This window comes from Pontibacter deserti (assembly GCF_023630255.1).
In the GTDB taxonomy this organism is placed as follows: domain Bacteria; phylum Bacteroidota; class Bacteroidia; order Cytophagales; family Hymenobacteraceae; genus Pontibacter; species Pontibacter deserti.
On the sequence record NZ_JALPRS010000001.1, the window covers coordinates 692057 to 749727 of the forward strand.

General features: G+C 41.3%; 50 protein-coding genes and 1 pseudogene (1 of these 51 cut by a window edge). 37 read left to right on the plus strand and 14 right to left on the minus strand.

All coding sequences use genetic code 11. From position 1 onward, the window contains the following. Nucleotides 1-42 carry the 5' portion of an EboA domain-containing protein gene (locus MJ612_RS02905; protein ID WP_187029273.1) on the minus strand. 849 nt of this gene lie to the left of the window's left edge, so only the first 42 of its 891 coding nucleotides appear in the window; the start codon lies at nucleotides 40-42; its stop codon lies beyond the left edge, outside the window. Between the two features lie 268 nt (nucleotides 43-310). Between MJ612_RS02905 and mug the strand changes: the two genes are divergently transcribed. From mug to MJ612_RS02990, 17 genes and pseudogenes are all read left to right on the plus strand, one after another. Further along, on the plus strand, nucleotides 311-880 hold the full coding sequence (gene mug / locus MJ612_RS02910) for a G/U mismatch-specific DNA glycosylase (RefSeq protein ID WP_222619596.1): 570 nt from the start codon (nucleotides 311-313) through the stop codon (nucleotides 878-880). A 321-nt stretch (nucleotides 881-1201) separates the two neighbouring features. Further along, the gene (locus tag MJ612_RS02915; RefSeq protein ID WP_187029275.1) at nucleotides 1202-1996 is read left to right on the plus strand and encodes an outer membrane beta-barrel protein; all 795 of its coding nucleotides are present in this window, start codon (nucleotides 1202-1204) and stop codon (nucleotides 1994-1996) included. Between the two features lie 313 nt (nucleotides 1997-2309). After that, complete coding sequence (locus MJ612_RS02920) at nucleotides 2310-3056, plus strand: polysaccharide biosynthesis/export family protein (RefSeq protein WP_187029282.1); 747 nt, start codon at nucleotides 2310-2312, stop codon at nucleotides 3054-3056. Between the two features lie 15 nt (nucleotides 3057-3071). Continuing rightward, the gene (locus tag MJ612_RS02925) at nucleotides 3072-5411 is read left to right on the plus strand and encodes a GumC family protein (protein ID WP_187029284.1); all 2340 of its coding nucleotides are present in this window, start codon (nucleotides 3072-3074) and stop codon (nucleotides 5409-5411) included. 32 nt (nucleotides 5412-5443) lie between these two features. Continuing rightward, the gene (locus MJ612_RS02930; RefSeq protein WP_187029286.1) at nucleotides 5444-6763 is read left to right on the plus strand and encodes a nucleotide sugar dehydrogenase; all 1320 of its coding nucleotides are present in this window, start codon (nucleotides 5444-5446) and stop codon (nucleotides 6761-6763) included. Nucleotides 6764-6919: 156 nt separating this feature from the next. Continuing rightward, nucleotides 6920-8197, plus strand: coding sequence for a lipid II flippase MurJ (locus MJ612_RS02935; protein WP_187029288.1), 1278 nt, complete (start codon nucleotides 6920-6922; stop codon nucleotides 8195-8197). Continuing rightward, entirely contained in the window at nucleotides 8182-9435 is a 1254-nt protein-coding gene (locus MJ612_RS02940) for a hypothetical protein (protein WP_187029290.1), read from the plus strand. Before MJ612_RS02935 ends, MJ612_RS02940 begins: the two co-directional genes overlap by 16 nt. Beyond that, nucleotides 9432-10517 carry a glycosyltransferase gene (locus tag MJ612_RS02945; RefSeq protein ID WP_187029292.1) on the plus strand — a complete coding sequence of 362 codons (1086 nt, stop codon included), beginning with the start codon at nucleotides 9432-9434 and terminating at the stop codon, nucleotides 10515-10517. The genes MJ612_RS02940 and MJ612_RS02945 overlap by 4 nt, the downstream gene beginning before the upstream one ends. Before the next feature lie 312 nt (nucleotides 10518-10829). After that, a pseudogene (locus MJ612_RS18435) lies at nucleotides 10830-10985 on the plus strand (DapH/DapD/GlmU-related protein); the annotation flags it as partial. A 5-nt stretch (nucleotides 10986-10990) separates the two neighbouring features. Further along, entirely contained in the window at nucleotides 10991-12091 is a 1101-nt protein-coding gene (locus MJ612_RS02955) for a glycosyltransferase (protein WP_187029296.1), read from the plus strand. Between the two features lie 29 nt (nucleotides 12092-12120). Next, nucleotides 12121-13215, plus strand: a complete 1095-nt coding sequence (gene wecB, locus MJ612_RS02960; protein ID WP_187029299.1) for a non-hydrolyzing UDP-N-acetylglucosamine 2-epimerase — start codon at nucleotides 12121-12123, stop codon at nucleotides 13213-13215. A gap of 1 nt (nucleotide 13216) precedes the next feature. Beyond that, nucleotides 13217-14416 (plus strand): glycosyltransferase family 4 protein, encoded by a 1200-nt coding sequence (locus tag MJ612_RS02965; protein WP_187029301.1) that lies wholly within the window; start codon nucleotides 13217-13219, stop codon nucleotides 14414-14416. After that, entirely contained in the window at nucleotides 14403-15317 is a 915-nt protein-coding gene (locus tag MJ612_RS02970; protein ID WP_187029303.1) for an NAD-dependent epimerase/dehydratase family protein, read from the plus strand. Before MJ612_RS02965 ends, MJ612_RS02970 begins: the two co-directional genes overlap by 14 nt. Continuing rightward, complete coding sequence (locus tag MJ612_RS02975) at nucleotides 15314-16264, plus strand: MraY family glycosyltransferase (protein WP_187029305.1); 951 nt, start codon at nucleotides 15314-15316, stop codon at nucleotides 16262-16264. The genes MJ612_RS02970 and MJ612_RS02975 overlap by 4 nt, the downstream gene beginning before the upstream one ends. A gap of 130 nt (nucleotides 16265-16394) precedes the next feature. Continuing rightward, nucleotides 16395-17030: a sugar transferase gene (locus MJ612_RS02980; protein ID WP_187029307.1), complete on the plus strand. Its 636-nt coding sequence runs from the start codon at nucleotides 16395-16397 to the stop codon at nucleotides 17028-17030. A gap of 42 nt (nucleotides 17031-17072) precedes the next feature. Beyond that, nucleotides 17073-17678, plus strand: coding sequence for an acetyltransferase (locus MJ612_RS02985; protein ID WP_187029309.1), 606 nt, complete (start codon nucleotides 17073-17075; stop codon nucleotides 17676-17678). Nucleotides 17679-18073: 395 nt separating this feature from the next. Beyond that, complete coding sequence (locus MJ612_RS02990) at nucleotides 18074-19807, plus strand: polysaccharide biosynthesis protein (RefSeq protein ID WP_250419038.1); 1734 nt, start codon at nucleotides 18074-18076, stop codon at nucleotides 19805-19807. A 148-nt stretch (nucleotides 19808-19955) separates the two neighbouring features. Here MJ612_RS02990 and MJ612_RS02995 read toward each other — a convergent pair whose 3' ends face one another. Beyond that, nucleotides 19956-20297, minus strand: a complete 342-nt coding sequence (locus tag MJ612_RS02995) for a hypothetical protein (RefSeq protein WP_187029313.1) — start codon at nucleotides 20295-20297, stop codon at nucleotides 19956-19958. A gap of 233 nt (nucleotides 20298-20530) precedes the next feature. On the opposite strand from MJ612_RS02995, the gene MJ612_RS03000 reads away from it, so the two are divergent. Further along, nucleotides 20531-22171 (plus strand): ABC-F family ATP-binding cassette domain-containing protein, encoded by a 1641-nt coding sequence (locus tag MJ612_RS03000; RefSeq protein WP_187029315.1) that lies wholly within the window; start codon nucleotides 20531-20533, stop codon nucleotides 22169-22171. Nucleotides 22172-22284: 113 nt separating this feature from the next. Here MJ612_RS03000 and MJ612_RS03005 read toward each other — a convergent pair whose 3' ends face one another. Further along, complete coding sequence (locus tag MJ612_RS03005; RefSeq protein ID WP_187029317.1) at nucleotides 22285-22539, minus strand: hypothetical protein; 255 nt, start codon at nucleotides 22537-22539, stop codon at nucleotides 22285-22287. Between the two features lie 192 nt (nucleotides 22540-22731). Further along, nucleotides 22732-23898: a serine hydrolase domain-containing protein gene (locus tag MJ612_RS03010; RefSeq protein ID WP_250419039.1), complete on the minus strand. Its 1167-nt coding sequence runs from the start codon at nucleotides 23896-23898 to the stop codon at nucleotides 22732-22734. A gap of 204 nt (nucleotides 23899-24102) precedes the next feature. Here MJ612_RS03010 and MJ612_RS03015 point away from each other — a divergent pair, with 204 nt between their 5' ends. Then, on the plus strand, nucleotides 24103-24924 hold the full coding sequence (locus MJ612_RS03015) for a HipA family kinase (protein ID WP_250419040.1): 822 nt from the start codon (nucleotides 24103-24105) through the stop codon (nucleotides 24922-24924). Further along, nucleotides 24902-25285, plus strand: coding sequence for a DUF3037 domain-containing protein (locus MJ612_RS03020; protein WP_187029320.1), 384 nt, complete (start codon nucleotides 24902-24904; stop codon nucleotides 25283-25285). Before MJ612_RS03015 ends, MJ612_RS03020 begins: the two co-directional genes overlap by 23 nt. A 167-nt stretch (nucleotides 25286-25452) precedes the next feature. On the opposite strand, the gene MJ612_RS03025 is transcribed toward MJ612_RS03020, so the two are convergent. Together MJ612_RS03025 and MJ612_RS03030 are read right to left on the minus strand one after the other, a co-directional pair. Continuing rightward, complete coding sequence (locus tag MJ612_RS03025; protein ID WP_187029322.1) at nucleotides 25453-27900, minus strand: TonB-dependent receptor domain-containing protein; 2448 nt, start codon at nucleotides 27898-27900, stop codon at nucleotides 25453-25455. A gap of 400 nt (nucleotides 27901-28300) precedes the next feature. Continuing rightward, a complete protein-coding gene (locus MJ612_RS03030; RefSeq protein ID WP_187029324.1) occupies nucleotides 28301-29857 on the minus strand; it encodes a protein adenylyltransferase SelO in 1557 nt (518 codons plus the stop codon). Nucleotides 29858-30185: 328 nt separating this feature from the next. On the opposite strand from MJ612_RS03030, the gene MJ612_RS03035 reads away from it, so the two are divergent. Beyond that, nucleotides 30186-30386: a hypothetical protein gene (locus tag MJ612_RS03035; protein WP_187029326.1), complete on the plus strand. Its 201-nt coding sequence runs from the start codon at nucleotides 30186-30188 to the stop codon at nucleotides 30384-30386. Nucleotides 30387-30428: 42 nt separating this feature from the next. On the opposite strand, the gene MJ612_RS03040 is transcribed toward MJ612_RS03035, so the two are convergent. Together MJ612_RS03040 and MJ612_RS03045 are read right to left on the minus strand one after the other, a co-directional pair. Continuing rightward, nucleotides 30429-30848 (minus strand): hypothetical protein, encoded by a 420-nt coding sequence (locus MJ612_RS03040; RefSeq protein ID WP_187029328.1) that lies wholly within the window; start codon nucleotides 30846-30848, stop codon nucleotides 30429-30431. A 205-nt stretch (nucleotides 30849-31053) separates the two neighbouring features. Then, nucleotides 31054-31389, minus strand: coding sequence for a hypothetical protein (locus MJ612_RS03045; protein WP_187029330.1), 336 nt, complete (start codon nucleotides 31387-31389; stop codon nucleotides 31054-31056). A gap of 320 nt (nucleotides 31390-31709) precedes the next feature. Here MJ612_RS03045 and MJ612_RS03050 point away from each other — a divergent pair, with 320 nt between their 5' ends. From MJ612_RS03050 to MJ612_RS03080, 7 genes are all read left to right on the plus strand, one after another. Next, nucleotides 31710-32405, plus strand: a complete 696-nt coding sequence (locus tag MJ612_RS03050; protein ID WP_187029332.1) for an Ig-like domain-containing protein — start codon at nucleotides 31710-31712, stop codon at nucleotides 32403-32405. 136 nt (nucleotides 32406-32541) lie between these two features. Beyond that, a complete protein-coding gene (locus MJ612_RS03055; RefSeq protein ID WP_187029334.1) occupies nucleotides 32542-33087 on the plus strand; it encodes an RNA polymerase sigma factor in 546 nt (181 codons plus the stop codon). Continuing rightward, nucleotides 33077-34522 carry a hypothetical protein gene (locus tag MJ612_RS03060; RefSeq protein WP_187029336.1) on the plus strand — a complete coding sequence of 482 codons (1446 nt, stop codon included), beginning with the start codon at nucleotides 33077-33079 and terminating at the stop codon, nucleotides 34520-34522. The genes MJ612_RS03055 and MJ612_RS03060 overlap by 11 nt, the downstream gene beginning before the upstream one ends. A 157-nt stretch (nucleotides 34523-34679) precedes the next feature. Next, nucleotides 34680-35567 carry a hypothetical protein gene (locus MJ612_RS03065; RefSeq protein WP_250419041.1) on the plus strand — a complete coding sequence of 296 codons (888 nt, stop codon included), beginning with the start codon at nucleotides 34680-34682 and terminating at the stop codon, nucleotides 35565-35567. A gap of 218 nt (nucleotides 35568-35785) precedes the next feature. Next, nucleotides 35786-36205: a DoxX family protein gene (locus MJ612_RS03070; protein WP_187029338.1), complete on the plus strand. Its 420-nt coding sequence runs from the start codon at nucleotides 35786-35788 to the stop codon at nucleotides 36203-36205. A gap of 98 nt (nucleotides 36206-36303) precedes the next feature. Next, nucleotides 36304-37170: an aldo/keto reductase gene (locus MJ612_RS03075; RefSeq protein ID WP_187029340.1), complete on the plus strand. Its 867-nt coding sequence runs from the start codon at nucleotides 36304-36306 to the stop codon at nucleotides 37168-37170. A gap of 134 nt (nucleotides 37171-37304) precedes the next feature. Then, nucleotides 37305-37919 carry a protein-tyrosine phosphatase family protein gene (locus MJ612_RS03080; RefSeq protein ID WP_187029342.1) on the plus strand — a complete coding sequence of 205 codons (615 nt, stop codon included), beginning with the start codon at nucleotides 37305-37307 and terminating at the stop codon, nucleotides 37917-37919. Between the two features lie 110 nt (nucleotides 37920-38029). Here MJ612_RS03080 and MJ612_RS03085 read toward each other — a convergent pair whose 3' ends face one another. Continuing rightward, nucleotides 38030-38899: an SDR family oxidoreductase gene (locus tag MJ612_RS03085; RefSeq protein ID WP_187029344.1), complete on the minus strand. Its 870-nt coding sequence runs from the start codon at nucleotides 38897-38899 to the stop codon at nucleotides 38030-38032. Between the two features lie 534 nt (nucleotides 38900-39433). On the opposite strand from MJ612_RS03085, the gene MJ612_RS03090 reads away from it, so the two are divergent. The 3 genes from MJ612_RS03090 (at nucleotide 39434) to MJ612_RS03100 (ending at nucleotide 41987) form a co-directional block, all read left to right on the plus strand. Further along, nucleotides 39434-40588 (plus strand): zinc-dependent alcohol dehydrogenase, encoded by a 1155-nt coding sequence (locus tag MJ612_RS03090; protein ID WP_187029346.1) that lies wholly within the window; start codon nucleotides 39434-39436, stop codon nucleotides 40586-40588. Between the two features lie 11 nt (nucleotides 40589-40599). Next, nucleotides 40600-41118, plus strand: coding sequence for a hypothetical protein (locus MJ612_RS03095; RefSeq protein ID WP_187029348.1), 519 nt, complete (start codon nucleotides 40600-40602; stop codon nucleotides 41116-41118). Between the two features lie 467 nt (nucleotides 41119-41585). Then, nucleotides 41586-41987, plus strand: a complete 402-nt coding sequence (locus MJ612_RS03100; RefSeq protein ID WP_187029351.1) for a DUF6717 family protein — start codon at nucleotides 41586-41588, stop codon at nucleotides 41985-41987. Between the two features lie 11 nt (nucleotides 41988-41998). Here the strand turns inward: MJ612_RS03100 and MJ612_RS03105 are convergent, their stop codons facing one another. The 4 genes from MJ612_RS03105 to MJ612_RS03120 form a co-directional block, all read right to left on the minus strand. Next, nucleotides 41999-43069: an AI-2E family transporter gene (locus MJ612_RS03105; RefSeq protein ID WP_187029353.1), complete on the minus strand. Its 1071-nt coding sequence runs from the start codon at nucleotides 43067-43069 to the stop codon at nucleotides 41999-42001. 179 nt (nucleotides 43070-43248) lie between these two features. Beyond that, complete coding sequence (uvrA, locus tag MJ612_RS03110; RefSeq protein ID WP_187029355.1) at nucleotides 43249-45795, minus strand: excinuclease ABC subunit UvrA; 2547 nt, start codon at nucleotides 45793-45795, stop codon at nucleotides 43249-43251. A 193-nt stretch (nucleotides 45796-45988) separates the two neighbouring features. Beyond that, a complete protein-coding gene (locus MJ612_RS03115; RefSeq protein WP_187029357.1) occupies nucleotides 45989-46747 on the minus strand; it encodes a hypothetical protein in 759 nt (252 codons plus the stop codon). A gap of 191 nt (nucleotides 46748-46938) precedes the next feature. Next, nucleotides 46939-47418, minus strand: a complete 480-nt coding sequence (locus MJ612_RS03120; protein WP_187029359.1) for a hypothetical protein — start codon at nucleotides 47416-47418, stop codon at nucleotides 46939-46941. Nucleotides 47419-47963: 545 nt separating this feature from the next. Between MJ612_RS03120 and MJ612_RS03125 the strand changes: the two genes are divergently transcribed. Then, a complete protein-coding gene (locus MJ612_RS03125) occupies nucleotides 47964-48764 on the plus strand; it encodes a hypothetical protein (RefSeq protein ID WP_187029361.1) in 801 nt (266 codons plus the stop codon). Between the two features lie 146 nt (nucleotides 48765-48910). On the opposite strand, the gene MJ612_RS03130 is transcribed toward MJ612_RS03125, so the two are convergent. Continuing rightward, nucleotides 48911-49978 carry a proline iminopeptidase-family hydrolase gene (locus tag MJ612_RS03130; protein ID WP_187029363.1) on the minus strand — a complete coding sequence of 356 codons (1068 nt, stop codon included), beginning with the start codon at nucleotides 49976-49978 and terminating at the stop codon, nucleotides 48911-48913. A gap of 275 nt (nucleotides 49979-50253) precedes the next feature. Between MJ612_RS03130 and MJ612_RS03135 the strand changes: the two genes are divergently transcribed. The 5 genes from MJ612_RS03135 (at nucleotide 50254) to MJ612_RS03155 (ending at nucleotide 57622) form a co-directional block, all read left to right on the plus strand. Beyond that, on the plus strand, nucleotides 50254-52002 hold the full coding sequence (locus MJ612_RS03135) for an ABC transporter ATP-binding protein (RefSeq protein WP_187029364.1): 1749 nt from the start codon (nucleotides 50254-50256) through the stop codon (nucleotides 52000-52002). A gap of 643 nt (nucleotides 52003-52645) precedes the next feature. Further along, nucleotides 52646-54466 carry a cache domain-containing protein gene (locus MJ612_RS03140; RefSeq protein ID WP_187029365.1) on the plus strand — a complete coding sequence of 607 codons (1821 nt, stop codon included), beginning with the start codon at nucleotides 52646-52648 and terminating at the stop codon, nucleotides 54464-54466. Between the two features lie 61 nt (nucleotides 54467-54527). Then, complete coding sequence (locus MJ612_RS03145) at nucleotides 54528-56594, plus strand: cache domain-containing protein (protein WP_187029366.1); 2067 nt, start codon at nucleotides 54528-54530, stop codon at nucleotides 56592-56594. Nucleotides 56595-56780: 186 nt separating this feature from the next. Beyond that, nucleotides 56781-57134, plus strand: a complete 354-nt coding sequence (locus MJ612_RS03150) for a DUF6152 family protein (RefSeq protein ID WP_187029367.1) — start codon at nucleotides 56781-56783, stop codon at nucleotides 57132-57134. Between the two features lie 2 nt (nucleotides 57135-57136). Continuing rightward, nucleotides 57137-57622 carry a DUF6644 family protein gene (locus MJ612_RS03155; protein WP_250419042.1) on the plus strand — a complete coding sequence of 162 codons (486 nt, stop codon included), beginning with the start codon at nucleotides 57137-57139 and terminating at the stop codon, nucleotides 57620-57622. Nucleotides 57623-57671 lie beyond the last annotated feature (49 nt).

Consider the following 57671-nt stretch of genomic DNA (forward strand, 5'->3'; position numbering starts at 1 on the left):
TTCCAGAAAAGCAGTAATGGTTGGTAGAAGTTTACTATCCACGGTTTGTTATGGTTAGGTAACTGATCGGTTTACCGGATATCAATGCTTAATCTTGTCCTGGCAAAACAGGTACAAAAAGCAGCAATCAAGACGCTGGATATATCAGGTTCTGCTAATTACGGCTGCTTTAGCAGAAGGTTGACTAGTATTTTAGATAGTACAACTTATGTTAAGATTAAAAAATTGTACTTATATTTTATTTAAGCTATGTTTGAGCGGCATAAGTTGCGTATGAGTAACAAAAGTAACTTTTGAATTGTATAAAATAATGATTAAGCCAACGAAGTCTGAAGTTGCCGCTGCACAAAATTCAACTATAAGAGATGTTATTGCGCCTGATCTGGAGGTGCTTTTCTGTGGTATCAATACAGGTTTATATTCAGCTGCTACCGGCCATCATTTCGCACGCCCGGGTAACCGTTTCTGGCCAACCTTATACCGTTCTGGTTTCACGCCAACACTATTTACCCCTGACCAGGAACTGGAGTTAATAGCTCTAGGCTATGGTATAACCAATATAGTAGATCGTGCTACCGCATCTGCAGCAGATTTAAATATAGAAGAATTAAAACAAGGAGGTATTAACCTTACGCGAAAATTACAGGTGTTCAGGCCAAAAATTCTGGCTATATTAGGTATAAGTGCTTTCCGTACTGCATTCAACAAACCTAAAGCAGTGCTTGGACGTCAGCCGGAGTTAATATCTGGATCTATAGTTTGGGTACTACCCAATCCAAGTGGTCTTAATGCGCATTTCCCCCCATTGAAGCTAGTTAAAGTTTTTAATGAGTTTAGACAGGCTTTGCCAAATCTGAACTTGTTTGATCAAAACGGTTAATTTTTAAAGAATATTAAAGGTAAAAGTAGTAATAGATCTTAAGCTCAGTAACTAATTATGAATATTAAGTTACCCAACTTAGCAATAGAATTTAATAGTTTATACTGGAAGGAATTGGTATCAAATAGGATATATTAACCCGATTTGGCAGAACAGCAAATCATAAAGTAATTTACCTTATAAATGCTCGTTGGGAAACAAGCGTCAATGTTTAACAGTGGTTAAACGATTTTTGCTAGAAAATTTATATATTAACTTAATTATATGTATAATTGCAAAGTTATAGTAAGTCTATTTATCATAAAGAAGAACTATCTTCCCATGAATTACAAAATATTATTAGCAGCCTTTGTATTTGTGTTCTCTCTGAATCTGACAGATGCTGTTGCGCAACGAGGTAGTAGTGGTGCCAAGTTCAGAAGTGGTTATAAAAGAAAGTTTAGGCCTTCCTGGACTGTTTTTGCTTCGCCAGGTGTGGCTGTTATGAATAGTGATAATTTTAACAGTTCATCTGATGTAGATCAAGTTGGAGTTGTTAAGAATAATGGTATAGGGCCAACTTTAAGTGTCGGAGCTTTGTATCAGTTTTCTAACAGTTTTGGTATTCAGGGTACCTTAGGATATATGCATTTTGAAGGAAAAGAAGATGCAGTAAACACAAGATATCCTGATGTGTCATTCAAAACAAATGCTTTAGAGACTACTGCATCATTAGTTTACAATCTTACCAATACTTATGTGGGACCTCGTTATAGTAGATCAAGAAATCTACGTTTAGTAGTGCCCTATATTAAAGCTGGTGTAGGATTTCTAGCATATAAAGCATCATCTGAGGTAAAACTCTTAGGAGAGGAACGACCTGACGCAAAAGATTACCCTTCAATTGCGTTAATCGCTCCACTTGGTGGTGGATTGAAATTTCAGTATTCCAAACAATTAACGATTGCGCCTGAACTGAATATTTATTTAACTTCATCTGATTATTTAGATAATAGCACTTATGGTCTTGAAAGCCCCTATATCAGTTCTAATGATATTTTTCTTAGTGCGACTGTGAAGGTAATGTATAATATTACCGCACATCGCCGAAGCCCTTTCAGGATAAGAAGAAGATAAGAATCTTGTACACTTCAGCTAAACAAGGTCCTGCTTTACTTAGCAGGACCTTTTATTTTTATTGGGCTCAGGGTATTACTGTAGTTTTCTTATGTAAGTAATTCTGTGTTTTTATCAAACAAGTTCACTTGCGAAATTTATAACTTTTGTATATATACAATTTATGTATTGTGAGATTTTAAAGATAAAGGTATGCTTTCAAGACCTAAACGCTTACATTTGCACTTGCATTAATTTTGCACCTATTAATTGAATTAAACTAGCTTATTTAATTATTTTAACTTAGCTAGCATACAATACCCTTATACCTGAAATGAGAATTGAACTGATTTACCTGGTTGGCCTGCTATTAGTAACCTCCTGTGGTCCCACCCGAAACCTGGCCTATTTCAGCGACTTAAAGGAGCAAACATCCTACTCTGAAGAAATTACCAACCTTGCTGTTTCCAAAATACAACCAAATGATCTGTTGAGTATTACTGTAAGCAGTAAAAGTCCTGAATCTGATCTGCAGTTTAACAGGGGCATGCTGGGTGCTGCTGAAAATAAAATGGAAGGCTACCTCGTTGATGAAAGTGGATTTATCGATTTCCCGGTTGTGGGGCGTGTAAAGCTAGCTGGATTAACCAAGCAGGAGGCGAAAGATACCCTTACTGCTCAGTTAGGAGGTTACCTTAAAGATCCTGTGGTGCAGATCCGAAATATGAATTTTAAGATATCTGTGATAGGTGAAGTGAACCGACCTTCTACTTTTACTGTTCCTGCTGAGAAAATATCAATTCTGGAGGCCTTAGGTATGGCCGGTGATATGACACCCTTTGGTAAACGTGAAAATGTGATCGTAATGCGGGAAGAAGCAGGCAAAAGAACAATGACACGTTTAGACTTAAACAAAAAGGATGTTTTGAGTTCACCTTATTTTTACCTGCAGCAAAACGATGTGGTATATGTAGAGCCTGATAAGATGAAACAGGTACAGGCGAGCACCAATACACGCAATTTAGCAATTCTTACATCCCTTACTTCATTAGCTATTGTGATAGCATCCAGAATATTTTAAGTGCCCCGTTAGTATATGTCAGAGAAAGAAATTTTTCAGTTCGATTCTGAAGAGATCAATATCAAGGAAATAGTACAGAGGTATTTTCGCTATTGGTACTTATTTATAACTGGTGTTGTGGTAGCTGGTATCGTTGCGTTTGTTTACCTGCGTTATTCTACACCACAGTACCGTATCAGCAGTACCTTGCTCATAAAAGATGATAAGAAAGGTCCTTCTCTGGCAGAAAATGCCGTGCTTGATGACCTGGATTTGTTTCAAACAGGGAAGAACATCGATAATGAGATCGAAATACTGAAGTCTAAAAGCCTGATGAACCGGGTGCTGAAGGAGCTTTCCCTACATACTACTTATCATGTAGACGGGCGCGTGAAAAGTACAGAGATCTACGGTGCTACCATGCCTATCAAGGTTATTGTCAGCAAGCTTGACTCAGCCGCTTTTGACAAATCCATTAGCATTCAGACTATCGATAACTTCAATTTCCAGATAGAAGATGATGGTTTTGTAAGCCAGCATAAGTTTGGTCAGAATATAAAGAAACCTTATGCTGTATTTACGGTAGTAGCAGGTGGCGGTGCAATAAGTAAGGATAAAAATGTTACTGTAAAGTTTCATGACATCCGGAAAGTTGCTGAAAGCTATAATCAGAAACTTACTGTTGCGCCTGTCAATAAAAATGCAAGCGTTTTAAGTTTAAGTTTGGTAGATCCGGTACCTGCCAAAGGAGTGGCTATACTTAACAAACTGGTTGAAGTTTATAATAAGGAAGCCGTTGAAGATAAAAACCTAATCGCCGGAAGTACGATACAGTTCATAGATGAGCGCCTGAAGTTCCTGACATCCGAACTTTCAGTAGTGGAGCAGGATGTAGAAAGCTACAAGCGTGATAACCGTGTAACAGACGTTAGCTCTGAAGCTAAGCTATACCTTGAGAAAGCTAGTGAGTATAACCGTCAACTATCAGAATGGGCTATTCAAATCGATGTACTGGAGTCTATTGAAAATTACCTGTTAAAGCAGGAAAGCCAGTATGAACTGGTGCCGAGCACCTTAACCATTCAGGATGCAACACTGCTTGGCCTGATCTCTAAATTCAATGAACTACAGCTGGAGCGCAAGCGTCTATTACGCGTATCACAGCCGAGTAACCCGCTGGTGCTGAACATTAATGAACAACTGGGTAACCTTCGTGGCAATATCTTGGAGAACCTGCGCAATATAAAGGATGGATTAAAAATTACACGCAGTAACTTACAGGCCAGTTCTGCACAATTTGAATCGCGCATTAAAGATGTGCCTAGTATAGAAAAGGACCTGATCGAGATCAAGCGTCAGCAGAGCATTAAAGAAGGACTGTACCTTTACCTATTACAAAAACGCGAAGAGTCTGCTTTGTCGTTAGCGGCTACGGTAGCTAATTCACGTATTATAGATCCTGCTATTTCTGAAGACAGACCTGTTGAACCAAAAAAACAGCTGATTTACTTACTAGCCATTTTAGTAGGCTTTGGTATTCCATTTGCTGGTATCTACATCAAAGAACTCCTAAACGATAGGATACAAAGCCAGCATGATGTGAAGAAGGCTACCAATACACCTATTTTAGGAGAGATAGCCCATAATGATACCTTTGAGAAGCTGGTGGTAACAGAAAACAGCCGCAGCACGGTAGCTGAATTGTTCCGCCTAATCCGTACAAACCTGCAGTTTGCTACACTAGGGAAAGACAATAGGGTGATCATGGTAACTTCCAGTATGAGCGGAGAGGGCAAGACCTTTTTCAGTATTAACCTAGGAGCCAGCTTGGCCCTTACAGGCAAACGTGTAGTGCTGGTTAACTTTGATTTGCGTAAACCACGCCTGCTTCAGGATATGGGTTTATTTAATGAAGTTGGTATCACGAACTATATCATCGACGAGCGCCTGAAAACCCAAGATATAATTATACCTTCCCCTGAAGTCTCAGGCTTGTATGCGATAGGATGCGGGCCTATTCCGCCAAACCCTGCTGAATTGATGATGAGCCCAAAGGTAGGCCATTTGTTAGCTGAGCTGCGTGAACAGTTCGATTATATCCTGCTAGATACATCGCCGGCCGGGCAGGTAGCAGATGCGTTTACGTTGGCACCTCTCATTGATGCCTGTGTATACATTGTACGCTACAACTATACTTTTAAGTCCCAGGTAGCTATTGTAGATGATATTTACCAGAACAAGAAGCTGAATCACCCGATGATCGTTCTGAATGATGCCGATATGAAGGAAGCTTATGGGTATGGGTATGGGTATAATGAATTTGGGAAGCCCGCTTCAAATAAGTTTTTCAAAAAGAGAATGAGAATAGAAGCGTAACTAATATTTGATTAAATATTTGCAACACTGAGATGAACAATAACGACAATAATGCTATTGTAGAAAACGCTAAAATCGCAATTATAGGTTTAGGCTATGTAGGTCTGCCGCTGGCAATTGAGTTTGGGAAAAAGTATGATGTACTAGGCTTCGATATAAATGAAGAACGTGTAACTGAATTAGGCAGAGGAGAAGACCGAACGCAGGAAGCAAATCTTGAAGAGATGAGAGCTGCAATGGCTTTACGTTTGAATGATAAAAGTAATATAGGGCTACATTTCTCTGCAAACAAAGATGATCTAAATCATTATAATACATTTATTGTTACTGTACCTACTCCTATTGATCAGTTCAAAGCGCCTGACCTTCGCCCTCTCATAAAAGCATCTGAAATGCTGGGTTCTGTACTTAAAGCCGGTGACTTGGTGATTTATGAGTCAACTGTTTATCCTGGGTGTACAGAAGAAGACTGTGTGCCAGTACTAGAGAAGGTATCAGGCTTAAAATTTAATAAAGACTTTTTTGCAGGCTATTCTCCTGAACGAATAAACCCAGGAGATAAAATTAACACACTTACTAAAATTAAAAAGGTTACAAGTGGCTCAACTCCTGAAATAGCTTCTAGGGTTGATGGTCTATATCAATCTATCATAACAGCAGGTACACATAAGACTACAAGTATCAAAGTTGCAGAAGCATCAAAGGCAATAGAAAACGCCCAACGAGATATAAACATATCCTTTGTTAATGAATTAGCTCTTATTTTTGATAGGTTAGGGATTGATACTAATGATGTAATTGAGGCTGCAGGAACAAAATGGAATTTTCTAAAATATAAACCAGGCTTAGTTGGTGGGCACTGTATTGGTGTTGATCCTTACTACTTGGCACATAAGGCAGAGGCTTTGGGCTACCATCCACAAGTAATACTTTCTGGGCGTAGAGTAAATGACAATATGGGACAGTTTGTGGCAAATAAAGTTATCAAACTGATGATTGAAAAGGATCATAAAATAAAAGGCTCTAGAGCCCTAATTATGGGTTTCACTTTCAAGGAGAACTGCCCTGATGTGCGAAATACAAGAGTAATTGATATTTATCATGAGTTAAGTCAATTTGGTCTAACTGTTGATATTTTTGATCCTTGGGCAGATTCTAATGAAGTAAAGCATGAATATGGTTTGGATATTTTAAATACTATTGAAAGAACAACTGTTTATGATGCTATAATTGTTGCTGTTGCACACAATGAGTTTTTAAGTATTAACTATCAAGAATTTAAGCGCAATAATGCTGTTATTTTTGATACTAAAGCTTGTTTAGATAGAAATTTAGTTGATGGAAGATTATAAAGAGTAACATAAGTAAAGTTCTTTAATAAGATTCTGTAGAGAAGATTCTCATAAAAGAATGCGAAATTCTTTTATGAGAATCTTCTCTATTAATTAAAACTCAGTTGGGTTGAATGGGGTCAAGTTGACAGTTGAATTTTAAAAATCTTAAGAAGAGTGAAAATAAAACAGGCGTCATCTACAATAATTTTTTCTATTTTAATAAATATAGTAAGCAAAGTAATCGGCTTCGTAAGAGAAGTATTTATATCCTCTCAGTTTGGTAGTAGTATAATTACAGATGCTTTTTTTACATTACAGCAAGTACCACAAGGAATAGGTAACTTTGTCCAAGGTGCTTTCAATTTATCTTTTATACCACATTTTCATGATGCAGAGAAGAAAGGTGTTGAGAACAAGTTCTTTAAATACTTATTTAGAAAGCTAATTTATCTAGGGAGTGCTGTTGCTATAATATATTTCATTATTACTCAATTTATATATAATAGCAGTAGCCTAGAATTAAGCTTCAGTACGATATTTACATTTGCTATTATTCCATTCGTTATTATTGGTTTATGTTTTGGATTACTCAATGCGAAGGAAAAATATCTAAAGGCAAACCTATATGCAACTTTATATCCGGTTGTTATGCTTTTGTTTCTATTTATCTTGCCATTTATAGGATTTCCACTAGATATTTCGTTACCACTTTCTTACACAATAGGTCTAGTACTTTCATCAGCAGCGGGTATATTAATATTTTATGGTATATTTAAACGCACAAGTCAACATCGCTCACAGAATGATGACCTTATACTTATAAAGAAAGAATTTAACATATCCCTATTTCATTCTACTATTGAAAATATTGGATTTAATTTAAATTCAATACTTACAGTCATCTTTCTCTCTCAAACAGGAATCATTGGAATTGTATCTAGTAATGCTTATTCAAATAGGATTTCCATGCTATTTTTGTCTGGATTTGTGGGTCCATTAAACCAATTATTTCAAGGTTACTTTTCAAAATATAAAGAATCAATAACTCGTAAGAGAGTGATCCAAATAACTTTATTATTCCTTTTATCTTTAACTATTATTGTTATTGTAGTTATTGTTTATCGTTATGAAATAGTAAAGCTAGTCTACGAAAGAGGTAAATTCAATTCTGAAGATACCTCTCACGTTGCTGATTTCTTAGTACCGTATATGCTCTATTTCTTAGTAATTTCACTAAACCAATATTTCGCTAGGATAATTTACGCACAGCATTTATCAAAGATATATGCCTACACTATGCTAATTGCTTATACAATTAGTAATATATTAAAACCTGTCAGTTTGGCTTATTATGCCCCTGAATCAGTAATATGGGTAATGGTTCTTGCAGAAGCACTTGCTATTCCATACTTTTTTTATCTTACCAATATTAGGAGATGGAGCGCAAATTAATTTTATTATTACTTATATTAATAACCTTTTCCTTTTACCCATCTAATATTTATTCTATTGGCTTTAGAGGATTAATATTAATAATTGGTTTTTTAGGTCTTCTAAAACTGCCAAAATTGGTACCTGATCGTAATATCTCAAAAGCGATTTACTTCATGGCATTACTTACTTTAATACAGATTGTAAGTAATGTTTATCACATAAACAATGTAAACTCATTAACTGATAGTTTAAGAGTAGTTAACTATTTCTTTGCTTTTTGTGGGCTTTTGTTCCTTTTTAGAAGTGAAAGGAATGTGTACTATTTTATTAAGCACACTAAAATCGTATTCTACTTTTTCATAGTTAGTGTTTTTATCTATATGATATTCCCTTACTTTAGTTACTACATAGCAGGAGATATAAATTTCATTAAATCAATTAAGACTTTTGCTGCTAAAGATTTTCAATATCATTCAAATCCTACTTCAGGGGTAGGTGCATTCTTATTACTGGTAATAGCGTTGACAACTCAAAGAGGAGGCATAAAAGCAATCACTTTTATTATGCTAGGAATGCTGCTTATCTATTTAACAGGCTCATTTACTTCTTTTTTGTCTGTTTCTTTAAGTATTTTAGTACTATCTATATTGAGGAACAGTATAACGTTCTACAATTATAAAAAAATATCTAAAGTCTTAATTGGGCTTTTTGGGCTTACTTTTGCTGCTTCTTTTATTTATTTCTATCATCATGATTTTAGCTGGTATAATGAGGCGCTTACAGGTAGACCATTTTTATGGGCTAGACCATTCTTGACGTTTGATATTGAAACTATTTTTTTTGGGAACGGCGCTTGGACCTCGTTAGAAGGGCTTGAAGAATATTATAGTTATTTTTTTGTAGCAGAAAATTTAAGTGCAGTACAGGTTTATGAAGAATCAATGGAATCTTTAGGAAGCGGAGGATTGCATAATGTTTTTCTTACTCTGTTCTATGAAAAAGGAATTGCAGTAGCTATTTTCCAGCTGTTCTTCTTCTATTATTTATTAAAAAAGTCTTTCAAAGCATCACTTAATTATGATAAGGTAAAAGCTTTTTCTACCCAGCAGTTTTATAAATTTAATTATGTGGTGCTGTTATTCTTTTTTATTAGGTCTTTTTTTGAGATTGGTGGAATATACGGCTATTATAATGCTATCCTTGATTATATTTTTATTATTTACACTGCTATTTTGCTAAATCTAAAGCTTAAATGAAATATTTGTTGGTATCTCTAGAAGATAATTCTAGAGGGCTTTTTGAGTATCAAAAGAAAGTTAAATATGCCTTTGAGTCCTGTAATGTACCTGTGGAAACTAAGTACCCCCCTTTATCTTATACATCTTCTTTGAAAGGGAACCTCAAGAAGCTAATTAAATATTTCATTCTTGATTTATTTAATCTTAAGGCTAAGAATGAGCTTGAATTGAATGATGATCTTAAAGCTTATGAGAAAATAATAATAACTGATAGCCCGATTTATACGCTATTTTTTGCTAAGTTATTGTTAAAAAGTTATAAAGGTAAAATTTTTATAACATTACATGACCCGATTCCACACAGTACGGACAAAGCAAAACGTAAAATTCTAAATATACTTTTATCAATCTTAAATAAAAAACTTTTTAAGTCTGCTTCTGAGCTAGATAATTTATACTTGATAGTACATGATACTTCGGGTTTGGACAAATTTAAATATAGAGCAGATAAAATAATTGCTACCCATCATCCTTTACCTGCGCCCTTATCTTTTACAGAAGATAATTTTAGTTTGAAGAAATACCGGTATGTATTCACCTTTATGGGTAGAATTGAATATTATAAAGGTATAGACATCTTCTTAGAATCTGTTATTCAATTTAATAGAACACATAATGATGGGGAAATACTCTTTGTCATTGCTGGGGGAGGTGTATGGGACTTTTCAGATTATGAAAATGAATCTAACCTATTGATAATTAATAAGTTTTTAAACACTGAAGAATATAACTCTGTTTTATACTATTCGGATGTAATAGTTCTCCCTTATAGAGATGCAACACAGTCTGGTGTATTAACTGATGCTAAGGCTAATGGTAAAATTATTATTGTTAACAATGTTGGTACGCTTAGTAAATATCTCAAACCAAATGATCTTATCTTAGATGAACTATCTACAGAGGCATTATGCTCTAAGTATACAGCTGCAGTTGATAGAATAGAAAAAAGTAAAAAATATTTAAAGACACCTGTAGATGTACTAGAAGAAGTACATGAATTTAATAAAGCTAATTATGTTGATTTTTTAATAAAAATTTGAATAGAGCATTTAAAAATTTAAGTTCCAACTACTTTTATTTTGCTTTGAAAGAAAAGTACTTCATGTTTAAAAAATATTCCTTCTATAGTAAAGAACCCTAATATTAAAAAAGATGCAAACTTTGGCAATGGCATAGATATGAATAGCAGAAATTTCTCAGATGTTAGTGTAAATGCTTATGTTTGAGGTCCACTTAAAATTGGCAATAATGTAATGATGGGACCAAAAGTAACTATTTTGACAAGGAAACATATTTATAATGTTATAATATCTATGAATATGCAGAGTGGATGCACTGTGAAAGCAGTAGAAATCGCTGACGATGTGTGGATTGGAACAAGGGCCCTTATATTGCCAGGGGTTAGTATAGGAAAAGGTGCAATAATTGCCGCAGGAGCAGTTGTTACAAAAGATGTCCCTGATTATGCTATAGTAGGTGGGAACCCTGCTAAGGTGATAAAATCAAGATTACAATGAAGATTTGTTTTATATCCAACGGAAGTTTTATACATGTAAAGCCTTATATTGACTTTTTTAAAATAAGAGGCTATGATGTTTCTTTAATTGCAATTACCCCACCAACAATTGATTTTGATATACCTGTTTATTCAGCATGGGTAGGCAACTCAGATAAATATAAAAAGAACGGATACAAAAAATGGACTTATTTCTTTTCTGTTATTAAAGCTAAAAAATTAATAAGAATTTTAAATCCAGATATTGTTCATGCACATTATGTTACTAGTGGTGGGCTTGTCGCCTGGATTCTAAACCACCCAAAAACAGTTTTGACTGCTCATGGGAGTGATGTTAATACAAACACTGGTTCAATATTCTGGAAATTTCTCTTAAGATTAATATTCAATCAAGCTAAAATTATCAATGTTGTATCTAGTGATCTTGGGAAAAAAGTTCATCAATCATTTAACGTACCTACACAGAAAATTGTCAATATAAATGTTGGTATTGATTACAATAAATATTTTATACAAAGAAGCGAATTAGATACAAAATCTCTTGGATTGAATATTATATGTAATAGAAGCTTTGAAGCAGTCTATGATCATCAAACAATATTTAATAGTTTAAAAGAGCTGAAAAATAGAAATATTCCCTTCAAAGCAACTTTTTTAGGTGACGGTTCCACGAAGGAACAGTGTATTGATTTTGCTCTGCAGAATGATCTTAATAAAAATATAGTATTCTTAGGCAAAGTTAATAATAATAAGCAGCCTGAAATTTTTAAACAGCATAACATTTATATTTCGGCTTCACTTTCAGATGGAACTAGTTTAAGCTTGTTAGAAGCAATGACTTCTGGATTACTTCCAGTTGTATCTAACATTGAGGCTAATAGACTTATATTTAATGGAAGTTCCACACCATATATGTTCAACCCTAGAGACTATATGAAACTTGCTGATATATTAGAAGAAATATATAGAAATGGCAATATAGAACAAAGAGTTATATTAGATAATCAGTCGATAGTTGCCTCTATAGGAGATAGAACTAAAAATATGAATTTAATAGATTCAATTTATAAGAATCTATCACCAACCTATAGTACTTAATAAAATTAAAAATTTTTAATTAGAGTAAAATGTTGATAACGCTTATTGCAGGTGCGCGTCCAAACTTTATGAAAATAGCTCCTATTATAGAGTCAATTCAAAAAGAGAAAGACGCTGGACATAAGATTTCTTACAGGTTAGTACATACAGGACAGCATTACGATAAAAGGATGTCGGGAGATTTCTTTTTACAGCTTGGCATTCCAGAGCCGGATGTTAATTTAGAGGCTGGCGGGGGGACACAAGCAGAGCAAACTGCTGCCATTATGGTGCGTTTCGAAAAAGAATTGATGAATAACAGACCTGACCTTGTACTTGTGGTTGGTGATGTAACATCAACTATGGCCTGTGCGATCACAGCGCAAAAGCTTCACATACCTGTTGCACATGTAGAGGCTGGTATACGTTCTGGAGATTGGACAATGCCTGAAGAAATTAACCGTTTGGTTACAGATAGTATTTGTAATTACTTCTTTACCACAACAGAAGCTGCGAGCCAAAATCTGATTAATACAGGGGTAAAACCAGATCAAATATTTTTTGTTGGAAATACCATGATTGACACGCTTCTGAAGCAAATGCCAAGTTTTACGGCACCAGCTTTCTGGGATGAATTTGGATTAGAAGATAAAAAATATCTGGTGATGACGCTACATCGTCCTTCAAATGTAGATGATCCAGAGCAGTTAGAAAAGCTTTTGAATGTACTTGAAAATGGCACTCATCAGTTGCCAGTTATTTTCCCAATGCACCCTCGAACTCGCAATAACATTGAGAAGTTTAATCTAAATCTTAATAATGTAAAAGTAGTAGACCCACTAGGGTATCTTGAGTTTAACTTCTTGGTGCAACATGCTAAGGGTGTGATAACAGACTCTGGTGGTATAACGGAAGAAACTACCGTAATGGGGGTGCCGTGTATGACGTTGCGAACTACCACTGAGCGACCTGAAACTTGTACAGTCGGTACAAACAAATTATTAGGGGCAGATCCTAAAGCATTAGAAGATGCATTACAGGAACTGCTTAGTGGCAACTGGAAGAAAGGAGCTATTCCTGAATTGTGGGATGGTAAGACATCTAAGAGGATAGTCTCACATTTACTGGATGTGTTCAACGTTTAAGATGAAGATCGTTTATTTTTACCAATACTTTTCTACTCCTAATGGAGCTTGGGGTACGCGGGTTTATGAATTTGCCCGTAATTGGGTTGACCAAGGACATGAAGTGACTGTTGTTTCTAGTATATACAGCAAATCAGACCTAAAAGCAACCAAGCTAATTGAAGATCAATATTTCGATGGCATTCATGTTAAAGTTTTAAATGTAAGTATTGATAACAAACAGCCATTTTTAAAAAGGATCTGGTCATTTATTCAATATAGTTTTCTGTCTTGCTACTATGCATTAACATTAAAAGCAGATATAGTAGTAGCTTCCTCTGGTCCAATAACAGTTGGCATTCCAGGTCTGCTTGCAAAGTATATCAGAGGCCGAAAACTTGTGTTTGAAACCAGGGACCTTTGGCCAGAAGGGGCAATTGAACTTGGTTTTATAAAAAATCCAACAATTCAAAAGCTCAGTTATTGGTTTGAAAAGTGTTGTTATGAAGCATCTTCATATATCGTTACTTTGTCACCAGGAATGACGAAAAATATTCAGGCAAGGTTTAACCTCAAAAGTGTTGATGATGTAACAAATGCTGCGAATATACAATTATTCTCAACTAGAAAGCCTTTTTCTGGGGATGGTGTTGCTACTGGCAGTTATGCTGTTTATACTGGCAACATTGGTATGGTAAACAATTCCTATTGGTTATATGAAGCTGCAAAATCATTAAAGAAATTTGGGCGGGAGGATATTTCAATATTATTGATTGGAGAAGGTCAGCAAAGAGAAGAGCTTGAGGAGAAGGCTTTAGATGAAGGGATTACTAATTTTATTAGACTTGGATTGATGCCAAAGAATGATTTAGTCGGATATGTACAAAATGCATTAGCATCACTTGTTCCTTTAAAAGGAACACCTGTACTGGATACATCTTCACCGAATAAATTTTTCGAATCACTTGCTGCTGGTGTTCCTGTAATTCAAAACACCCAGGGCTGGATGAAGGACTTTATTAACGAATATAATGTAGGTTTTACATTAGATCCTAATGATCCTGACCAATTAGCAAAGACATTAATCTGGATGAAAGATAATCCTGAATCAGTAAGAGAAATGGGAGAAAGTGCCAGTGATGTAGCGATAAAATATTTTGATAAAGATTACCTTGCAAATAAAATGTTAACCATTTTAAAGGAAGTACATGAGTCAGAATAATTATACATTAACTGGCGGTAGTGGCTTTCTTGGTTGTACAATAAAAAGTCACCTGTCAAATAAAGGGCATGTTGTATCTTTAAATAGAACAGGAAAAGATGGGATTATGGTTGATATCTCATCTGCATTTATATTGCCTGTATCATTTAATCCAGGGATAGTAATACATGCCGCAGGCAAAGCACATATGGTGCCACGAACTGCGGCAGAAGAGAAAGAATTCTTTGATGTTAATTTTGAAGGAACCAAAAATCTTTGTTCTGCATTAGAACTACTATCACAAAAGCCTAAGGCATTTGTGTTTATTAGTACTGTGGCAGTATATGGGCAGGACGTAGGAAATATGATAACAGAATCTTACCCATTGCTGGGAACTACACCCTATGCTAAATCCAAAATATTAGCAGAAGAATGGCTGCAAAATTGGGCAAAAGAACAGAATATAAAGTTGGCTATTTTACGACTGCCACTTATTGCAGGTCCAAATCCACCAGGTAATCTTGGCGCCATGATAAATGGTATACGATCTGGAAAGTATGTGGGGATAGGTAAGTCTGCTGCCAGAAAGAGTATAGTGTGGGCTGAAGATGTTGCTCAAATAATACCTAAAGTAGCTGAAGTTGGAGGTATTTTTAACTTAACAGATGGGTATCATCCGAGTTTTAAAGAATTGGAGGATTGTATAGCTGGATTGTTGCGTAAAAGGTCCCCATTTCATATACCTGTGCCTGTTGCTAAAACTATTGCTGCATTAGGAGATATAATCGGTAGCCGTTCCCCGATAACTTCGTCAAAGCTTCAGAAAATGATGTCTACTTTAACCTTTGATGATTCTAAAGCCAGGGAACTGCTTGATTGGAAGCCTTCTTCTGTGTTAGATAAATTGCCAACAGTTTTATGATTTACGCTTTACTATTTACTCTCCTTTTTATACTACTGCTAGCATATTTTAAAATAGCAGACCATTACAACATCATTGATAAACCGAATCATCGTAGTTCTCATACAGCTATCACCATACGCGGTGGCGGCGTAGTTTATCCTTTTGCCATATTACTGTATACAATTTTCTTCCAGGATGTATCTTATGTTTTAGTTGCTGGAATAGTAATGATCAGTGCTGTTAGCTTTTGGGATGATGTACAGAACCTGCCAAATAAAGTGCGCCTGCTTGTGCATTTACTTTCTGTAACAGCTCTGCTATTGTCCGTTAAAGCTTTTCAGGAATGGCCTTTATGGTTATTACCTATAGTTTACATACTGGTGATAGGTACTATAAATGCCTATAACTTTATGGATGGCATTAATGGAATTACCGGAATGTATAGTCTTGTAATACTAGGTTCGCTTCTTTATGTAAATTACTATATTTCACCTTTTACGGATAGTGCTTTCATTATATGCCCTGTTATTGCCAGCCTAGTATTTTTGTTTTTTAACTTTAGAAAAAAGGCCAAATGCTTTGCAGGAGACGTAGGCAGCGTAAGTATAGGTTTCTGGATAATAGCTCTCCTGGTGATGGTTATAATTAATACGGGAGATCTTAAATATGTTCTTTTTCTAGCTGTATATGGGGTTGATGCGGTTCTTACAATTATCCACAGGCTTATACTTAAGCAGAACATTTTTGAAGCGCACAGGCTGCATTTTTACCAGATTCTAGCCAACGATAAGAAAGTCAGCCATCTGATAATAGCTTCAGCTTATGGTGTTTTGCAGTTGTTTATCAACTCGACTATCATAACAAGTAGCCTAACAATAGTATCTTTTACTTTTGCTATACTTATACCTTTAGCGTTAATCTATATTATAGCTAAGCCTAAACTAATGGCTAAATCAATTGCGTAATAGGTAAAGGGCACTATAGTGTTTTTTAAGAGTTAAGAATAGAATTACTTCTTGAACTCAGGTAACAATTAAGACTTAACTTGAAGTAATAAAATCTGTGTTCTCAGCAAAAAGATTTAGACAAGCTTAAATGGGAACTTATAGTAAAATATTTAAGCCTCTTTTAGATAAAATGGCAGGGGTGGCAGCCTCTGTAATACTTTTTCCTGTTTTTGCTGTTGTAGTTCTACTGCAGTTGCTGGTGTGCCAGTCTAATCCATTCTTTTTGCAGAAACGCCCTGGTAAAGGTGAGAAAATCTTCACTCTTATAAAATTCAAGACGATGTGTAAATCTAAGGAGATAAAAGGCGAGTTACTGTCAGACCTTGAACGATTAACACCTTTGGGCGCATTTCTACGCGCAACATCCCTTGACGAACTACCTCAATTGATAAATGTTGTTAAAGGAGATATGAGCTTTATTGGTCCCAGGCCATTACTGGTAGAGTACCTACATCTTTATACTGAAGAGCAAAGGAAAAGGCACCATGTGATGCCTGGCATTACCGGTTGGGCTCAGATTAATGGAAGAGATAAGATTAGTTGGGAAAAGAAATTTGAGCTGGATCTATGGTATGTGGAAAACATTTCATTCAGAACAGATATAAAGATACTTTGCAAAACAGTTCTGGAGATTCTTAGGGCACTTATTGCCAGAAAGTACGAGCATGTTTCAGTGCCAAAGTTTAGTGGAACAAATACCACAAGTAAGGGTTGCTTTAAATAGCAGGAGTAAATTTTAATCTACCATTCAAAATTATTTATAGGTATGTATTTATATGGTGCAGGTGGTCATGCAAAAGTTATTATTGATATTCTGACAAATTCAAACATTCCGGTTAATGGTATATTTGATGATAGCACTACTGTTACAGTTCTTAATAGCTGTAGAGTTATCGGTAAGTATGATAACCAGGTGCTGGATGCGCCATTAATAATAAGTATAGGTAATAACGCTGTAAGGGCAAAAATAGCACAGCAGTTTCATACAGAATTTGGTATAGCTGTTCACCGAAGTGCTATTGTCTCTCCCTCGGCTTCTATTAAACAAGGAACGGTTGTGATGCAGGGTACCATTATTCAGGCAAGTGCTACTATAGGGGAACATGTAATTGTAAACACAAGCGCCAGCATTGACCATGACTGTATAGTGAAAGACTTTGCGCATATCTCACCGGGAGCAGTTTTGTGTGGGCATGTAACTATAGGAGAAGGTACTCTTGTTGGGGCTGGAACTGTTGTTACCCCAGGCATTATTATAGGCAAATGGTGTAAAATAAATGCAGGATCAGTAATCAGTAGCAATATTCCAGACTTTGCTACCGTTTCAAATGCAAAAAGTTTTGAAATAAAGAGGCGAAAGAATGTTATTTAAGATTATCATTAATATATAATAAATACTGTTTAATACAGTTTTATAATCCTTTATTGCTTTGATTGATGAAATTTATAGTATTGGATTTGTGGATATTACAGATATGTTTGCTATTCTTATTTTAAATGAAACTTAATTATAGTACAAAATTGATTAGATTTGCGCTCTGAATAATACGCTATTGCTTACCTTTTCACCCGGTTATGAAATTATTCTTACTTAATAAATCTTTACCAAAGTGGATCATCTTATTAATCGATCAGGTAATAACTAGTTGGTCTTTTGTTTTTTCATTTCTCTTAATCCGCCAGTTTGAGTTCACCGATTTGTTGCGCGGTCATTTTACAATATATGTAGGGTTGTATTGCCTGGTATATCTTTGGACCTCTTTCTTTATGCGCATACATACAGGGCTTATCCGCTACTCAGGTACACAGGATATATATCGCATTTTTTCAGCTGTATTGATTGCAAGCCTTATTTACGGCATAGCTTTGGGTATTTTGGTAGGACCCATGTTCCATCTACGCTCTGTAAATATCTACATTGTCTTACTGGTTAATTTCTTTATTTCTTCTTCCCTGTTGATAATGCTTCGCCTGGCTGCGAAGGGTTTGTTCTATTATATTAAAAAGAGTACAACAGGCGACAGAGAGACTGTTTTGATTTACGGCTCGAATGGCTTCTCCTTATTAGTAAAGCAGGCATTGGATACAAGCGGTATGGGGCGCTATGTTATTGCCGGCTTCATTGATGATAATCCCAATAAAGTTGATAAATCGATACAACAGGTTAGGGTGTATCGCGGCAAAGACATCAAAAAGCTACACAAGAGTCTGCATGTTCATAAACTGATTGTGCCGAGCGAAGACCTGAAAACGGAAGACAAGAAGAAGACGATCGAAAAGGCTGTTGAGTTAGGTATAAAGGTGCTAACTGTACCGCCAACATCAGAGTGGATGACAGGGCAGCTTCGTTTAAATCAGATACAGGATCTGAAAATTGAAGATCTGTTACAACGACCACCTATTGTTATTGAAAACAAAAAGGTGTCGCGTGACTTAAGGGGAAAACGTGTGCTGATAACTGGTGGAGCAGGTTCTATAGGTTCTGAGGTAGTACGGCAGGTGCTGAGTTATGATCCGGAGATGGTCATTATTTGCGATCAGGCAGAGTCTCCGTTGCATGAACTGCAACTGGAAATAGAAGAAATATTCCCTGAAGCAAATCTGAAGCTTTGCATTGCGGACATACAAAACTTTAACAGGATGTATGCCTTGTTTAAAGAATATCAGCCACAATTTGTATATCACGCTGCAGCGTACAAACATGTACCAATGATGGAGAATAATCCATCGGAAGCTATACTTACCAACGTTTTAGGAACTAAGAACCTGGCAGACCTATCTGTTACTTTTGATGTAGAGAAGTTTGTAATGATCTCTACGGATAAGGCTGTAAACCCTACTAATATAATGGGAGCTTCTAAGCGTATAGCTGAAATTTATATTCAGTCTCTTAACAGTGTCAGCCAGCAAAGTGGTAAAGAAGAAGGCATAGGCTTAGCAAAGCAAACACGCTTTATTACTACCCGATTTGGTAATGTGTTAGGATCTAATGGTTCTGTTATTCCACGTTTTAGATCTCAAATACAGAAGGGTGGACCTATTACGGTTACGCATCCTGACATCACACGCTATTTTATGACTATTCCTGAAGCGGTACAACTGGTGCTTGAGGCAGGTACAATGGGCAAGGGTGGTGAGATCTTTATCTTTGATATGGGAGAGCCTGTTAAGATCGTAAATCTTGCTAAGAAAATGATCAAGCTAGCGGGCCTTACTCCGGGTATTGATATTGACATTGTTTACTCCGGCCTACGCCCTGGCGAGAAGCTTTATGAAGAGTTGCTGAACGAGGAAGAGACAACTATACCTACACATCATCATAAGATTAAAATCTCTAAAGTCAGAGAGTATGAGTATAGCAGTGTTGTTAGTGATGTAGACGACTTGTTATCTCTGAGTAAGAATGGAGAGGAAGTAAAAGCTGTTAAGAAAATGAAAGTTATGGTTCCAGAGTTCCTTAGCAAAAACTCGAGATTTGAAGAGTTAGATATGGCAAATTAATTCTCATAGTATAAATAAAACTCCCGCATTTTGAGAACTTAATTTAAGTTCTCAAAATGCGGGAGTTTTATTTAAAAGAAGAATGAAATAAGAGCCAGATATGCTGAGATAGCGGACAATTAATGAGCTTGACGAGTAAATTATACTTTTAAATTTCAGGCTTACTGCTGATCTTCACGAACCCTTTTGTATAGTCCCGCTTTTCAGTCAGTTCGTCGGTTTCATACCAAATATCCAGCACATAGGCAGGTGTAATATAAGTTGTTGCAAACTCTTCCCGGCCATCAATAATTTTATAGTCTGTTATCATCTCGAAACCATCCTGTAAAGCTTTGTAATAAGCATCTTCATCGTCATCCAGCTCATTTAAGTAACGATTGTACACCTGGTGGTATTTATCTGTTACAGCTTCATAATAACGTTGCAACTCATGCGGCTCAAATGTCATAAAGCCTTCTTCATCTTTTGACCAGGTGCCTTGCATTTCCATATTAATAAGTAGAGTTTAAGAATTAAAAGTAGTAAGCATACGATAAGTAACAAACTATAAATGTCTCTCTTAAAAGTTTCATAACTGTGAGTCCTGCTTTTCGAACCTTTTTCCGCCCTTTTACATTAGTTCGAGAATAGCAAGTGTAGCTATACGAACTATAGTTAGCAGGTACAAAACGCTGCAGGAGTTAGAAAGATATCCTCTATCTTTGCGGCACTAAAATTATACTTATGATCTCAGTTGATGCAGTGGCAGTAGAGTTTAGCGGCTCTACGCTCTTTAGCAATGTTTCTTTTAATATCAATGAAAATGACAGGATTGCCTTAATGGGCAAGAACGGTGCAGGAAAATCTACGTTGCTTAAAATTATTGCTGGCGTAAATAAACCTACACGCGGTAAAGTATCGGCACCGAAAGATGCCGTGATTGCTTACCTGCCACAGCATTTGTTAACAGAGGATAATTGTACTGTGTTTGAAGAAGCATCTAAAGCTTTTGCTAAAGTGCTTGATATGAAAGCGCAGATGGATGAACTTAACGCGCAACTGGAAACCCGCACGGATTACGATTCTGATGATTACTATAAACTGATTGAGCAGGTATCGGAACTCGGTGAAAAATATTACTCCATTGAAGAGATCAACTTTGATGCTGAGGTGGAGAAAACCCTGAAGGGTCTTGGCTTCAGCCGCGAAGATTTTACCCGCCCTACAAAAGAGTTTAGTGGTGGCTGGCGTATGCGCATTGAGTTAGTCAAGATACTGTTGCAGAAGCCTGATCTGATTTTGCTGGATGAGCCTACAAACCACCTGGATATTGAATCTATTCAGTGGCTGGAGGATTTCCTGGTGAATAATGCCAAAGCCGTGATCGTGATCTCACACGATAAGACCTTTGTTGATAATATTACCAACCGCACCATCGAGGTTACAATGGGCCGCATCTACGACTATAAGGTAAACTATAGCCAGTACTTGCAGCTACGTAAAGAGCGCCGGGAGCAGCAGCAGAAGCAGTACGATGACCAACAAAAAGAGATAGCCGAGATACAGGGCTTCATAGATCGTTTTAAAGGCACTTATTCCAAAACGCTGCAGGTGCAGTCGCGGGTAAAGATGCTGGAGAAGATGGAGATAATTGAAGTGGATGAAGTGGATACTTCTGCATTGAACCTGAAATTTCCGCCTGCCCCACGATCTGGCAACTACCCGGTTATTGCTGAAAACCTTAGCAAAAACTATGGTGACTATACAGTATTCAGGGATGCATCCTTAACTATAGAACGCGGAGAAAAAATCGCTTTTGTAGGGAAGAACGGTGAAGGTAAGTCTACACTGGTAAAAGCCATCATGGGCGAGATCGACTTTGACGGTAAACTGCAGCTGGGGCATAACTGCATGATCGGATATTTTGCTCAGAACCAGGCATCTCTTCTTGATGAAGAACTGACTGTTTTCCAGACCATAGATGAAATTGCCGTAGGCGATGCGCGTACACGAGTGAAGGATTTACTAGGTGCTTTTATGTTCAGTGGAGATACCATCGAGAAGAAGGTAAAAGTTTTATCAGGTGGAGAGAAAACACGTCTGGCTATGATTAAGCTGCTGCTGCAACCTGTAAACCTGCTGATCCTGGATGAGCCTACCAACCACCTGGATATTAAAACAAAAGATATCCTGAAAGATGCGCTAAAAGCTTTTGATGGTACGCTCATACTTGTATCCCACGACCGTGATTTCCTGGATGGGCTGGCCAACAAGGTATTTGAGTTTGGTAACAAGCGCATCCGTGAGCACTTCGAAGATATCAACGGCTTCCTGCGCAACAAGAAGATGGAGAACCTGCGTGAGATCGAAAGAACTGCTAAATAATATTCTGCAGTAACTATAGTTAGCTAAGATAATAGTATAAACAAAAGAAGCTGCCTGGTAAGGCAGCTTCTTTTGTTCTATCAGGTTATACTTTAACCTGCTATCGGTAAGGATTAATCTCTGTCCTTATCTTTTTCTCTCTCGTTTTCTTTTTCTGTTTCAGCATCTACCGTTTTAGTACGAGTAGTGGTGTCATAATCTACTACAGTTTCTGTTACTTCATATTCTGTAGCCACTGAGTCACGGTCCACTACTACACTATTGTCTTTATCACCTTCGAGGCTTGTTTCACTTTCTTTTTGTCTTTCGCAGGCAAACATACCAACTGAGCCTAGTACAAAAATGCCTGCAACCAATATCTTTTTCATCGTTTTGTCATTTAGTGTTACATCTTCAGTACAATATCTGCTGCTTCATGCAATAGATGCTATACTTGACTTTAATACGAATTAAGAAACATAAAGGGTTTAAAAAGAACAAATTAATAGCTTATCTTAAGTTGAAATAATACTACTTTAAAGCTTAGCCTGAACTAGCCAATAAGTGATGCCTGTTCAATTTTACTTACCTTTTTCCTGCATGGCTGTCACTAACTTAGCCATATCTAATAAATAAGCATATGAAGAGCGTTTAAGCAGGCGGAAATTATCGGTATTAAATTGTATACCCATGGCTATGTTCATATCAGGAAAGTAAGCTGCATCAGAAATATAACCCGGAAACCAGCCACTGTGTCCGTAACTATACTTGGTAAATCCGGTTGGCCTTATTTGCATACCTAAACCATATAAATGGTCTCTTCCTGTTTTAGCTGGTACACCTTGCGTTATCGCTTCGCGGCTTTCTGATGTTATAGCTTTAAAGTTATAAAAACCTTTAGCCCAGGTAGCAAGATCTGAAGCACTGGAAACAAAGCCGCCGCCAGTCCATTCGAATTGTGGGCTGAATGCCATCTCACCATTTTTAACCATTGGTCCATGAAAAGGGAAGGGGGAAGTAGGATTGGAATAACCAACTGCAAAGCGTTTATAGTTACGCTTAACTGATGGCTCGGTGGCTGAAAGTTTGTACGGTTTTATTACATGGGTATTAGCCATGTCGTACATAGTTTTACCACTTATCTTCTCTAAAATATAGCCTAATAGTATGAAGTTTGTATCAGCATAGCCCCAGCCTTTACCCGCTTCAAACAAAGGTTTCCGGTCAAAGATATAGCTCAGGATTTCAACAGGTTTCCAGGTGTGTGTGGGATTTTGTTTCAGACGCTGCATAAAGTCACCGAGCTCATAATATTCTTCTATACCTGATGTATGGTTCAGCAGCATGCGCATTGTTATACTTTGAGCATTCGGCAGTCGTGTAAACCATTCTTCATCCCCAATATATTTTTCAATCTTATCATCCAGCTTAAATAATCCCTGTTCATGAAGTACCATCGCTGACGCAGCAAAAAGTGTTTTACCATTACTACCGGAAAGCATTCTATGGTCAGGAGACATTTTGATTAAGCCTGTTGAGTCGGCAATGCCTGTGGCAATGGCAATTTTATCGCCATCCGGAAGTATGACAGTAAAAGTAGCTCCCGGAAATTTGTTTGCCTGCTGAAGAGAGTCTAGCTTGGCCTGTAGCTGCTGTTTAAGCTGAGCTTTCTGTGCTTTTGTTTGTGCAGTTACTGTACCACTTATACAGATCAGTACAAGCAGGAGGCGTAGATAATAGCTTTTCATATAGCTTTTCATAGTCTTGAGTTTAGGTGAAAGTATAAATTTAAGAAAAGAAGCAGCTTTTATACTATCCTCTGTAACATGATTCTTGTGATATGCTTCTTTAAAGAAGTTATAGTTGATATACCTTGTTAAACCTAAAATCTCAGAAAAACGATTTAACTTTCCGGTGAGTGCAACCGTTGGCTGTAACTATAGTTTCTGCTGATGAGCAAATTGAATAGCACGTGTATGATAAATGAATCTCAAATCAGAACCGTTCAGGTAGTCCGGTATGTAACGCCACTGCGCGAAGGTGGTTCGTTGCCTGCTATCGTGGAAGCCGACGACGAGTTTATGTATGTACTAAAGTTCCGGGGAGCGGGGCAGGGGATAAAGGCATTGATCGCTGAACTTATCTCCGGTGAGATTGCCCGTGTACTTGGCTTTCGGGTACCAGAAATAGTTTTTGTAGAATTAGATGAGGCTTTTGGCAGAACCGAGCCCGACGAAGAGATACAGGACCTGCTGCGCGCCAGCGAAGGCCTGAACTTAGGCCTGCATTATCTTTCTGGTTCGATAACGTTTGATGCGCTGATCACAACCATAGATGAAAGGCTGGCGTCGCAGATTGTGTGGCTGGATAGCCTGGTAACCAACGTAGACCGCACTCCGCGTAACACTAACATGCTGATGTGGCATAAACAACTATGGCTGATCGATCATGGAGCATCACTGTTCTTCCATCATGCATGGCAGAACTGGGAAGAACAAGCCAAGCGACCTTTCGGACAGATAAAAGACCATGTACTACTGCCGCAGGCCACCGAACTCGATGAAGTAGATACAGCGTTTAAAGCTATACTTACAGAAGAACGCATAGCAGCTATAGTAGCACTTGTTCCCGATGAGTGGCTTGCAACAGTTGAGTCGCCGTTTGAAACCGTAGAAGAGCACAGGCAGGCATATGCTACGTTTTTAAATACACGCATTGCACATTCAGAAACCTTTATCAGAGAAGCGCAACATGCAAGGAAAGCACTTATTTGAGTATGCTGTCATCCGGGTGGTGCCTAGGGTGGAGCGCGAAGAGTTTATGAACGTAGGGGTGATACTTTACTGCCGCGATCAGGGCTTTTTACATTCCCTGTTTAACATAGACCATAACAGGTTACAGGCTTTTGCTGCCGACCTGGATATGCAGGAACTACAGGAGCGGCTTCAGGCTTTTGAGCGCATCTGCTGTGGCCGTAAAGAAGGTGGAAGGATTGGAGAGCTAGGTATAGCTGAGCGTTTCAGGTGGCTTACAGCTGCCCGCAGTACCATTGTGCAGACCTCCCCGGTACATCCCGGTTTATGTACCAATGCTTCCGAAATGCTGGACCATTTATTCCGGCAACTGGTACTATAGCACAATAAAAATTGAAGTATAAACACAAAGGCCGCCCTGATTACAGGGCGGCCTTTGTGTTGTAGCGAAGCCTGTACGGTATACTTGCAGCTTATACTTTAAAGGCAGCTACTACAGTTAAATAACGGTGCAGGTAAGCAGTATATTATCCTGCCAAAACATTTTTTTTAACTGCCCGCTCTGTTCTTTTCTTCTTCGGCACCACCAGTGCGGCGGCGGGCAGGTGCTGCCTGAGATTTACCAAAGCGGTAGTTAAAGCTCAGGGTTGCTACACGCGAATCTCGTTTCTGATAAAAGTTCTCTGAATAATCGCTGGTGGCAGTATAGCCGTATGTTTTGTTGGTAAAGAAGATGTCGCTGACGTTAAGTTTCAGGCTGGCCTTTTTATCCCAGAATTGCTTCTGCACACCTGCCGACATAAACCAAATCGGATCAACATCCATGAAACCGTACGCTTCGGCTCCACGGAATACTCCGATTAACTCTGCTGACCAGCCTTTTGAAAGATTTATAGTATTGTTGGAGTTGATATTAAAAGATGGCTGACCATTGTGCAGATTGGTGTTTGCCAAGTCGCCACGATACAAGCTATAGTATAGTGTACCATTGTTTACACTGTTAAACCAATTGCCAACTGAAAATGGTAATGTTACCGACATAGCATAGTAGTCATTTTGAGCAAGGTTCTCAAAAGTCTGCTCTACAATTTTACTACCTGGCACTTCCGGCTGTAACACCTGCACCATTACATCTGACGTATGGCTATAGCTTAATTTTGTAACGATACGCTGATCAAAAGTATGAGTAAATTCAAAAGAGTACGAGGTCTCAGGTTTCAGGTATGGGTTACCCGATGAATAAGTACTTGGGTCCAGGTAGTTCTTAAATGGGTTCAGCTGGTTATAAGATGGCCTGTTTATTCTGCGGCTTAATGATAAGCCAAAATCATGTTTTTTGCTCAGGGTATAACCCAAAAATGCACTCGGGAAAAGCTGTGTATAGTTACGGTCAAATTCACGCTCATCCTCATCAACAACATCAGCTAACTGTTCACCTTTTGAAATGGTATTCTCTAAACGCAAGCCTACTTGCAGGCTCATTTTCTCCCATTTTTTAGAAGTATTCAGGTAAGCTGCATTTATGTTTTCATCATACAAAAAGTGGTTACTCTTGTCTGTCTCGAAAACGTTGCCACCGTTACTTCTGTCATAAAACTCCAGGTTATTGTCCGCACTTACCAGGCTGCTTTTAAAGCCTGCATCCAGCTTTCCGTTTATACTTTTTAGTGGCTGTGTGTAATCCAATTTTGCTGATTGTATGGTTAGTTTACCATCCAGTGTGCCATACAATAATTCAGGGGCCTTTTTTAATTCTCCTGATGGTAAGTAGGTTTTTGTTGTAAAGTCCTGCTCATCTGAATTCTGATAGGCAATGTAGTCTAAGTCTCCGCTTAATTCGCGGCCGGTGCTGTCTATGGTATGCTTAAAGTTAAAGTTGATGCCCTGGTTGCTGCGATCGTGGCCGGCAATGGCACTTGTAATAAAAGTTGAATCAATTTCTCCCTGGCTGTTAAGACCAGCAGCCCGGTTGTAATTAGTTCTGTCAATGTCTGTCAGGTAGCCGCTGGCAACAACGCCAACTATAGTTTTAGGAGTTACATAATAGTCGGCACCTACACGTACATTGTGGGTGTTAAAATTAAAGTCGAACCTGTTGCGCTGGTCGTAATTGCCGGTAAAGTTCTTTTGTTCATCATAAAAAGTACGGTTGATGTTCAGGTTTGTGAAGTCATCACGGTTTACAAAATTATAGTTACCAAACACGTTAAACTTTTTGCTGCGGTGGTTCAGCTGTAAGCTTTGGTTAGTTTTAAACTTCTCTCCGTAGCCAAACGATGAGGATAATGTTCCGTTGGTGCCCAGGCTTTTATCGCGCTTTAGTTTAATATCTATGATTCCGGAATTGCCTGCTGCATCATACTTTGAGGAAGGGTTCGTGATCAGTTCGATCTTATCTACAGAGCTTGCCGACATACCACGCAATACATTTGCCAGCTCACTGCCAGACATCGGTACCTGTTTGCCGTCTATCATCACGATCACGTTTCCGCGTCCACGCATGCTGATGTTGTCGTTCTGGTCAACGGTAACGCCAGGTGCTTTTTCTAATACCTCCAGTGCCGTGTTGCCTGCAGCTGTAATGCTGTTCTCCACATTCATTACTGTTTTATCCATGTGTTGCTCAATCAGCGGCCGCTGACCTTCCACTACCACTTCTTTCAGGTTGGTGCTGTTTTGTTGCAGTACCAGGTTTTCCAGTTGCACAGCACCGGAGCTTTCTGTAAGCGTTATTTCTTTACTCATAGCTTTGGCATAACCAACCATGCTAGCAGCTACTTTATACTTGCCGGCAGGCAGGCCTTCAAAAAGGAAAGCGCCCGACTCTTCCGATAACATGCCTTTAACCAGCGACGAATCTGCTGAGCGGAGCAGGAGCACATTGGCATAACCTACAGGTTTCTTTTCATTATCGAGTAATAAACCTTTTATACTTGCTTGCTGCGCGCTCAGGTTCGTGAACATCAGCAGCAAAAGTGGTAGTAATAATTTTTTCATGGTTTTATTTTGGTTATAGTGATAGTTGATTTCAGGTTTAGGTAATTGTTTTGGTCTTAGCTTTTAGAAAACCGCCATACCAATACTTGTGCCATTTGTTAAAATCCTTATAATGAATAAGTTGCATGAGTAGTGGCACTTTGTTGTTTTAACCTGCTGTCTGATTTCGTACAGCAAGCCGTCTGAAAATGGACAGTGTGTGAAATATTTATTTTTTAAAGTACGATTACTTTCGTAGGTAAAGAACGCGATAATTTTTTAACTGGTTGCAGCTTTGCAAAAGGTTTAACAAAATTTTAACTAAAATCTAATTCTGACAGGTAGATAGGCTTTAAACTATGGCCAATAAAAAAGCCGCTCTAGTTACAGAACGGCTTTAAAAGTTTTATAAAAGCTAAAATTAGGAACTACACGAGAGCATAGAGCAGCCTGCTTTCTGGCTTGCCCACTCCGGACGAGTCTGGAAGAACTCATCAAACTTATCTGAGTAAGGTTCTTTCATGGCTTCCTGTAGCTTCAGGAACAGCTGGTTTTCACCTTTCTCCAGTTCTTCTATGGCCTGGTGCAGCAGGTAGTTGCGAAGTATAAATCGTGGACTGGTTTTACGCATCAGCTCCTGCGATGCTTGTCTCGTGATCGTATTCTTGTTCAGTCTCTCCAGGTAATTCGTAATCAGCGAAAACAACTGCGCGCTTTCTTCCTGTGTCAGGTCGTTATATAAACTGTCTTTAAAATGATCCTCAACTTCCTGAGTACTCTGTACAAATAACGGGAGGTCGGTGAGCATCTGGAAGAACATGGTCATGTCTGGTTTAACAGCAGCTAAGGTTTGCTCAAACTGCGTGATCAGCTCAGTGTCTTCGTTCGTTACTTTGTCAAGCCCCAGCTTATTGCCCATCATTTGGTAATATTTACGCCAGTAAACGTCCTTGTAAGTATCGAGCGCCGCGATAAGTTTATCTTTCTCGGCTAACGGCAGTAATGCAGCTGCAAGGCAACCTAGGTTCCAGTATCCTATGGATGGTTGTTTTCCGAAGGCGTACCGTCTGCCGGGCAGGTCAGTGGTGTTAGGGGTAAAGTCAGGATCAAAGTCGTCTACAAAAGAGTAGGGGCCATAGTCTATTGTTAAGCCAAGTATAGACATGTTATCGGTATTCATTACGCCATGCACAAAGCCTACACGCTGCCACTCTACCATCAGGCTGGCTGTGCGTTCCACTACTTCAGTAAACCAAGTAAGTACTCTATCTTCGCCCTGTATATGCGGGTAATGACGGTCAATGGTCCAGTTAACAAGCTGTTTCAGGTTCTCTGTATCTTTGCGCGCATTCAGCATTTCGAAGTTACCAAAGCGTAAGAAGCTAGGTGCAACCCGCATTACGATAGCTCCTGGTTCATAGGCAGCATTTCCGTTGTAGAACATGTCGCGCAAAACGGGCTCACCGGTAGCAACCAAACTTAAGGCACGCGTAGTTGGCACGCCTAGGTAATGCATGGCTTCGCTCATCAGGTATTCGCGCACCGAAGAACGCAACACCGCACGGCCGTCTGCTCTGCGTGAATAAGCCGTTGGACCGGCACCTTTCAGTTGCAGTTCTACCGTTTTACCGGTAGCAGTTTCCCATTCTCCTAAAGTAATCGCACGGCCATCACCCAGCTGACCAGCCCAGTTACCGAACTGGTGACCTGCATAGCAGGCTGCATAAGGGTACATCGTATCAGCCACATAATTACCGCCCAGAATATCAACTTCCTGTTGTTCAGTCGGTTCCTGAATTCCCAGTTCATTAGCCAGTTCATGAGACCAGGCAAGCAAAGTTACTTTCTCAACCGGGGTTGGTATTGCTTTGCTATATAAGACACCCGGTGTCTGGCGGGGCTGTAAATTGCCGCTGTCATCGCCTGGAAAGGTGTTTACAAATTCTTTTTTATAGTTTTTTGAGCGTAGGCTCTTCATAGGTTTCATGTTTATAATGTAAGTATAGCTGACAGAGCAAAAGGTTGTGGTTTATACTTTGTCAGCATCCTTTCTTAACAATATTGTAACCGGAATAGTTGAGATTTTGCAGATTCTTTCACTATAATTCCTGAATAAATAAGGAGATGAAAAAATCTTAGTTAAGGTATAGCAAAGTATAAATTTTAAGACAAAAAAGCAGTTAAGAGCGTTTATACTTTAATGGCTGATCTTGTTTAGCTTGCTCTTAAAAGAGAACATTAGCTGTAGTACATCCAATATAGGGTGCTTGCCGTATCAAGTAGAAATTGAAATAAAAGAACAGAATATGGAAAGCAATAGCACAAATACATCTCTACAAAGCCTGATCCACAATCCTTCGCAACTGGCAGATATCATTAAAGACCCAGCCAGACACGGATTGGATTTTTATAACGGACTTTCAGTTAAAGAGAAACAATACATTCTTTTTGCTGCAGCTGCCGGGCTTATCGGGTATGCCATTTACCTGGGCAAGCAAAGCGCTTAATCAGGAAAGGAATGAAGGTACAGGTCATATACCTGTACCTTTTTATTTTTTGCCTTTACCTTTCTTGGCTTTATTTCTTTCTGTTTTGATCTGCTTAAACTCTTCGTTTGATACGGTAACTGTATAATATATTTCCGTCAGAATGGTAAGGTCAGCATCAAAATCGTAGGTAACAGTAAGTGCAAGCTCTTTATTCGGGTTTAGCACATATTCGTCGCCTACCTTATCATACACCTGAAACTCATATTCGCCTTCTTCCAGTTGTTTGCTGCTGACACGGGCCAGGCAATCGCCGGTAATCACCAAAGGCTTATCCAGTTCATCAACAAAATCGAATGGCTGGTAGTATTTACCGTCTTTCCTGTGTGTGATGTATTCGATCTTATCAAGCTGTAACTCTATACCTTTGTTGGCATCGTCTCTTTTAGCTTTTATGTCGTGTATGTTGCCTGTTAATCTCATGATGTTGCTCGTTGCTGAAGTATAAACCTGTACTATACCTGTAACTATAGCCTTTATGCTTTACCTGCGAAGATAAGAACTATAAATGTAAACCTACCCACTACAGCTTAACCTGTATACTTGTTGTTCGTGTGGCAGCACCGCCCTCCAATAAAAAAGACCCGGTTTTATCCGGGTCTTTTGTTTTATAGTTGTAAGTATAAACTTACTCTTTTTCGTTTCCTAAGTTCTCTTTACTCTTGTGGCCTTTTAGTGTGCTGGCGTTTGGCTGGTTGTTACGGAACTCTTTATCAGAGCTGTCGGAGCCACGGGTGGTAGTAGTCGGGTTTGCGTTAGAACCCTGTGGGCTGTTCTGGTTTGGTGTATTTTTGCCATGCTTTGCACCACCGCTGGTTCCTTCACGACTTGGCTTGTTTTCGCCGCGTGTGTTATCAGCACCACCGGCTACACCTTTTGTCTGTGTGCCCTGGCCTAAACCGCTCACACCCTGGCCTTTTCTTGAATTAGGATCTTCCGAGATATTTCTATTATTGCTACTCATCGTTTGTCTTCTTTAGGTTAGTTGTACATTGCTAATTTTACCTGCAAATTGCTACAGGGTAGTTTGTTGTACGCAAAAAGCCAAAGTGAAGGTTAAAGAAAGTACTTTGGTACAACGTGAAGGCTAAGGCCCATTTAAAGAATGTGACACAGGGTAACCTGCTTAATTTCATTGTTTTAGCTTAACTTCTAGGAAGCTGTTTTATGCTTAAAACTGAAGTATAAATTGTACCAATATTTAAGCGTATTATTTTTATTTTCTCCGGGCAACCCTTCTTTCAGTCGCCCTGTCTTACCATCAGAACCGATACCAGATATCTCATGAAAAGATATTTTACTATAATCAGATTACATCTATCGATGATCGGCTTCCTAATGTTGTGGGGCTGCGATAAAACTTCGGATGATGTTATCCCGATTTCTTTCCAGGAGTTTAAACTGTACCCGGATGATATCTTTATTGTAAACAGCAATTCGGATTGGATCACCAGGCTGGACCCGCTCTCTAATGATAGTGTAAAGACGGAAGTAACGGTAACCTATACGCAGCCGCTGCACGGAGACCTGTTTCCGGAATTTGACGGGCCAGGCACAATGGGGTATAAGCCAGATCCTGACTTTATTGGCATCGACAGCCTGGAATATACCGTTTGCGGTGGCGAGATATGTACAACAGAAAAGATCAGGCTAATTGTTGAAAAGCCCAATGACCCAACTACCTGCCAGACAGTTTTAGTAGGAGAGACGCTGGAAACAACTGTGAATACATCCAAGCAATTAAGGATATTCGAGAACGACATTGTTTGCTACAACGATACGTACGGCGGTACCACCATTTATAGTCCGGAGAAAGGAACCTTTGAAACCATAGATTATTCCGGTAGCTACAAAAACACGATCTATGTGTATTACCCGCCTAAGGATTATGTAGGAGAAGACTCTTTCCGGTACCGGGTTTATACCAGCCGCGACCGCTCAACTTATCAGGAAGCTATTGTAAGGGTTACTATTAAATAAGATGGGCAGCACGGGATTATACACCGGATGTTGTTTATACAGCACCTTAAAAGCCGCAGGTTTATACCTGGGGCTTTTCCTGTTTCAAAGCTCGAATCAGGCAAACATAAAAAATAACCTATAGCTATCGGAGAAAGTGTACTCGGAGGAAGAGATCATAGCAGGCTGTATAAAGGAGAAAGCATCTTTCCAGGAAAAGCTGTACCAGCTTTACTCCAGGCGGATGATGGCTGTTTGTATGCGGTATACAAAATCGAGGTTCGAGGCCGAAGATATCTTTCATGAAGCCTTTGTAAAGGTATTTAAGAATATCAGTACGTATAATGGCGGCTCTTTTGAAGGATGGATGCGTCGGATTTTTGTGAATACTGCTATTAACCATTACCATAAAAACCACCGCTACCAGGTACAAACCGACTATAGTACCGTGGAAGAGATCATACCGACTGAAGAAGATATTATCAGTAGTATCTCGGGGCAGGAATTAATGACATTGATTAGCCAACTGCCCGAAGGATATAACCTGATTTTTAACCTGTATGTGGTGGAGGGCTATAACCACCGTGAGATTGCCGAAATGCTGAACATTGCTGAAGGCACATCTAAATCGCAGCTGGCGAAAGCTAAAAGCTATTTAAAGAAAATGCTCCTAAAACTCTCAATTTCAGAAAATGCTGACTGATAAAGAACAGGAAGAAATACGGCGAAAATTGCTGGGGCTCGAGGAAGAACCACCTGCCGACGGCTGGAGCAGAATTTCTGCTGATATAAAACCAGCCAACAAGCCACGACCGGTCTGGTGGCTTCTGGGTGCTGCTTTGCTCTTGCTGCTCACTACAGTAGGAGTTTACCAGTTAATTAAAAAAGAGCCAGGATCGGGTAGTGCTCCGCTTGCCGGTAAGTATAAGCAGGAAGAAGTTACACCTGGAGCAAGGGCTAATAATAGTGACCAGAGAAGTATAAGCTCAGGCTCAACTACTGGAGAGACAGCCACCAGAATACCTCAGCCAGAAACTCCTCAGTTAGAAGATCAGAACAAGATAAAACACAGTGAAAGCACAAAGCAGTTAACAACAAAAGAAGTTATAAAAAGGAATGAAGCGCCAGCTGAAAGTATAGTTGAACCAGCAAAACCAACTATAGTCGCTGATTATAAGCCTAAACCTGTACCAATGCCTGTGGCTGTTACAGCTAAAAAAGATTCGGTACCTGAAGATGAAAAGTATAAGCAGGAAAGTATAGTTGCTAAGCCTGCTAACTACTCCGATGTGTCAGATGTCGGGTTAGTAGGTAATGTTCCGGAAGTACAAAACAGCGAAGCAGTCCCTTTTCCTGATTCTTTGCTGCTGGCTCTGAAACCAGATACAAGCTTAATCAAAAAGCCTGCATCAGATAAAGAAACTGACACACTGAATAAACACAAGGAATGGTTTATCGACCTGACATTCTCGCCACGGTATGCCTTCAGATCCTTTACGCCAACTACGGCAGATGATATTTATATCACCAGCATCAAAACCGGTACTAAACTGGACCCTGAACGCATGGGCTATGAGTTCGGGTTAAACGCCGGAAAAATGGTCCGGCCTAAAGTATACCTCGAAACAAGTCTGACAGCGATGAAGCTCCGGGAGAACCTAGCCTATAACTTTACAAACGGAGAGGTAGATACTTTGATCAAAACCAGGTTAAGCGATGGCTCTTATAAAGCAACACCTGTTTATGTAGTGGGTGAGCGTCAGCTAAAAAGTTCTTTTGTGTATGGTGGTTTGCGGGTAGCAGTATCTTATTTCTTCCTAGAGAGTACCCGGAGCAGGTATAACCTTACATTTGGAGGAGGAATGAATTTACTGGTGAAAGGCCGTACCAGGGTATATCATAATGGAGAGCTTACTGAAACAATCGAATTTCCATCGGATAATAACTTACTGGAGCAGCGCAACTATAACCTATTGTTTGGAGCCGGCTATAACACCACCCTGCATGATAAGTATGAGCTGATGCTGATGCCTAACCTGAATTACTTCCTGGGATCTACGTATGGGGAGCGGGAGCCTTTCGGGTTGCGGCCGTACACATTGGGGCTCAGTATTCAGGTGCGCCGCAGGTTTTATTAAAGTATAGCCCGGAGGTACATAAGTAAAAAATACATAAAGAGTCATGACCTAAAAGCATGGCTCTTTTCATTTAAAAAATACTTCAAAATATTTTCTGTTTCGGGCAACGGTTTTAAAACCAAGCTGGTCTTCTTAGTAAGTAAACCAAAATAAACCTATGAAAGTAAATCAGCTTTTGCTTATGGCAGGTGTAGGCCTGTCTGTCTTCTTAACATCCTGTGATAAAGAAGATGTATTACCGGTTATTGATACGCCTCCGGCCACAGGAACGCCAGGAGGCGGAACAGGATCAGGAACGCCACCGGCTACGCCTCCTGCTACACCACCGGTTACTCCAACACCACCGCCAACAAGCCCAACTACACCGCCAGTAACAACGCCTCCTGCACCCGTTACTGCAAGCAGCTTGCTAAAGCAATTGGGAAGCAGGCAATTTAAGTACGATGCCCAGAACAGGCTGGTAGAAGTAGCTTACCTGCAGCAGGAATATCTTGGCTTTAAAGTAGTGTATGAAGGCGACAGACCAGTGCGGTTAAATAAAAATACAGGTGGCTGGGTAATTTATACTTACGAAGGCGATAAGGTAGTGGAAGCAACGTCATATTACGGCGAGGGACTGGTGAATTACTGGTACAAGTTTGAATACAGTGGAAATTTGCTTGTAAAGAAAACTTCTATAAGCTACGCCCGCTCCGATGAAGGGCAATTAGGAGTTGCAACGTATAAGTACGATGCAAACGGTAATATTATAGAGTATGCAGTGCGCTGGTCTACTAACAGCCAGGAAGCTAATCTGAGTAATCCTTCTTACATAAGATGGGGCAGTTATGACAGCCAGCCAAACCCGGAGCCATATATAAGCGATGGCATTTATTTACCTGGCGTGAAGTGGTCTGTAAACAATCCAGGTTACAGAGATCCGGGTTATGGCAAAGAAATCTTTAGCTACATCAGGCATGATTCCGGAATGCCGATGAAGCGCTATACTAAACTGGAGGCATATCCGCATGTGCAGCCATCTACTGATGAATATAGTTACTATTAAAAAGGCAGCAAATCCTTAAAGCTAAAAGCTCACTTTTCTAAACCTGGGGAAGTGAGCTTTTTTGTTTGTAAATGCTTGATTCCGAGATTTATGTTGAGTGTATTTGAATAAGTGTTACTAACTTTATTTATATACTATTCGTTCATAGTGCTATGTAAATATTTTGCTTACAGCCTACAGTAAAATCAACTTATTCTATCAACTATAACTTTAAAACTATGGACGGATTTTTAGGAAGATACAGCCCGCATTTATATGCCATATTGCGTATTGTGGCAGGACTTATGTTTGCCATGCACGGTTCTCAGAAGTTGTTTGGCTGGCCGGGCGATGGTAATACTGTAGAACTTGCGTCGCTTTACGGTCTGGCAGGTATTATCGAATTGGTAGGTGGCCTGATGATCGCTTTCGGATTTCTTACCGATTGGGCAGCATTTATTTGCAGTGGTGAAATGGCTGTCGCTTTCTTTATGGCCCATTTCCCTCAGGGGCCAATCCCGCTCCTAAACCAGGGCGAGCTTGCCGTGTTGTACTGCTTTCTTTTTCTATATATGGCTGCCCGAGGTTCCGGTATCTGGAGTGTAGATTCCTTGTGGCGCAGAAGGCCGGTTACAACAACTGGTCACCGATTTGCTTAGCTAGGGCAGCTCTTTAGCTACATTACTGGCTTATTCTTTAACATGCGCAGGTTACTGCCGTACAATCAGACTTTATTCAAGTGCAAACAAACTTAAGTATGGCAGAAACAACTTCGTTCAAGAAAACATTTACAATTGGTAACGACCTGGAAGTAAACCGTATGGGCTTTGGGGCTATGCGCATAACCGGCGAAGGCATCTGGGGGCCACCTAAAGACAGGGATGAAGCGATCAGGGTATTGCAAAGAACAGTCGAGCTAGGTATTAATTTCATCGATACGGCCGATAGCTATGGCCCCAATGTATCGGAAGAGCTTATTGCAGAAGCATTGTACCCTTACCCAAAAGATTTAGTCATTGCTACTAAAGGAGGCCTGACCAGAACTGGTCCTAACGTATGGCCTATTAATGCGCATCCGGATTATCTGCAGAGGGCATTGGAGGGCAGCCTTAAACGTTTAAAGCAAGACAGGATTGATCTGTACCAGTTGCACCGCGTAGATCCGGAAGTACCGTACGAACAAACCCTGGAGTTTCTGCAACGGGTACAGGAAGAAGGCTTGGTTAAGCACATAGGTTTGTCTGAAGTAACGATAGAGCAGATACAAAAAGCGCAGGAATATTTTGAAGTGGTTTCGGTGCAGAATAAGTATAGCGTAGACTTCAGAAAGTGGGAGGAAGAACTGGATTTTTGCCGAGAACAGAACATCGCTTTTATACCATGGAACCCGATTAATGCTGGTAATGTGGGTGCCCTGGATACATTACAGCAGGTAGCTCAGAAGTATGAGGCCACTGCCCACCAGATAGCCCTGAGCTGGCTGTTGCACCATGCCTCTAACATCCTGCTCATACCTGGTACATCAAAAGTGAAACACTTGGAAGAGAATTACAAAGCTGCAGATATTGCCTTATCAGAAGAAGACATCCAGACGTTGAATACTATTAAGCAATCAGAGAAATAAAGATTTAAACATCAACTTATATGAACCATCCTGTTAAGAGCAGGATGGTTTTTTTATATAAATAACTTTATTTTTTATTTTTTTAATCAAATAAGAGGATTAGCTATATTGCATAGTAAATTAACTATATAGCTATGAGCAAATTTAAACTATTAATGATCTGGTGCCTGGTTCTAGGCATGCTGACTTCCTGTAGCAAAGATGAAGAAGGTGCTACCCCAAACACGGCAGAAGATTACTGGCCTACCACAGCAGGCTCTACTTGGAACTATGGCGGAATGTCGCCTTATACAGCGCGGGTAACAGGTAACACAAAAGACTTTGAGGGCAAAACCTATCGTGAGTTCGAAACTCAACAAGGGAATACAATAAACAAATCTTATCTGTTAAAAGATAAAGATGGTGTTTACAAAGCTATAGGCTTTATGCCTAACACTGGTGAAGTTGAGATCACATTTCTTAAACCAGAGAGTGCTGTGGGTAAGCCATGGGTACAATCGTTTACTATGAATGGTGTGCTTACAACCATCACCATGTCAATAGAGCAGAAAGACATAACTAAAACGGTTGAGAATAAAATATATGATAATGTCGTAAACGTAAAAGCAGTTTATACTTACTCCTATATGGGCCAGGATCTGGGAATAGAGTTTGTGGTAAACTATTACTTTGCAAAGGGAATTGGGCTTATACTTACCGACTTGGGTGAAGAAGGTTCTATACCATTGCTTTCTTACGATATAAAATAATACAAGGTAATTTTCGATAAGCCAACTACATCACTTAGTGATTTATAACTTCAGCCTGGCTACTATAGCCAGGCTGAAGCTTTACCAACTAACTTGTTCAGGTATAAACATCAGGCCATTACCACCCATTTTTGAGCGGTTTCAATAGCAAAGTCTTCAAATCGCCGTGGGGCATGGCCTAGAACTTTAGTAAGCCGTTCTATATCTTCAGACGTAGCTTTTAAGCCATAATTCTGGAAGAATTCATACATCAACCGGAAGTCAAACACCATCCAGGATGGCAAATATTGCAAAGACTGCTGCTCCCAGGCATCCATGTCATCGCCTCCATATTTTATAGTTGTACCTAGGGCTTTACTCCATACTTCGGCTGTATGCTGACCCGTCTGTACTTCAGGCCCCACCAGGTTATATGTTTCTCCTTCATGGCCACTGGTGGTCAGGGCTATCACGGCTGCTTCTGCTATATCACGGACATCTACACGAGAGATACCGGTATTGCCGATGGGCTGCGGGTAAATGCCATACTTCAGCATAGCATCTTTGTACCAGTAATCATTCTGATAGAAGTTGTTTGGACGCAGCAGTGTATACTCCATGCCTGATGCTTTAATGGCTTCTTCTATCGGAAGCTTGGCGCCAAAGTGCGGCAGGTACACCGCTTTTTCATAATCATGCACCGACATATAAACAAAACGCTTCACGTGAGCCATTCGGGCACCGTTAACCGCAAACAGCCCCTCACTTGTTTCAGTGGTACTGACCGGGTTAACCATAAAAACACCCTCTATGTCATTAAATACAGATCGCACCGTTTTGGGATCAAGAATGTCACCAACAACCGGCTCAACACCTGGTGGTAAGGTCTCCGCTTTTTCAGCACTACGGGTTAGCACCCTTACATGCACATCACGAGCCAGCAGCTCTTTAACAGCCTGAGATCCTACTGTTCCTGTTCCACCTATTACAAGGACTTTCATAATAAACAAACTATCAGTAATGATAAAGTAAAAGCTGAGAGGGACACCTGCTTATGGGCAGGTAAGTAAACCTGGAGGCATAAACTATAACAGGTTGTGCCTATTATAACCCCTTTAAATAGTCAAAAGTATAAGTTTGCCTTTAAATATTTATATACGGAATTAATTGTTTTATTGTGTGCCTTTTAAGACATAGTGTGCTTTTAACTGGTAAACAAGCTTATGGATAGAGCAGGTAGAACAGCTGAGTAAGTAAAAGGTACAGGATGTGAAGTATAAATTGAGCTAGTTAAACTACCAAAGTACACCGTTTTTCAGGTACTGTGTTCTTATCAATATATCTTTCATTATCGCTAAAAATTGGATTATCTAAATATTTAGCTATGTATTTATTGTCCTTTTTTGTGAAACCTTGATATTGTAATAGAGTACTTAATGTAATATAATTCTGAACAGTCGGGTTTTGAACTGACTGAAACAGGATCTGAAATGCAATTTATTTTGCTATGTCTCACATTAACTGAAAACAAACTTATGCTGGCAATGAATTACCGGGGCCCGAAACGGGTCCGTATCGACCACAAGCCCATGCCTGAGATACTGCACCCCGAGGATGCTATCGTTCGGGTTACACGTTCCTGCATCTGCGGTTCTGATCTGCATCTTTATAATGGCAACGTTCCTGATACACGCGTGGGCATGACCTTCGGGCATGAGTTTACCGGTGAAGTAGTTGAGATCGGCTCTGAGGTTACTAAACTGAAAGTAGGCGATAATGTGTTGGTGCCATTCAACATTTCCTGCGGGCGTTGCGCCTTCTGTAAGCAGGAATTATATGGCAACTGTCATGAATCTAACCCACAGGCAACAGCAGTAGGAGGTATTTTCGGTTATTCGCATACTGCCGGTGGCTACAATGGCGGACAGGCAGAGTATGTTCGTGTACCGTATGCCAATGTTGGGCCAACCATCATTCCGGAAGGTATGGACCTTGATGATGCGGTATTGCTGACAGACGTGGTACCAACAGGTTACCAGGCAGCCGAAATGGGTGGTATACAGCCCGGAGATACGGTAATGGTATTCGGAGCTGGCCCGGTAGGTATTATGGCTGCCAAATGCTCCTGGCTGTTTGGTGCTGGCCGTGTAATTATTATCGATGAGATTGATTACCGCCTAGAGTTTGCCAGGAACTATGCTCAGTGCGAAGCTTACAATTATAAAGAGATAGGGGACCTGGCTGTGTTTGCCAAGAAAACCACAGACTCATTAGGGGCTGACGTATGTATCGATGCCGTAGGTGCGGAAGCAACCGGAAACGCAATGCAAACTATAACCGGCAGAAAGTTGCTGCTGCAGGCAGGCTCGGCTACAGCGTTACATTGGGCCATTAACTGTGTTAAAAAGGGTGGTATTGTTTCGATAGTTGGTGTTTACGGACCTACTGATAACCTGGTGCCAATTGGTAATGTGGTAAATAAAGGTATAACCATACGCGCAAACCAGGCATCGGTAAAACGCCTGCTTCCTAGGCTTATTGATCACGTAATGAACGGTGTTATTAATCCGAAAGAGCTTATCACACATCGCATTCCGCTGGAAGAAGTAGCCGATGGCTATCGCTTGTTCTCTGCCAAGCTGGATAATTGTATCAAACCGGTTCTTATTCCGCCATCAGCCAGAATTTAACTTATACTATCATGGAAGATAACAGACCATTCGAAAATAAAAGAGGGGGAGACCACTCTCATATAAAAGGTTGGGGTATAGATGCGGATCCGAAAAATGATCCTACATACCCAATGAAGCGACGTACCAATGAAGAACATAAAGGCTATACCTGGGAAAGGCCAACGCAGCAACCCATTAATACTGAAATACTGCATTCTATTGAGCGGCCTAACGTAACAGCTGTGTTTGGTACATCCGTACCCTTAAGCGGATTAAGCGGTATGATACGGCGCATGGCCTTTAAGAATAGCGAAAACGAGTATAGCCACTGGTTACCGCTTATTTTGGCAGACCGTGTAAATGTTGTGGAAGGTATAATTGAAGATTTGACGCATGGTAAGTTCCCGAACATTTTTGTGGAAAAAGGCTACAAAGCTGAGTGGAAGCACGATAAGATGGGGCTGTTTGCAAAGTTTGCCATAGCAGCTGCCATTACCGCAGGCGCTGTAATGCTGCTTACCCGCAAAAACGAAGACGACGATTATTAAACTTAATTATCAGGCAGAAAAGGCAGCTACTAAACCAGCTGCCTTTTCTTTTGAGTTAACATATAACTTAAACAAGACAAGTATAACTACTATATATTGTTGAGTACGTAAAAGTATAATCCTTCAACTTTATACTTAGCACTTTATGAAATATGCACTAATTCTACATTCCGAATTTCATCATCCCAACTTCTGGGTTTGTTTCGCACTTGCAAATACGATGGAGAGCCTTCAGAAAAACCTTTGTTATGATCCTACAGTGCAGCTTATGCTTCACAAAGGTTTTTACAAAGGTAATCCGGTTAGTGAAATTAAGTTACCCAGCTGTGGCTCCGGTAGTTTTGCCAATTTTATAGTTTGTGAGCTGGAAGCTCCGAAAGGTATGGATATAAGGTTCGAATTGTAAATACAGTTTATACTTACAGCAGGAAATAGAACTTAGCAAAGCACCAGCTTGTTTTAGCTGCATGTTACTATTACTATCTGTTATACTTGCTGTTACACTAATGCCGGGATCGCAAAAAGCGCCTTCTGACAAAGCTATATTTACTTTTTACAAAGAACCCCACGGTACCTGGTATATCGATCTGCCGGATTACCCTGGACCTAAAGGCGACCTGGCTATGGTAGCCGGAGCCGACGATATGCTGGATTACCTGGCAAGAGGGGAGAAACGTGTTAAAGTAGAGATGAGTGAGGCACCTTTTAACGGAGCCCTTGAAATGGTACGGGTGAAAAAGGATGAACCGGGAAGCGGGGCCTACTATAAACCGGTAAACCATCACATCCAGTCTGTATGGCTCTGCGATGTTACTCTTTATGCGTTAGGTAAGTTTCCGGAGAAAATATACTTCCGGGCGGTGGAGTAGTGTTTACACTTTTACTTCTCCAAAGCTTCCATCTCATCTTCCTCTTTACCTAAAATATAGCCATAGGGTGTCAGGTGCGGGATACGATCAACTATAACTTTAAGGCTTGCAAAAATCGGGACAAACAACACCATGCCGGCTACTCCCCATAACAGGTTACCAAGCAAAATAACCATGATAGTTGCCAACGGATTAAGCTTAACTCGGGAGCCGGTAATGTAAGGCGTAAGCAGGTTTGCTTCTATCAGTTGCAGTATCATAAAGAAAACAAGTACCAGTACAGGTTGCCATAAAGAATCTCCGGTAAGCAAGGCAAAAGCAATCGGGAAAGCAATTCCAACAAAAGATCCGAAGTAAGGCACAATGCGAAGAATAGCTGCTATAAGGGCAAACAGGATAGCATGATCCAGGCCAATCGCCCAGAAGCCTAGTGCATACACTACAGCCAGAATAGAGATAACCGTAAGCGTGCCTTTCAGGTAATGGTGGATGATCCTGGACATCCGGGCGAACATTACTTTCGATGCCTTCTGACTGTCAAATAACTGGAGCTGTACCAGGAAGTTCTGAATGCGCTGCTGGTAGATCAGAAAAAAGAAAGTATAGGTTAAGATGATAAAAATGAACAGCAGGATAGAGAGTATTTCTATTACGGCATCCCGAACACTTTTAAAAATTGCTTTGGCAATATCCGGTTTCTTTTCTTCTATGATCTTTTCCTGCTCTGTTGCCGAGAGTTCAGTGGTTTTATAAACGAGCCATTGAAGTCTTTTTGTCCGTTCTTCCACTTTCTCTTCCAGCCTCGGCAAGTCTGACTGCAGACTCCTGACCTGGGTGATTACTACTGTAAACAACACTATCAGTACAGTCAGTAAAATAAGTATAGAGATAAGGGCAGCTACAGGTTCTTTAAAGTTACGGCGCTGCAAACGCTGAACCATGGGGTAAAGCAACATCGAAAAAAAGGCAGCAATGGCGACAGGTATAAGAAATGTTTTGCCTAAAAACAGGAGCAGCGAAACCAGCAACATAGCCAACAGGCCTTTAATAAAACTGTTTAAGTTAATCTGTTTTGTCTCCATTGTTGGTGATGAGTAACGCAAATGCTTAAAGGATGTTTTTGGACCTGAGCAGGAGCTTTGCCTATACTTATACTATAAAGTATAAATGCATTCGTAATTGGTTTATCAACTGCCAGTTAAGGTATGAGGCATCTGAGGTTATACTTTACTGTATGATCTATACTTTGGTAAATAACCTATCAGGCTCCTTCTAATAATTTCCTGAGAAATGGAGCAGTTTTACTGGCTTTCACTTTAGCAACCTGTGCCGGCGTTCCGGCTGCTACTACATGACCGCCATCTTCCCCGGCTCCCGGGCCAATATCAATTACCCAATCGCTTCCTGCTACCACCCGCATATCGTGTTCTACAACTATAACGGTATTGCCAGCTTCCACTAGGCCATCGAGTTGCGTGATCAGTTTTTCCACGTCTGAAGGATGCAGGCCAGTAGTAGGTTCGTCAAGTATATAAAGGGTATTTCCGCGTTGGGATCGTTGCAGTTCAGTGGCAAGTTTAATGCGCTGTGCCTCACCCCCGGATAACTCTGTAGCAGGCTGTCCTAATCTTAAATAACCAAGACCTACTTCGCGCAATACTGTCAATGCCCTGTGTATAGCCGGTTCTTCATCAAAAAAAAGCCAGGCAGCATCTACCGTCATATCTAAAACTTCTGCTATGTTTTTGTCCCGATAGGTTACTTCCAGTGTTTTAGCATTGTATCGTGTGCCCTGGCAAACCGGGCAGGGAGCATATACACTTGGCAAAAAAAGCAGTTCTACCATCACAAAGCCTTCGCCCTGGCAGTTTTCGCAGCGGCCTTTTGCTACGTTAAAAGAAAATCGTCCAGCATCATACCTTCTGGACCTGGCTGTTTTAGTTGCAGCAAATAACTTGCGTACATGATCAAATAACCCGGTATAGGTAGCCATGTTGGAACGGGGTGTTCGGCCAATTGGTTTCTGGTCTACGCGCACAAGCCGTTTTATACTTTCTATACCTTCAGTTATATGTCCGCCACTCTGTAAAGGTGTTGCACGCTCTAATTCATCGCCTTCTTCCTCTTCTGTGGGCAGTTCATGGCCTAGGTGCGTAGCTACTAATTCAACCAATACCTGGCTTACCAAGCTTGATTTTCCTGAACCGGAAACGCCTGTAACAGAGGTAAAAACACCAAGCGGAAATGCAGCATCCAGGTTATGTAAGTTGTTGCGGGTTACACCACTTAAACGTAGCCAGCCGGCTGGTTCTCGGGGAGTACGGTTAAAGGAATTATACTTTCCAAACAAGTAAGCACCTGTTTTAGAGACATTAATATGCCTGAGTCCTGCTGGTGGGCCACTATACAAAATCTCACCGCCCTTTTCGCCGGCATCAGGACCTACGTCTACAATCCAGTCAGCATGCCCAATTACTTCCATGTCGTGTTCTACCACAAACAGCGAGTTGCCTGCTTTCTTCAGTCCGTCTAAAGCGGTTAACAAAGCCACTGTATCAGCAGGATGCAGACCTGCAGAAGGTTCGTCGAGCACATACACCACTCCGAACAAATGAGAGTAAAGCTGGGTTGCTAATCTTAAACGCTGCAGTTCTCCCGGTGAGAGGGTAGGCGTACTTCGCTCCAGCGATAAATAACCTAAGCCCAGATCAAGCAAAACCTGTATGCGGGCACACAGATCTGCAGCAATGCGTTGCGCTACAATTGTTTGTTCCGGGTGCTCGGCTTCCTGCTTTTTATGACCTGTATCCTTCCCTTCAGCAAACGGACGTAGTATAGTCTCTACGCGTTTCAGCGGCAGTCTTGATAGTTCAGTAATGTCGTAACCTGCAAATTTAACAGACAATGATTCTGGTCTTAGGCGCTTGCCCTGGCACATAGGGCAGTCTGTGCTTAACATGTATTGCATTACCCGCCTTTTCATGAGCGGGCTGTTGGTGTTGGCGAAAGTATGAAAAACATGGCGGCGGGCACTGGTAAAAGTACCCATATAGTTAGGCTCTTCTTTGCGCTTTAATGCACGCTGTGTTTGCTCCGGGGTATAACCGGGGTAAACGGGTACTACGGGCTGTTCTTCTGTAAACAAAATCCAGTCCCGGTCTTTCTGAGGAAGGTCACGCCACGGGCGGTCCACATCAAAGCCAAGTGTTACAAGAATGTCGCGCTGGTTCTGACCACCCCAAGCGGTAGGCCATGCCGCAATTGCTCTTTCCCGTATGGTCAGAGAATCATCAGGTACCATCGATTTTTCAGTTACTTCGTAGATCCGCCCAAGTCCATGGCAGGTCGGGCAGGCACCTTCAGGAGTGTTAGGTGAAAAGGCTTCGGCATAGATAATGGATTGGCCCGGAGGGTAATCACCAGCACGGGAATACAACATGCGCAACAAATTAGACAATGTGGTAATACTGCCAACTGATGATCGGGTTGTAGGTGTGCCGCGCTGCTGTTGCAGCGCCACTGCCGGAGGAAGGCCCTCTATACTATCCACTTCAGGCACAGCCATCTGGTGAAATAAACGGCGGGCATATGGCGATACAGATTCCAGGTAACGGCGTTGTGCTTCAGCATACAATGTGCCAAAAGCCAACGATGATTTTCCTGAACCGGACACACCCGTAAACACTACAAGCGCATCACGGGGAATGGTTAGATCTACATTTTTTAGATTGTGTTCCCGGGCACCACGCACACTCACAAACCCGGTAAAATTTTGATTAGTTATATCTTCTTTCGAACCTTCAGCCATACGCAAGTGATAAACAGGTAATCACTATTATTTTGGGGTATTTACTGGGAAGGAGAGATAAAGTTTTAAACGAACTGAAGCAGGAAGATTTATACCTTAAGCGAAGTAAGTAATGCTTGTACTCTTAAGTGAAATGTAAGCTTTAGTAAAGTTCATGCAGCTCTGATGATGTCGGAATTTCTTTGGCTATATTTTAGTTTTCATAGTCAAAGTCATCCTCTTCAAAATCCTCCTCCTCACTATCATTAAACTCATCTTCCTGCTCTTCTTGATACCCGGAGAACCCTGTAGCGGATAGTAATTCATCTACAAATGCTTCCTGTTCTTCGTTATAAATAAGTTCGCCGCGTTGCAGAAAGCGGTTGGCATCGAGCATCACTTCGTAAATAGGTGTATGAATGTGCTTTGGTATTTTAAACAGGCGCGGGTCGTTCTTATCGAATGGTGTTTTAACCTTGGAACTATAAAGATAGGGAATAAGTGTTTTGGAGCAGCTTATGGCAATGCGGTGTACCTCATGCTCTTCGAAGTAGCTTTGCAGCCGCTCGTTTATGTTCTCGAAGAACTCTACTGTTTCGCCTAACCGTACCCGTGAGCCAGCTCTGGACTTGCCTTTGGTTTTCAGGTATTTGATCTGGCTCTTGCCCTGCTTTTTGCGCACCATATACGACCGGAATACTTTATGATCCAGGTTCACACCGTTCTCGAAATAACCCAGTGCACAGTTACCGGATTGTATCAGCAGGATTACATAATTGACCTTATCATCATCTTGGGATTGGCTGTTATCCGGAGAAGGCAGTACCAGTGGCAACCTGAAGTATAACTCATTACCCGCATCATAATTCAAAACCAGCCGGTGTTTCTCATGCTCATACTCCGTTCTTATCGATCTCGATTTTATAGTTCGGAGCAGTTCAGCAGATGTTTCTGCAGGTATAAAACGGTTCATAAGTATTGCAGCAGGTAAAGGCGCTAAGTATAAAGATGCAAGTTCGGCAAAACATCCGAAATGATAATAAATTACCAAGCCTGACCAGTGGCAGGAGCCGGGGAAAGAATTTCAGGTTAATATAAAAAACAAAAGGTGCGGACGTAACGCCCGCACCTTGTTGCTGCATGTATTGCTTAGCTCAGCAAAGGCTATTTATCCCGTACAAATTTGTAGGTGTAAATACCTTTCTGTGATGTTGTTTGTTGAGCTTCAGGTGCATCTGCAGGGAAACCAGCCCATGCCTCTTCGTCTTCCCAAACCATTACAGAATCATTAAGTGTTTTAATGATGTAATCCGTTGTTTCATTACCTTTTGTCAATTTGATATAGTTGGGATTATCTGCATCCGGGAAACTATAGTTCCATACATCTGTCGTATTGCTATTTGGTAGTTTTACAGTCATCCGTACACCATCGAATTTAAAAAATGCCTGGATGTTCGCTGAATCAGCGTACATTACGGTATCTCGGTCGCTAATGTATTCTCTTTTTACAAAGGTATTGGTCCAGTCGCCTCTCATATCAGCATCTACTTCTGATACTGGTGCAGGTATAGACTCACCATCGTCGTCGTTGCAGGAAGTTAAAGATAAGGCAGCTAATAAAGGGAGTAATAGTAGCTTTTTCATATAATATTCAGTTGATAAAGGGTATTTAATTTTTTAGTAAAAAGTGTGCATATAGCCGGAAGAGTTTGGGAGGTAAACTATAACAGAGAGAGTCGTTTTGCTTTTACGCTACGCATCATTCCGGGTATAGGTTAGGTCATTTATGTTGTTAGTTGTAATATTCAGTTCTTTTCATTCAGATATAGGTATAACGGAATTTACATTATGGGGTTACTAAAAATATGGCCTGATGAAAGGGTAGAAATAAGATGGCAGCTACAATATGCTAGCTCTTGTTTTATAAGTGATAGCTTATCAAATAGTTGTGTTTGCAGGAGCGGATGTGCTGACTTGAAAATTTATACTTATGTGCTGAAAGAAGATAAATTATTCTTATTTAGAAATTGTACTTGAAGGATATAGCTGCTATACTACAGGGCAGCGAATACATAAAGATGAGGATCAGGTTGTTACAGCGAAAAGTTAGGTATAAAACTATAGTATGATTACCCTAATAACTAAAGAACAAGTATAAACCAGAACAATAAGCTATACTTTAATCAAGGATGATCCTGAAACCAACATCTTACTTCGTGCATCTGGCCACCAAAACTCCACCTATACTTTCTGCGAAAGTTAATTTCCTGTCGTGGCTGCTTTTAATAATGGTGCTCCTAATTAATTCTTCCGCGCATGCCCAGATCATTTATAATGGCGGCTCTGATGTGCAGTTCCTCTACGGGCGCAACCTGAAAGAGAAAGCAGATCTAGCAACCATAACCTTTGAGCACTTTGGCGATTATGGCTCTTTTGAGCATTTTGGCTTTGCAGATCTATCAAACGATGTGAGTTTAAAAAGTCCCGATTTATACCTGGAGTATTACCCGAAAGTGAGCCTTGGCCGCGCTACCGGCACCGAGTTAAAACTGGGACCGATAAGTGATGTGTTGCTAGGGGCAGGTATAAACGTATTGTTTGGTGGACCGGAAGATTTTTTTGTCTACACCTTTGGACCGGCTATTAAATTTGGCATACCAGGTTTACTGCAGCTCGAAACCTATTACTATAAGCAGCACGGCTCATCGTATAATGGCACCTACCAGATAACACCAAGCTGGGACATACCCTTACCTGCCTCAGACAAAGTACAGTTCAGGTTCCGTGGTTTTATGGATTTTATAGGAGATCGTGGACCAGGCAGTTCCCAGTATCTTACACAGCCACAGCTGTTCCTGGATCTCGGTGCTTTACGCGCAAAACCAGGTAAAGTATACGTTGGCTCTGAATGGCGCTACTGGAAGAATGTAGCCGGTATCAAAGAACTGGATGAATCTATACTTCAGGCTAACCTGATGTTTAATCTGTAAATGAAAACAGCCATAACCAGGTATAAAGGTTATGGCTGTTCACTATAAAGTAGTTGATAGTTGGTAAGGCTACTCTGCCACATTTTAAGGAATCAGTTAGGTTTATAGACCTTTTCCAGCGTAAAGGGGTAGGTATTGTTTGGTATTTACTTCTTCATGTTTCCACTGTCTACGTCTTTAATAAACTTCACCAATCCATCAAAGTATGTCTTCTGGTCGTCATAGAACGACATGTGGCTGCCGTTAGCACAATATAAGTAGCGGCCATTCGGGAACTGGCTGGCCATCCATTCCATGTGTTTCGGGTCCATGGTGTCGTGCTGGCCACCTATAGTTAAGGTAGGTACTTTTATAGCAGGAAGGTCTTTAGATCGGTCCCAGTTTTTAAGGGAGGCGTTGCCGGTAATACCAAATTCACTGTGGCCCTGCATCTGCACATAAATAGTTTGGTTCATGTGGTTAAACATGCGCATTACCGGGTCTGGCCACTGCTCCAGGGGCATTCTCAAAGCGTGCTTGGTATAAAAGTTAGGCATAAGCAGCTCCATGTAGCGCGGGTTCGAGAAATCGTTGTTAGCTTCTATCTGCTTCAATTCTGCCAGCACTTTCGGATCCATTTGCGGACCCAGTACCTCTTCGGCGTACTTATTATAAGCCGGCACGCTCGACATCATGTTCGAAATGATCAGACCTTTCAGATTGTTCTGGTATTTAAGAGCATATTCCGTTGCCAATATGCCACCCCAGGAATGCCCCAACAGGTAAAAGTTGTTCTTATCAAGTTTAAGAGCTTTGCGCACCTGTTCCACTTCTTCAACAAAACGGGCAGTATTCCAGAGGCTGGTATCGTTGGGTTGGTCGCTGTAGTGAGAACCAAGCTGATCGTAGTAATAATATTCAATGCCTTCCTTAGGCAGATAACTGTCGAAACACTCAAATGCTTCGTGCGTACCGCCGGGGCCGCCGTGCAGCAACAGCACCTTCATGGTAGGGCTGTTTCCAACCCGCTTTGTCCATACATTGAATTCTCCTTTAGGCGTGGAAATTTTTATTTTGCGGGCGCCGCCACTCAACTGGTCTTCCCGGCCCGAGTAATCCAGGTAACTTGACAGGGAAGGGTTACCGCTTTCGGTTGCAGTAGAATCTGCCGGGGCCGAACAAGCCTGGAAAAGCAAGGTAAGGCCCAGTAGCAAAACAGGTAGAAGATGTTTCATGTTTTATAGTTTAAGGTGAGAGGTAGGTAAGCGGAAACAAGTATAAATATAATGATTTTATGATGACAAAACATAGGTGCAGCACAAGAATCATGAGCCAATTTGCAACGCCTTTATTCTCCTGACTCCATACAAAAAGTATATTCCATACCAACTTTATAAGGCCTTTAGCGAAAGGCTGCTGGTAATTATGGTAAATTACACACTCCTAAAGTATAGATGCCAGGTAGTGGGTAAACTACTGCACATCTTCGAAGCTGTACAACAATTAAACTATGTCAAAATCAAAGAAGCTAAATAAAGTAACAGTAGCGCAGGTTTTCAGAACCATCATCTGGCCTCGTAAGAATTACCTGGCTGTTGGGTTGGTGTTAATTATTATAAGCCGTTTGGCTGGATTGGTGTTACCCGGGGCGAGTAAATATCTTATCGATGATGTGATTCCGAGTGGTGATAGTACGATGCTGAAGTGGCTGCTCGGAGGTGTGGTAGTAGCCATTACCATTCAGTCTATCACGTCGTTTGCGCTTACGCAAATACTTAGCGTGGAAGCGCAGCACCTGATCTCGCAGTTGCGGGCCAAGGTGCAGCGGCACATCATCCAGCTGCCCATCCGCTTCTTCGACAATACCAAAACAGGCGAGCTGGTGTCACGCATCATGACGGATGTGGAAGGCGTAAGAAATCTGGTAGGTACTGGCTTTGCCCAAATGGTAGGTGGCGTACTGACTTCGTTGATATGCCTGGGGCTGCTCATTTACATCAGCCCCTTGATGACGGGTTTTGCCCTGATCCCGGTGGCAATTTTCGGGGTGATCTCCCTGAAGGCTTTTGGCAAGATACGGCCTATTTTCAGGGAGCGCGGAGTGATAAATGCGGAGGTAACCGGTCGACTAACTGAAACACTTGGCGGCGTTCGCGTGATTAAAGGGTTTAATGCCGAAGAACAGGAGATAAAGGTGTTTGAGAATGGCGTTACGCGGTTATTCCTGAATGTGAAGCAAAGCCTTACCACCACCAGCATGGTAACGAGTGCGGCTACCTTGCTGTTGGGCCTGGCATCGGCGGGCATTATGGGTATTGGTGGGTACCTGATCATGAAGGGCGAGCTGACCTTCGGCGACTTTCTGGCCTTTACTCTATACTTAGGTTTTATGATTGCGCCTATACTTCAGATGAGCAACATCGGCAGCCAGTTTACAGAAGCCTTTGCCGGCCTCGACCGAACCGAAGAGATCCTGAACACACCCTTGGAAAGTGAAACCGGGCACAGGACATTAGCGCTAGATACGATACATGGTGACATCGTTTTTGACCGTGTATCCTTTGCTTACGAATCCGGAAAAGACGTGGTAAAGGAGATTAGTTTTAAAGCACCTGCCGGCTCCGTTACAGCACTTGTGGGTACATCCGGTTCCGGTAAAACAACTATAGCCGGCTTGGCTGCCTCCTTCCTGAACCCCGAAAGTGGTATCATTACCGTAGACGGCCACGACCTGCAAAGCATAACGTTGCAAAGCTACCGTAGCCAGTTGGGCGTAGTACTGCAGGACGACTTTTTATTTGAAGGTACCATACGGCAGAACATACTTTTTCCGCGCCCGAACGCTACCGAAGCACAATTGCAGCAAGCCGTACATGCAGCGCATGTGCAGGAGTTCACTGACCGTTTCCCGGACGGACTGGATACACTGATAGGGGAGCGGGGCGTGAAACTTTCGGGAGGACAGCGGCAGCGCATTGCCATTGCCCGTGCTATACTTGCTGACCCGCGCATCCTTATACTTGACGAAGCCACCTCTAACCTAGATACCGAAAGTGAAAGCCTGATACAGGCCAGCCTGAAGAACCTGATGCAGGGACGCACTACCTTTGTTATTGCTCACCGCCTCAGCACCATCCGCCAGGCCGACCAGATCCTGGTGATAGAGCAAGGTCGCATAGCAGAGCAAGGCCGCCACGAAGAATTGCTGGAACAAAAGGGAAGGTATTACCAACTTTATACTTACCAGGCAAGGATCTAAAACCATATATCAAAGTATAGCTCCAGTGTGTGCTTACAGCTAGCCCTGTTACTTGTTCAGGAAGTATAACTACGTAGAAAAGGTATAAGCTGCAAATTTGCTGGCAAGGGATTATTATTCGGCGCAGAACACCCGGATCGACTCTCAGGATGAGTATAAGCACTTGCTGTTTCAGGTTATACTAGCTTAAACGTGCCTGAGCTATACTTTATAAATTAACAAAGACTTAACACTTTGAGGTGTTTATTTCTTACTAATCAGGATCATTCTTTACAAAATTTTTACCAGTTACCCGGAAGCACCTGCCAGTTACAAGCAGCAGTTAGCCATTTATTGTGCGGCCAGGGGCAACAGGTACCAGATTCAGCAAACAGTCTGTTAGAATCAGCGTTAAAAAGTATAAGAAATAAAATAGATAACTGGTACACCCAAGCTTGTAGTTGAAAAGCTGGCAGGCTGGGTTATTTATGTTTTTGAAGCACATCTACGTTGCGCCTGCATAAGTGCAACTTGCTCTTGTTGCTAAGCACAGGCGAGATCTGTAAAGGCAAATCACCCCGGTTTGTCGCAGAAGGACTTGATGAAATATTCTGATAGGTTCTGAGAGCTAATGTACCACTACTTCTTTTTTCGCACTAGTATCATGAAAGCAACTTCCTGTTTGTTTTTAGCAGTCTGTGCAGTTTATATTTTACATAATGCGCATGGGCAACATGTAAACGGCAATAGCCTGGCTGGTACCTTTTCAGAGCGTAAGGCTCCTGTTGCTGTTCAATCCGATGTACAGGTATCAACACGCCAGCTTGCCGCTTTAGTAAAGGATGCGTCCATGTTGGTCAGTAAAGATGGGGAAAAAGCCTTTGCTGAGCTTCGTACGCCCGGTAGCCGCTGGCGGCAGGGAGAAACTTATATTTTCGTGCTGGATACCAAAGGCAACATGCTGGTGCACGCTGATCCTGGAATGGAAAATAAGAACCAACTGGACCTGAAGGACGTCAACGGAAAACCTATTATCCGGGGCCTCATTAAAGCTGCCACGGCTATACCTGAAAAACCCGAGGGATGGTACCATTACGAGTGGCCGGTGCCCGGTGGCCTGCTGCCTCGCTGGAAGAGCAGCTTCGTACAACTGGTAAAGGCGCCTGGCGGCAAAAGCTACATAGTGGGCAGCGGCATGTACAACGACCGTATGGAGAAAGAATTTGTGGTAGATTTGGTGAAAAGTGCACAGGCCGAAATTGAAAAGCATGGCAAAGCAGCTTTTAAAACCTTTCACGATCCGGCAGGGCCTTATCTTGCAAAAGACGCCTACATTTTTGTCTTCACCATGGAGGGCGTCGAGGTCGTCAACCCGGCTTTTCCGACAGTGGAAGGGAACAACAACTTCGACATGAAGGACGCGCAGGGCAAGTACCTCGTGCGTGAGATTATCAAAACGGTGCAGACCAGTGACTCCGGATGGGTAGACTATATGTGGCCCAAGCCGGGCGAGAGCGTACCTACCCAGAAATCTGCATATGTGCGCAAAGCAACATTCGAAGGGGAGACCTTTGGTGTGGGATGTGGTGTATACCTGGCCGATGCGCCTAAAGCAGTAGAAAAAACTAAGAAACTGACAGCCCCCGAATTGATGACACTTGTGCGCGATGCTGCCTCCGAACTTGAAAAGCGCGGTGTGAAAGCCTTCCCTGATTTCCGGAAGAAGGGATCCCGGTGGTTTAGTAACGATACTTATCTCTTTGTATGGTCTTTGGATGGAACCCGTGCTTTTCATGGAGCAGATGCATCACTGGAAGGAAAAAAGATTGATGGTACTACGGATGTACATGGAAGACCTTATGGAAAATTGTTCATAGAAGCGGCTAAAAGCACGAAAGGGGAAGGCTGGGTGCATTATATGTTCCCGGAGCCTGGTGACATTTTCCCTACCTGGAAATCGAGCTTTGTAAAGCGGGTGAAACTCCCGGATGGCAAGCAATACCTGGTTGGCAGCGGTATCTATAATATGCAGATGGACAAAGCCTTTATTATAGACCTGGTAAACCATGCTGCCTCGCTGGTGCAGGAGAAGGGCGAAGCATCCTTTGATGAATTGCGTGATAAGAAGGGCTCATTTTACTTTATGGATACCTACGTTTTTGTAGAAGACAGCAAAGGTATGATACTGGTACACCCGGCCCAGCCTAGTTTGGAAGGTAAGAATATGTATAATGAGAAAGATGTGAAAGGCAAGTCCTTTGTGCGGGAATATACAGAAGCCGCACTAAAGAAAGGCAGCGCCTGGACAGACTACTACTGGTACAAACCCGGAGATAACACACCTACACAAAAGTATACTTATGTTCGCAAAGTGCAGCATGGCAGCAAGACCTATATTGTCGGGGCAGGATACTACCAGCCTGACAATGTAAAGAAAACAAGCCAGGCGCAAAAGACTTCGTCACGTTCCTTAGAGAAGAAATAATGTTTTCTCCCAGGCATTCCTATAGAGAGTTTAATACAGCAAACCTAAGCATCTGAAAGCTATGAAAAAGAACGGAATTGTCGCAGTTCCTGCGACGCACAAAACAGAACAGTACCAATACCTGGAAACACGCGAGCTTGTTCAGCTGGTGAAAGAGGCAGCGGACCTGATTCACACCAAAGGCGAAGCCGCATTCGACGATTTTAGGTCGGCGGGCAGCCGCTGGAGACAGGACGAGTCTTATATCTTCGCGCTGGACCTGGATGGTAACATGCTGCTGCATCACGATCCGGAACTGGAAGGTAAAAACCAGCTGGAACTGAAAGATATTAATGGAAAGCCGATCATACGCGGATTACTAAATGCTGCCACCGCACAACCTGAGAAACCTGAGGGCTGGTACCATTACCAATGGCCTGTTCCGGACGGCCTGCTGCCCCGCTGGAAGAGCAGCTATGTGCAGCTGGTAAAAGCCCCGTCAGGTAAGAGCTACGTGGTGGGCAGCGGTGTGTACAACGACCGCATGGAACGCGAGTTTGTGGCAGACCTGGTAAACAAGGCTGTTGCAGAAATTGAACATAGGGGCGAGGCTGCCTTTGAGCTGCTCCGTGATCCTAAAAGCCCTTATATTGCCAAAGACGCCTACGTGTTCGTGATGGACATGGAAGGTGTTGAACTGTTTAACCCTGCCTTTCCGACCCTGGTGGGCCGTAACCTGATCAATATGAAAGATGCCAGTGGAAAGTTGCTGAATCAGGAGATCATTAAGGTAGCGCAGGAACAGGGAGCAGGCTGGCTGGACTATATGTGGCCAAAGCCTGGCGAAAGCGTTCCTACTCAGAAGACTGCTTATATCAGAAAAGCTAGGCTGGGCGATAAAAATGTAATAGTAGGCTGCGGCGCGTACATGGCCGATGCACCAAAGGAAGCTAAGTATACTTCCAGCATGACTGCCCCTGAGCTGGTTGAACTTGTACGGGAGGCAGCAGCACTACTTGAAAAAGAAGGGGAAAAAGCCTTTCCGGAGTTTAAGAAACAAGGTACCAAGTGGCTCCACGATGATATCTATTTTTTTATCTGGACAATGGATGGTGTCAGGGCATTACATCCGGAGATACATCCGGAAAAACCGGAAGTCGAAGGAAAAGATGCGAGAGATGCGAAAGACGCTATCGGAAAGCCTTACGGAAAGCTGTTCCTGGAGGCTGCCAGCACACCGGAAGGAGAAGGCTGGATCCATTGTATGTGGCCGAAGCCTTTTGATATTTTCCCGACCTGGAAGTCCTGCTTCGTGAAACGGGTTACATTTCCTTCGGGCAAGGAGTACCTGGTAGGCAGTGGCATTTATAACATGCAGGTCGATAAAACGATAATTGAGGATGTTGTAGATCGTGCAGCCGCCCTGGTACAGGAGCGGGGTAAAGCCGCCTTCGATCTGCTCCGTGATAAGAAAGGCCCTTTCTATTTTATGGATACATATGTGTTTGTGGAGAGTCCGGAAGGGGTAGAACTGGTAAACCCTGCACAACCGAGCCTGGAAGGCAGAAACCTCCTGAACCTGAAAGACCTGAAAGGAAAAACAATTGTACGTGACGAAATTGCTGCTGCTATAACAGAGGGCAGCGCCTGGCTGGAGTGCTACTGGTACCAACCCGGCACAAATGCCCCTGCACTGAAAGAGACCTTTGTGCGTATGGTACAACACAACGGAGAGACATATATCGTGGGCTCAGGAATATACAGGGCAGAAAGTCATGACGGCTCACCTAAAAGGCGGGAGATCATCAAAACCTCCTGGAAAAACATAAAAGAGGAGAAGCTTACGGATAAGCTTTCGCGCCAGGTTATATTCGGTGAGAAAGGAACATTAGCCCGGTTATTTACCAGGAAAGGAGCCCGCATAGCACGCCATTACCACGAAAATGAGGAGTACTCCATGATCGTGTCAGGCGCACTAAAATTTAATTTCGATGATCGGGAAGAAACAGTGCGAGCAGGAGAGTTTATCATAATTCCTTCAAACGTGCCCCATTCTATTGACGCACTCGAGGATAGCGAATTTGTTGACTTCTTCGCACCGGCGCGCGAAGACTGGCTTCGGGGTGAGGACCAGTACCTGCGAAAGTAGAGTGATGCGAAAATTAAGTAAAAATCTGAATTGGTAAGATGTTGAAAGCCGCAGACGGGAAACCGGTCTGCGGCTTTTATTTTATAACGAGCTGCACTGCCTCAGCTACTTCTTAAAATAAGTATAGATACTCTTTTCGCGTTATCCTTCGTTTTTACAAAAGTAAACTTTAACTACCTTATACTTATGATGTTACTTGCTAAAATACTCGTAATCCTGGTCTTTCCGCTGTTTTTGTCCTTAGCTGTTTTACATCACGGTTGGGCAAATTACGATCAAACCAAAACACTTGATTATACCGGCTTGGTAAAAGAACTGACGTTTGAGAACCCACATGGCATGTTAACATTGCAGCACGAGAAAAAGATCTGGACAGTCGTACTGGCCCCGCCCAGCAGAATGAGTGCCCGTGGCCTTACAAAGGAGATGATACAGCCTGGTGATTCGGTACGTGTTATAGGGTATCCGCACAAAGAGGTAAAGGATGAGATGCGTGCAGAGCGGATATACGTGGGAGATAAAAAAATAGAGTTACGCTAACGGTGGCCGTCACTCTGCCCGAGCTTCTGCAAGGACTGGAAAACTCGGGACCCGCCATCACAATCCGGCAGTCTTACTGGTTATACCCATTTCTGGAAATTGTGCATATAATCGGCATTGTGCTGCTGGTAGGGGCTGCTTTCCTGTTTGATCTGCGCCTGCTGGGGTTTTCCCGAAACCTGCCTGTTCCGGATCTGGCACAGCACTTACTGACCTGGTCCAGAAGGGGTTTATACTTAATCGTTCCTTCAGGTTTTTTGCTATTCAGTACCAATGCGGTGTCGCTGGCCAGCGATCCTGTTTTTCATATCAAGATGCTCATGCTGGTAATTGGAGGTATAAATGCAGGTTTGTTTCATCGGTATATTTTTCCTTCGGCAACAGGATGGCTGCATGGCAATGTACCCGGTACTGCCAAAGCTGCAGCTGTGTGCTCTATGGTAGTGTGGGTAGTGGTCATTACCTGCGGACGCTTGCTGGCTTATTAGTATCGTATCAGGTAAGTAACGCGGTAACTTAACGTGTTTGCTCTACCAA

Coding starts and splice junctions, on each gene's coding strand:
- MJ612_RS02945 (WP_187029292.1), top strand. CDS start 9,432: ATGAAATATTTGTTGGTATCTCTAGAAGATAATTCTAGAGGGCTTTTT.
- MJ612_RS03015 (WP_250419040.1), top strand. CDS start 24,103: ATGAGCAAATTGAATAGCACGTGTATGATAAATGAATCTCAAATCAGA.
- MJ612_RS03000 (WP_187029315.1), top strand. CDS start 20,531: ATGATCTCAGTTGATGCAGTGGCAGTAGAGTTTAGCGGCTCTACGCTC.
- MJ612_RS02980 (WP_187029307.1), top strand. CDS start 16,395: ATGGGAACTTATAGTAAAATATTTAAGCCTCTTTTAGATAAAATGGCA.
- MJ612_RS03025 (WP_187029322.1), bottom strand. CDS start 27,900: ATGAAAAAATTATTACTACCACTTTTGCTGCTGATGTTCACGAACCTG.
- MJ612_RS03095 (WP_187029348.1), top strand. CDS start 40,600: ATGGAAGATAACAGACCATTCGAAAATAAAAGAGGGGGAGACCACTCT.
- MJ612_RS02920 (WP_187029282.1), top strand. CDS start 2,310: ATGAGAATTGAACTGATTTACCTGGTTGGCCTGCTATTAGTAACCTCC.
- MJ612_RS03080 (WP_187029342.1), top strand. CDS start 37,305: ATGAGCAAATTTAAACTATTAATGATCTGGTGCCTGGTTCTAGGCATG.
- MJ612_RS03005 (WP_187029317.1), bottom strand. CDS start 22,539: ATGAAAAAGATATTGGTTGCAGGCATTTTTGTACTAGGCTCAGTTGGT.
- MJ612_RS03075 (WP_187029340.1), top strand. CDS start 36,304: ATGGCAGAAACAACTTCGTTCAAGAAAACATTTACAATTGGTAACGAC.
- MJ612_RS03045 (WP_187029330.1), bottom strand. CDS start 31,389: ATGAGTAGCAATAATAGAAATATCTCGGAAGATCCTAATTCAAGAAAA.
- MJ612_RS02995 (WP_187029313.1), bottom strand. CDS start 20,297: ATGGAAATGCAAGGCACCTGGTCAAAAGATGAAGAAGGCTTTATGACA.
- MJ612_RS02940 (WP_187029290.1), top strand. CDS start 8,182: ATGGAGCGCAAATTAATTTTATTATTACTTATATTAATAACCTTTTCC.
- MJ612_RS03040 (WP_187029328.1), bottom strand. CDS start 30,848: ATGAGATTAACAGGCAACATACACGACATAAAAGCTAAAAGAGACGAT.
- MJ612_RS02925 (WP_187029284.1), top strand. CDS start 3,072: ATGTCAGAGAAAGAAATTTTTCAGTTCGATTCTGAAGAGATCAATATC.
- mug (WP_222619596.1), top strand. CDS start 311: ATGATTAAGCCAACGAAGTCTGAAGTTGCCGCTGCACAAAATTCAACT.
- MJ612_RS03090 (WP_187029346.1), top strand. CDS start 39,434: ATGCTGGCAATGAATTACCGGGGCCCGAAACGGGTCCGTATCGACCAC.
- MJ612_RS03065 (WP_250419041.1), top strand. CDS start 34,680: ATGAAAGTAAATCAGCTTTTGCTTATGGCAGGTGTAGGCCTGTCTGTC.
- MJ612_RS03130 (WP_187029363.1), bottom strand. CDS start 49,978: ATGAAACATCTTCTACCTGTTTTGCTACTGGGCCTTACCTTGCTTTTC.
- MJ612_RS03150 (WP_187029367.1), top strand. CDS start 56,781: ATGATGTTACTTGCTAAAATACTCGTAATCCTGGTCTTTCCGCTGTTT.
- MJ612_RS03145 (WP_187029366.1), top strand. CDS start 54,528: ATGAAAAAGAACGGAATTGTCGCAGTTCCTGCGACGCACAAAACAGAA.
- MJ612_RS02975 (WP_187029305.1), top strand. CDS start 15,314: ATGATTTACGCTTTACTATTTACTCTCCTTTTTATACTACTGCTAGCA.
- MJ612_RS03060 (WP_187029336.1), top strand. CDS start 33,077: ATGCTGACTGATAAAGAACAGGAAGAAATACGGCGAAAATTGCTGGGG.
- uvrA (WP_187029355.1), bottom strand. CDS start 45,795: ATGGCTGAAGGTTCGAAAGAAGATATAACTAATCAAAATTTTACCGGG.
- MJ612_RS03050 (WP_187029332.1), top strand. CDS start 31,710: ATGAAAAGATATTTTACTATAATCAGATTACATCTATCGATGATCGGC.
- MJ612_RS03030 (WP_187029324.1), bottom strand. CDS start 29,857: ATGAAGAGCCTACGCTCAAAAAACTATAAAAAAGAATTTGTAAACACC.
- MJ612_RS03100 (WP_187029351.1), top strand. CDS start 41,586: ATGTTACTATTACTATCTGTTATACTTGCTGTTACACTAATGCCGGGA.
- MJ612_RS03010 (WP_250419039.1), bottom strand. CDS start 23,898: ATGAAAAGCTATTATCTACGCCTCCTGCTTGTACTGATCTGTATAAGT.
- MJ612_RS03070 (WP_187029338.1), top strand. CDS start 35,786: ATGGACGGATTTTTAGGAAGATACAGCCCGCATTTATATGCCATATTG.
- MJ612_RS03125 (WP_187029361.1), top strand. CDS start 47,964: ATGATCCTGAAACCAACATCTTACTTCGTGCATCTGGCCACCAAAACT.
- MJ612_RS02915 (WP_187029275.1), top strand. CDS start 1,202: ATGAATTACAAAATATTATTAGCAGCCTTTGTATTTGTGTTCTCTCTG.
- MJ612_RS02955 (WP_187029296.1), top strand. CDS start 10,991: ATGAAGATTTGTTTTATATCCAACGGAAGTTTTATACATGTAAAGCCT.
- MJ612_RS03020 (WP_187029320.1), top strand. CDS start 24,902: ATGCAAGGAAAGCACTTATTTGAGTATGCTGTCATCCGGGTGGTGCCT.
- MJ612_RS02990 (WP_250419038.1), top strand. CDS start 18,074: ATGCGCATACATACAGGGCTTATCCGCTACTCAGGTACACAGGATATA.
- MJ612_RS03035 (WP_187029326.1), top strand. CDS start 30,186: ATGGAAAGCAATAGCACAAATACATCTCTACAAAGCCTGATCCACAAT.
- MJ612_RS02930 (WP_187029286.1), top strand. CDS start 5,444: ATGAACAATAACGACAATAATGCTATTGTAGAAAACGCTAAAATCGCA.
- wecB (WP_187029299.1), top strand. CDS start 12,121: ATGTTGATAACGCTTATTGCAGGTGCGCGTCCAAACTTTATGAAAATA.
- MJ612_RS03135 (WP_187029364.1), top strand. CDS start 50,254: ATGTCAAAATCAAAGAAGCTAAATAAAGTAACAGTAGCGCAGGTTTTC.
- MJ612_RS03140 (WP_187029365.1), top strand. CDS start 52,646: ATGAAAGCAACTTCCTGTTTGTTTTTAGCAGTCTGTGCAGTTTATATT.
- MJ612_RS02965 (WP_187029301.1), top strand. CDS start 13,217: ATGAAGATCGTTTATTTTTACCAATACTTTTCTACTCCTAATGGAGCT.
- MJ612_RS03085 (WP_187029344.1), bottom strand. CDS start 38,899: ATGAAAGTCCTTGTAATAGGTGGAACAGGAACAGTAGGATCTCAGGCT.
- MJ612_RS03105 (WP_187029353.1), bottom strand. CDS start 43,069: ATGGAGACAAAACAGATTAACTTAAACAGTTTTATTAAAGGCCTGTTG.
- MJ612_RS03115 (WP_187029357.1), bottom strand. CDS start 46,747: ATGAACCGTTTTATACCTGCAGAAACATCTGCTGAACTGCTCCGAACT.
- MJ612_RS03120 (WP_187029359.1), bottom strand. CDS start 47,418: ATGAAAAAGCTACTATTACTCCCTTTATTAGCTGCCTTATCTTTAACT.
- MJ612_RS02985 (WP_187029309.1), top strand. CDS start 17,073: ATGTATTTATATGGTGCAGGTGGTCATGCAAAAGTTATTATTGATATT.
- MJ612_RS02970 (WP_187029303.1), top strand. CDS start 14,403: ATGAGTCAGAATAATTATACATTAACTGGCGGTAGTGGCTTTCTTGGT.